48 protein-coding genes and 1 pseudogene (1 of these 49 running past the window's edge) are annotated in these 57671 nt (G+C 56.6%); 27 read left to right on the top strand and 22 right to left on the bottom strand.

The features are described from left to right. The 4 genes and pseudogenes from R0I78_RS00365 to zapE all read left to right on the top strand — a co-directional run. Positions 1-3499: pseudogene (locus tag R0I78_RS00365) on the top strand (hypothetical protein); the annotation flags it as partial. 93 nt (positions 3500-3592) lie between these two features. Then, positions 3593-8374: a CapA family protein gene (locus R0I78_RS00370; protein ID WP_317073882.1), complete on the top strand. Its 4782-nt coding sequence runs from the start codon at positions 3593-3595 to the stop codon at positions 8372-8374. Positions 8375-8391: 17 nt separating this feature from the next. Further along, entirely contained in the window at positions 8392-9396 is a 1005-nt protein-coding gene (locus tag R0I78_RS00375; protein WP_317073883.1) for a protein kinase domain-containing protein, read from the top strand. Positions 9397-9432: 36 nt separating this feature from the next. Then, positions 9433-10545 carry a cell division protein ZapE gene (gene zapE / locus R0I78_RS00380; protein WP_317073884.1) on the top strand — a complete coding sequence of 371 codons (1113 nt, stop codon included), beginning with the start codon at positions 9433-9435 and terminating at the stop codon, positions 10543-10545. 178 nt (positions 10546-10723) lie between these two features. On the opposite strand, the gene R0I78_RS00385 is transcribed toward zapE, so the two are convergent. After that, complete coding sequence (locus R0I78_RS00385; RefSeq protein ID WP_317073885.1) at positions 10724-11161, bottom strand: DeoR family transcriptional regulator; 438 nt, start codon at positions 11159-11161, stop codon at positions 10724-10726. Positions 11162-11293: 132 nt separating this feature from the next. Between R0I78_RS00385 and R0I78_RS00390 the strand changes: the two genes are divergently transcribed. The 3 genes from R0I78_RS00390 to R0I78_RS00400 all read left to right on the top strand — a co-directional run bounded on the left by R0I78_RS00390 (position 11294) and on the right by R0I78_RS00400 (position 17505). Beyond that, entirely contained in the window at positions 11294-12364 is a 1071-nt protein-coding gene (locus R0I78_RS00390) for an efflux RND transporter periplasmic adaptor subunit (protein ID WP_317073886.1), read from the top strand. Between the two features lie 14 nt (positions 12365-12378). After that, complete coding sequence (locus R0I78_RS00395) at positions 12379-15417, top strand: efflux RND transporter permease subunit (RefSeq protein WP_317073887.1); 3039 nt, start codon at positions 12379-12381, stop codon at positions 15415-15417. Positions 15418-15525: 108 nt separating this feature from the next. After that, positions 15526-17505, top strand: a complete 1980-nt coding sequence (locus R0I78_RS00400) for a diguanylate cyclase (protein ID WP_317073888.1) — start codon at positions 15526-15528, stop codon at positions 17503-17505. 132 nt (positions 17506-17637) lie between these two features. On the opposite strand, the gene R0I78_RS00405 is transcribed toward R0I78_RS00400, so the two are convergent. From R0I78_RS00405 to R0I78_RS00430, 7 genes are all read right to left on the bottom strand, one after another. After that, a complete protein-coding gene (locus R0I78_RS00405; protein WP_317073889.1) occupies positions 17638-17985 on the bottom strand; it encodes a hypothetical protein in 348 nt (115 codons plus the stop codon). Positions 17986-18026: 41 nt separating this feature from the next. Beyond that, entirely contained in the window at positions 18027-18179 is a 153-nt protein-coding gene (locus tag R0I78_RS00410; RefSeq protein ID WP_317073890.1) for a hypothetical protein, read from the bottom strand. A gap of 12 nt (positions 18180-18191) precedes the next feature. After that, positions 18192-18764, bottom strand: a complete 573-nt coding sequence (locus tag R0I78_RS14900) for an AAA family ATPase (protein ID WP_410506558.1) — start codon at positions 18762-18764, stop codon at positions 18192-18194. Between the two features lie 30 nt (positions 18765-18794). After that, a complete protein-coding gene (locus R0I78_RS14905) occupies positions 18795-19169 on the bottom strand; it encodes a hypothetical protein (RefSeq protein ID WP_410506559.1) in 375 nt (124 codons plus the stop codon). Between the two features lie 127 nt (positions 19170-19296). Then, a complete protein-coding gene (locus R0I78_RS00420) occupies positions 19297-20430 on the bottom strand; it encodes an AAA family ATPase (RefSeq protein ID WP_317073891.1) in 1134 nt (377 codons plus the stop codon). Between the two features lie 73 nt (positions 20431-20503). Continuing rightward, entirely contained in the window at positions 20504-21067 is a 564-nt protein-coding gene (locus tag R0I78_RS00425) for a hypothetical protein (RefSeq protein WP_317073892.1), read from the bottom strand. Then, positions 21064-21558 (bottom strand): hypothetical protein, encoded by a 495-nt coding sequence (locus tag R0I78_RS00430; protein ID WP_317073893.1) that lies wholly within the window; start codon positions 21556-21558, stop codon positions 21064-21066. The genes R0I78_RS00425 and R0I78_RS00430 overlap by 4 nt, the downstream gene beginning before the upstream one ends. A 174-nt stretch (positions 21559-21732) precedes the next feature. Between R0I78_RS00430 and R0I78_RS00435 the strand changes: the two genes are divergently transcribed. The 5 genes from R0I78_RS00435 to R0I78_RS00455 all read left to right on the top strand — a co-directional run bounded on the left by R0I78_RS00435 (position 21733) and on the right by R0I78_RS00455 (position 27288). Continuing rightward, positions 21733-22314, top strand: a complete 582-nt coding sequence (locus R0I78_RS00435) for an aminodeoxychorismate/anthranilate synthase component II (protein WP_317073894.1) — start codon at positions 21733-21735, stop codon at positions 22312-22314. A gap of 385 nt (positions 22315-22699) precedes the next feature. Beyond that, positions 22700-23914, top strand: coding sequence for an aspartate aminotransferase family protein (locus tag R0I78_RS00440; RefSeq protein ID WP_317073895.1), 1215 nt, complete (start codon positions 22700-22702; stop codon positions 23912-23914). Positions 23915-23977: 63 nt separating this feature from the next. After that, on the top strand, positions 23978-25006 hold the full coding sequence (gene astA / locus R0I78_RS00445) for an arginine N-succinyltransferase (protein WP_317073896.1): 1029 nt from the start codon (positions 23978-23980) through the stop codon (positions 25004-25006). Further along, positions 24999-26468, top strand: coding sequence for a succinylglutamate-semialdehyde dehydrogenase (gene astD, locus R0I78_RS00450; protein ID WP_317073897.1), 1470 nt, complete (start codon positions 24999-25001; stop codon positions 26466-26468). The genes astA and astD overlap by 8 nt, the downstream gene beginning before the upstream one ends. Positions 26469-26484: 16 nt before the next feature. After that, on the top strand, positions 26485-27288 hold the full coding sequence (locus R0I78_RS00455) for a DUF1338 domain-containing protein (protein WP_317073898.1): 804 nt from the start codon (positions 26485-26487) through the stop codon (positions 27286-27288). A 97-nt stretch (positions 27289-27385) separates the two neighbouring features. On the opposite strand, the gene R0I78_RS00460 is transcribed toward R0I78_RS00455, so the two are convergent. After that, positions 27386-29362: a TonB-dependent copper receptor gene (locus R0I78_RS00460; protein ID WP_317073899.1), complete on the bottom strand. Its 1977-nt coding sequence runs from the start codon at positions 29360-29362 to the stop codon at positions 27386-27388. Between the two features lie 106 nt (positions 29363-29468). On the opposite strand from R0I78_RS00460, the gene R0I78_RS00465 reads away from it, so the two are divergent. From R0I78_RS00465 to R0I78_RS00480, 4 genes are all read left to right on the top strand, one after another. Further along, a complete protein-coding gene (locus tag R0I78_RS00465; protein WP_156816401.1) occupies positions 29469-30380 on the top strand; it encodes an NAD(P)-dependent oxidoreductase in 912 nt (303 codons plus the stop codon). Between the two features lie 216 nt (positions 30381-30596). After that, the gene (gene hupA / locus R0I78_RS00470) at positions 30597-30869 is read left to right on the top strand and encodes a nucleoid-associated protein HU-alpha (protein WP_019933388.1); all 273 of its coding nucleotides are present in this window, start codon (positions 30597-30599) and stop codon (positions 30867-30869) included. Positions 30870-30991: 122 nt separating this feature from the next. After that, positions 30992-31411: a hypothetical protein gene (locus tag R0I78_RS00475; RefSeq protein WP_019933389.1), complete on the top strand. Its 420-nt coding sequence runs from the start codon at positions 30992-30994 to the stop codon at positions 31409-31411. Position 31412: 1 nt separating this feature from the next. Continuing rightward, complete coding sequence (locus R0I78_RS00480; protein WP_317073900.1) at positions 31413-31805, top strand: CbiX/SirB N-terminal domain-containing protein; 393 nt, start codon at positions 31413-31415, stop codon at positions 31803-31805. A gap of 95 nt (positions 31806-31900) precedes the next feature. Here the strand turns inward: R0I78_RS00480 and purD are convergent, their stop codons facing one another. Beyond that, complete coding sequence (gene purD, locus R0I78_RS00485) at positions 31901-33187, bottom strand: phosphoribosylamine--glycine ligase (protein ID WP_317073901.1); 1287 nt, start codon at positions 33185-33187, stop codon at positions 31901-31903. A gap of 15 nt (positions 33188-33202) precedes the next feature. Next, entirely contained in the window at positions 33203-34786 is a 1584-nt protein-coding gene (gene purH / locus R0I78_RS00490) for a bifunctional phosphoribosylaminoimidazolecarboxamide formyltransferase/IMP cyclohydrolase (protein WP_317073902.1), read from the bottom strand. 200 nt (positions 34787-34986) lie between these two features. Here purH and zntR point away from each other — a divergent pair, with 200 nt between their 5' ends. After that, positions 34987-35415, top strand: coding sequence for a Zn(2+)-responsive transcriptional regulator (zntR, locus tag R0I78_RS00495; protein WP_317073903.1), 429 nt, complete (start codon positions 34987-34989; stop codon positions 35413-35415). A 177-nt stretch (positions 35416-35592) separates the two neighbouring features. Continuing rightward, positions 35593-36879 carry a purine/pyrimidine permease gene (locus tag R0I78_RS00500; protein ID WP_317073904.1) on the top strand — a complete coding sequence of 429 codons (1287 nt, stop codon included), beginning with the start codon at positions 35593-35595 and terminating at the stop codon, positions 36877-36879. 95 nt (positions 36880-36974) lie between these two features. Here R0I78_RS00500 and R0I78_RS00505 read toward each other — a convergent pair whose 3' ends face one another. The 5 genes from R0I78_RS00505 to R0I78_RS00525 form a co-directional block, all read right to left on the bottom strand. Further along, a complete protein-coding gene (locus R0I78_RS00505) occupies positions 36975-37397 on the bottom strand; it encodes a universal stress protein (RefSeq protein WP_317073905.1) in 423 nt (140 codons plus the stop codon). A gap of 5 nt (positions 37398-37402) precedes the next feature. After that, on the bottom strand, positions 37403-38719 hold the full coding sequence (locus R0I78_RS00510) for a TRAP transporter large permease subunit (RefSeq protein WP_019933396.1): 1317 nt from the start codon (positions 38717-38719) through the stop codon (positions 37403-37405). Further along, a complete protein-coding gene (locus R0I78_RS00515) occupies positions 38716-39249 on the bottom strand; it encodes a TRAP transporter small permease subunit (protein WP_019933397.1) in 534 nt (177 codons plus the stop codon). Before R0I78_RS00515 ends, R0I78_RS00510 begins: the two co-directional genes overlap by 4 nt. A gap of 58 nt (positions 39250-39307) precedes the next feature. Beyond that, positions 39308-40315 carry a TRAP transporter substrate-binding protein DctP gene (gene dctP, locus R0I78_RS00520; RefSeq protein ID WP_317073906.1) on the bottom strand — a complete coding sequence of 336 codons (1008 nt, stop codon included), beginning with the start codon at positions 40313-40315 and terminating at the stop codon, positions 39308-39310. A gap of 367 nt (positions 40316-40682) precedes the next feature. After that, positions 40683-41609, bottom strand: a complete 927-nt coding sequence (locus tag R0I78_RS00525) for a LysR family transcriptional regulator (protein ID WP_317073907.1) — start codon at positions 41607-41609, stop codon at positions 40683-40685. A gap of 157 nt (positions 41610-41766) precedes the next feature. Here R0I78_RS00525 and R0I78_RS00530 point away from each other — a divergent pair, with 157 nt between their 5' ends. From R0I78_RS00530 to purT, 5 genes are all read left to right on the top strand, one after another. Further along, positions 41767-43230, top strand: a complete 1464-nt coding sequence (locus R0I78_RS00530) for an NAD-dependent succinate-semialdehyde dehydrogenase (RefSeq protein WP_317073908.1) — start codon at positions 41767-41769, stop codon at positions 43228-43230. A gap of 22 nt (positions 43231-43252) precedes the next feature. Next, positions 43253-44533, top strand: a complete 1281-nt coding sequence (gabT, locus tag R0I78_RS00535) for a 4-aminobutyrate--2-oxoglutarate transaminase (RefSeq protein ID WP_317073909.1) — start codon at positions 43253-43255, stop codon at positions 44531-44533. 128 nt (positions 44534-44661) lie between these two features. After that, positions 44662-44853: a heavy-metal-associated domain-containing protein gene (locus tag R0I78_RS00540; RefSeq protein WP_317073910.1), complete on the top strand. Its 192-nt coding sequence runs from the start codon at positions 44662-44664 to the stop codon at positions 44851-44853. A 14-nt stretch (positions 44854-44867) separates the two neighbouring features. Then, entirely contained in the window at positions 44868-47321 is a 2454-nt protein-coding gene (locus R0I78_RS00545; protein WP_317073911.1) for a heavy metal translocating P-type ATPase, read from the top strand. 51 nt (positions 47322-47372) lie between these two features. Then, positions 47373-48554: a formate-dependent phosphoribosylglycinamide formyltransferase gene (purT, locus tag R0I78_RS00550; RefSeq protein ID WP_317073912.1), complete on the top strand. Its 1182-nt coding sequence runs from the start codon at positions 47373-47375 to the stop codon at positions 48552-48554. 252 nt (positions 48555-48806) lie between these two features. On the opposite strand, the gene chrA is transcribed toward purT, so the two are convergent. Next, positions 48807-49937: a chromate efflux transporter gene (gene chrA / locus R0I78_RS00555; protein WP_317073913.1), complete on the bottom strand. Its 1131-nt coding sequence runs from the start codon at positions 49935-49937 to the stop codon at positions 48807-48809. A 118-nt stretch (positions 49938-50055) separates the two neighbouring features. Between chrA and R0I78_RS00560 the strand changes: the two genes are divergently transcribed. Further along, a complete protein-coding gene (locus tag R0I78_RS00560; RefSeq protein WP_317073914.1) occupies positions 50056-50202 on the top strand; it encodes an entericidin A/B family lipoprotein in 147 nt (48 codons plus the stop codon). Positions 50203-50249: 47 nt separating this feature from the next. Here R0I78_RS00560 and R0I78_RS00565 read toward each other — a convergent pair whose 3' ends face one another. Together R0I78_RS00565 and hmpA are read right to left on the bottom strand one after the other, a co-directional pair. Further along, a complete protein-coding gene (locus R0I78_RS00565; RefSeq protein ID WP_317073915.1) occupies positions 50250-51083 on the bottom strand; it encodes a CoA ester lyase in 834 nt (277 codons plus the stop codon). A gap of 108 nt (positions 51084-51191) precedes the next feature. Continuing rightward, positions 51192-52388 (bottom strand): NO-inducible flavohemoprotein, encoded by a 1197-nt coding sequence (gene hmpA, locus R0I78_RS00570; protein WP_317073916.1) that lies wholly within the window; start codon positions 52386-52388, stop codon positions 51192-51194. Between the two features lie 171 nt (positions 52389-52559). On the opposite strand from hmpA, the gene R0I78_RS00575 reads away from it, so the two are divergent. Beyond that, a complete protein-coding gene (locus R0I78_RS00575) occupies positions 52560-53150 on the top strand; it encodes a DUF4202 domain-containing protein (RefSeq protein WP_317073917.1) in 591 nt (196 codons plus the stop codon). 132 nt (positions 53151-53282) lie between these two features. Beyond that, complete coding sequence (locus tag R0I78_RS00580) at positions 53283-54632, top strand: Na+/H+ antiporter family protein (protein ID WP_317073918.1); 1350 nt, start codon at positions 53283-53285, stop codon at positions 54630-54632. Here R0I78_RS00580 and R0I78_RS00585 read toward each other — a convergent pair. After that, positions 54629-55375: an alpha/beta fold hydrolase gene (locus R0I78_RS00585; RefSeq protein WP_317073919.1), complete on the bottom strand. Its 747-nt coding sequence runs from the start codon at positions 55373-55375 to the stop codon at positions 54629-54631. The two genes, R0I78_RS00580 and R0I78_RS00585, sit on opposite strands and share 4 nt — an antisense overlap. Further along, a complete protein-coding gene (locus tag R0I78_RS00590; protein WP_317073920.1) occupies positions 55372-56277 on the bottom strand; it encodes a LysR substrate-binding domain-containing protein in 906 nt (301 codons plus the stop codon). Before R0I78_RS00590 ends, R0I78_RS00585 begins: the two co-directional genes overlap by 4 nt. A 95-nt stretch (positions 56278-56372) precedes the next feature. Between R0I78_RS00590 and R0I78_RS00595 the strand changes: the two genes are divergently transcribed. Then, positions 56373-57188, top strand: coding sequence for a phytanoyl-CoA dioxygenase family protein (locus tag R0I78_RS00595; RefSeq protein WP_317073921.1), 816 nt, complete (start codon positions 56373-56375; stop codon positions 57186-57188). Between the two features lie 91 nt (positions 57189-57279). Here R0I78_RS00595 and R0I78_RS00600 read toward each other — a convergent pair whose 3' ends face one another. Next, positions 57280-57671 carry the final stretch of a choline dehydrogenase gene (locus tag R0I78_RS00600; RefSeq protein ID WP_317073922.1) on the bottom strand. Its footprint extends 1231 nt past the window's final position, so the window shows 392 of its 1623 coding nt (coding positions 1232-1623); the start codon falls outside the window, past its right edge; it ends in the stop codon at positions 57280-57282.

The following is a 57671-nucleotide window of genomic DNA, read 5'->3' on the forward strand; positions in this document are numbered from 1 at the left end:
CGACGCGGACGCCGAAGCAGATGCGGATGCGGATGCGGATGCGGATGCAGACGCTGATGCCGATGCAGACGCTGATGCGGATGCCGATGCGGATGCCGATGCAGACGCTGATGCTGATGCCGATGCGGATGCTGACGCCGATGCTGATGCCGACGCGGATGCTGATGCTGATGCTGATGCTGATGCTGACGCGGATGCTGATGCTGATGCCGATGCGGACGCCGACGCCGACGCTGACGCGGATGCGGACGCCGACGCGGATGCTGATGCCGATGCTGACGCCGACGCGGACGCTGACGCGGATGCGGATGCGGATGCTGATGCGGATGCTGATGCTGATGCCGATGCGGATGCTGACGCCGACGCGGATGCCGACGCCGATGCGGATGCTGACGCGGATGCTGACGCCGATGCTGACGCTGACGCGGATGCGGATGCTGATGCTGATGCTGATGCGGACGCCGATGCCGATGCTGACGCTGACGCTGATGCCGATGCGGACGCGGATGCTGACGCGGATGCGGACGCCGACGCCGACGCCGATGCAGACGCCGACGCGGATGCTGATGCCGACGCGGACGCGGATGCGGACGCCGACGCGGATGCTGATGCCGATGCTGACGCCGACGCTGACGCAGACGCGGATGCCGATGCCGATGCCGATGCGGACGCTGATGCTGACGCTGATGCGGATGCCGATGCGGACGCCGATGCCGATGCGGACGCTGATGCCGATGCGGACGCTGATGCCGATGCGGACGCGGATGCGGATGCCGACGCGGATGCGGATGCCGATGCTGACGCCGACGCAGACGCCGACGCGGATGCTGATGCCGATGCTGACGCCGACGCGGATGCTGATGCCGATGCTGACGCCGACGCGGATGCCGACGCTGACGCGGACGCTGATGCCGATGCCGATGCCGATGCGGACGCCGACGCGGATGCCGATGCCGATGCGGATGCCGATGCCGACGCCGATGCAGACGCTGACGCAGATGCCGATGCTGACGCAGATGCCGATGCTGATGCCGATGCGGATGCTGACGCCGATGCTGATGCCGACGCGGATGCTGATGCGGACGCCGACGCGGATGCGGACGCCGACGCGGATGCAGACGCTGATGCTGATGCAGACGCGGATGCGGACGCCGATGCAGATGCCGATGCAGACGCCGATGCGGATGCCGATGCGGATGCGGATGCGGATGCCGATGCGGATGCTGACGCGGATGCGGATGCCGATGCTGACGCGGATGCCGATGCGGACGCCGATGCCGATGCAGATGCTGATGCGGACGCGGATGCCGATGCTGACGCCGATGCTGATGCCGACGCGGATGCGGATGCGGATGCGGATGCGGATGCGGATGCGGATGCGGATGCCGACGCCGATGCGGATGCTGACGCTGATGCCGATGCGGACGCGGATGCCGACGCTGACGCGGATGCTGACGCTGATGCCGATGCCGATGCCGATGCCGATGCGGACGCCGACGCGGATGCCGATGCCGATGCGGATGCCGATGCCGACGCCGATGCAGACGCTGACGCAGATGCCGATGCTGACGCAGATGCCGATGCTGACGCAGATGCCGATGCTGATGCCGATGCGGATGCTGACGCCGATGCTGATGCCGACGCGGATGCTGATGCGGACGCCGACGCGGATGCGGACGCCGACGCGGATGCTGACGCTGACGCGGATGCGGATGCTGATAGTGATACCGATGATGAAGGTGATACAGATCCTTCCACTGACGGTGAGTCAGACGGCGGCGAGTCGGACGATGACAAGTCAGACGGCGGCGAGTCGGACGATGACAAGTCAGACGGCGGCGAGTCGGACGATGACAAGTCGGACGATGACAAGTCGGACGATGACAAGTCAGACGGTGGTAAATCCGACGGCGGAAAATCCGACGATGACAAGTCAGACGGCGGTAAATCGGACGATGACAAATCGGACGGCGGTAAATCGGATGATGACAAATCGGACGGTGGTAAATCGGACGATGACAAGTCGGACGATGACAAGTCGGACGATGACAAATCGGACGATGACAAGTCAGACGGTGGCGAGTCGGATGATGATAAGTCAGACGGTGGTAAATCCGACGATGACAAATCGGACGGCGGAAAATCCGACGATGACAAATCGGACGGCGGAAAATCCGACGGCGGAAAATCCGACGATGACAAGTCAGACGGCGGTAAATCGGACGATGACAAATCGGACGGTGGTAAATCGGACGATGACAAGTCGGACGATGACAAATCGGACGATGACAAGTCGGACGATGACAAATCGGACGATGACAAATCGGACGATGACAAATCGGACGGCGGTAAATCGGACGATGACAAGTCGGACGGCGGTAAGTCGGATGATGACAAGTCGGACGGCGGTAAATCCGACGATGACAAGTCGGACGGCGGTAAATCGGACGATGACAAATCGGATGATGACAAGTCAGACGGTGGCGAGTCGGATGATGACAAGTCAGACGGTGGTAAATCGGACGATGACAAGTCGGACGGCGGAAAATCGGACGATGACAAGTCGGACGGCGGTAAATCGGATGATGACAAGTCAGACGGTGGCGAGTCGGATGATGACAAATCGGACGGCGGTAAATCGGACGATGACAAGTCGGACGGTGGTAAATCGGACGATGATAAGTCGGACGGCGGTAAATCGGATGATGACAAGTCGGACGGCGGTAAATCGGATGATGACAAGTCGGACGGCGGTAAATCGGATGATGACAAATCGGACGGCGGTAAATCGGACGATGACAAATCGGACGGCGGTAAATCGGACGATGACAAGTCAGATGGTGATAAGTCGGACAGTCACTCAGATCATTCCGATGGCGAACCGGACCATGAGTCAGGCAGTGAGGCTGGTGAAGACGATGCTGATGATGGCAAAGGACCTCAGGGCAACAATGGCCATGGTAATGGCGACCAGGATGCTCCCGGTAATTCTGGTGGTAACAACAACGCCGAAAATAGCAGTAACTCAGGTAAGGGGAACAGCGGTAACGGGAGCAGTAATGGCAAAGGGCCTCAGGGCAACAATGGCCATGGTAATGGTGACCAGGATGCCCCCGGTAATTCCGGTGGTAACAACAACGCTGAAAACAGCAGTAATTCAGGCAAAGGGAACAGCGGTAACGGTGCTGGCAAGGCTAAGGCACTGAGTCTTTTCTCCGATGGTGATGAGGAACTTGTTCCAATGCCGGCTGCAGATGACACTAAGCAACCGGTTTCCGGACAAGCCGAAGAGCAGAAAGGTCAAGCGCTGGATATAGACAGTGTGCTTTCTGTAGAGAAAGATGAGATTGATCTGGGAGAGAGTGATGATAACAACAGCTCAGCATCCTGGTCCGGCAGTGGCAGTTCACCGCAAGGGGATACAGGAGGTGATGCCTTTGGGGGGCAGCAAGAAGATCCCTTTGATCTTGCCAATAAACCAGGAGGGCTTGATCACTAACATGCCTTTGCGCTGTGGTAGCATTTAAAGCCTGAATCAAAGCCCTCTTTATATAGGGGGCTTTGTGTTTTATACGGTATTGGAGATAAACACATGCTGGATGTGTTACTTAATAAAGCTTATCAGGAGCTTGTTCATCTTTTAAGTGATGATCATGTATTAGCTCAAGAAGGTAATATTCAAAAAAATGAACTGCCTGGTTTTATCCTGTACTTGTCTTTAAGTAATGCCAGGGAGAAAGCCAAAGTTGTTACAATTTCAGGTGACGATTTTCAGAGTGTGTGGAGTAAAGCGGTTAGTGAATGTATCAGCATAACACCTGATAATACACATTCCGTTAAATGGCTTAGGGTTGACTGGGTCACTAAAGTTCAGGCTATAAGCTTTAAAAAATTTAATGACCTGCTGAGCAGAACAAAGCGTAATTATTTCAGGTATGGTATTTCATTCTCTAACAATTTTGAATGCTCCTTGCTCGAGCAAGAGCTGAATGCCAATGCTATTCTATACTCTGGCAGCCACATTCCACATGCCAGCCTTAATATTAAAAATCTTAATGCATACTTTAAAAAGCGCTTTGACCAGCCGTTTACACTAGATATTAAAGAGAATGATTTAATATATGTGCTCTCTACGGCAGGACGCTTTTACTCAATGGACGAGAGCATTAATGATCTTCCAGGTAGCAGTGATAAAGGTATCCCTTTAGCTGGCCCTGGTCGTAATGGTGGCCGGCGTCAGCCCGGGCCGCTGAATGCTGCTCAGGTCTTTAGCCTGGTGGATTATGGTGCTGCTTTTTTGTCTCGTCAGGTGATGCCAGATGGAAAATTTATATATGGTTACTTTCCCTGTTTTGGCCGAAAAATTGCCAATTACAATGCGCTGCGCCATGCCAGTACTACCTATGCCATGCTTGAAGCCTGGGAGCTGACCCAGAGTGCTGAACTGAAAAACGCCATTGATCGAGCCCTTGCATACCTTGTCAATGAACTGATCCATACTTACTCGCTGAATAGTGAACAGCAAGTAGCTTATCTGGTAGACACCGGAAACGAAATTAAGCTTGGAGGCAACGCCGTTTGTCTGCTGGCCATGGTGAAATATACCGAGTTGACCAATGATGAACGTTATCTGTCACTAATGGAATCATTGGCGGCGGGTATTGAATTGATGCAACAGCCTGACACAGGTCAGTTTGCGCATGTATTAAACTCAGATGATCTCTCCATTAAGGAGCAGTTTCGAATCATTTATTATGATGGTGAAGCAGCATTTGGTTTAATGAGATTGTATGGGTTAACAAAAAATGAGCGTTGGCTTAAGCTTGTTGAGCGTGCTTTTGACTATTTTATAGGTAATGGTCACTGGCAAGCCCATGATCACTGGCTTTCCTACTGTGTGAATGAACTGACTCATTACCGGCCTGAAGAAAAATACTTTCGCTTTGCTGTTAACAATATTTCCGGTTATCTCGACTTTATAAAAAACCGAAGAACCACTTACCCAACACTACTTGAACTCAGCATGGCTTTTCATCATACGCTGGGGCGCATCAAGCAGCTGCCTGAAATGCAGCACCTTCTTCAAGACTTTGATGAAAACGAGTTTTATACGGCCTTGCATGCCCGGGCAAACTATCTGATGAACGGTTTTTTCTGGCCTGAGTTCGCTATGTATTTTGCTGAACCTCATACTATATTAGGTAGTTTTTTTATACGCCATCATTCCTTTCGGGTAAGAATTGATGATGTTGAGCATTATCTGTCTGGGTATGTGGCTTATTGGGCCTTGCTCAGCAGTCTGGAGGAAAAGGAGCTAATTTCTTCCTCTCTGTCCGAATCTGAAAACGAGTCTGTACTGCTGGCCTGGGGGGGAGATGTCAATCTGGGGCGGCGACAACATTATCGCACTGCCGAACTGGGTGCTGAGAAAGTGCTGAATATCCCGGCACTAAAAGAGTCCCATCTGAGTGTTGTTAACCTGGAATGCGTGGTCACCACACAGGGAGAGCAGGGAGTAGATAAGGGGGAGGGTGGGCCTTACTACTATCGCGCTCGTCCCGAGATGCTGGAGGTTCTTGGGCTGGCTGGTGTTGATGTGGTGAGCACGGCCAATAACCACAGTGGTGACTATGGGGCGAGCGGACTGCTGGAGCAGCAGCGCTGGCTGGCTGCTGCTGACATTGATCAAATTGGTTCTGGGGATGGTCGAAAGGCGGCATTCCGGCCTGTGTTCAGGCAGTTGGGATCACTGAGGCTGGCTCTGATGGCAGTGGATGCAACTCAGCACCGTTTCGCCGCAACCGAAAACAATCCGGGTACGGCCTATCTTTCATTGATGGATATGGGGGCCTGGCAGCAAATGAAGCAGGATATTGATAGGGCACGGGAAACGGCAGACATTGTAGTGGTATGCGTGCATTGGGGGGAGAACCATGCTGTTCACCCCAGTGCGTCGCAAACAGCAGCAGGGCGAACGCTGATTGATGCCGGTGCAGATGCTGTATTGGGCGCATCTGCACATCGTTTGCAAGGGGTTGAGCTGTATCGTCAGAAACCGATAATCTACGATGCTGGCGATCTACTGTTTGACGCCGTTCGTTCTACTCCCAAGTATGGCGGTATCTTCCAGCTGGAGTTAAGCAAGAAAGGAGTTGAACGGATAATTTTTGTGCCGGTCGAGGTGGGCTTTGGTCGTTCATGGCAGGCTGAGGGAGGCAGAGCGCAGAATATACTGAACCTGTTTTCCCAAAGGTGTCGGCCTTTCAATACCCACTTTGTACAAAATGATGATGGCACTGCCGTGTTGGAACTTCACTCGACACCGCGGAACACACGTCTTGCACCTTTCCCTGTCAAAATTTTTCAGCCTTCTTCCAATCTTTGGGCTTCAGTGCTGGACTCTTCCTGGATGGTGAAAGAAGTGCCCTTGAAAGTAAAGATAGACCCAGTTGCTTTGGGGCCTTTTACTTTGTTAGGGCTTAAAGCAAGCCCCCGCTGGTTAGCTCAACGGCAGATGATCTGGGTGGAAAGTTTCTGGCGCATCAACGCACCAGTAGATGAAGACTTTCGGCTTGAAGTAACAGTGGTGCCAACCTGGGAAGAAAATATAAAGCCCTGGGGACTTGGGATGGATCATGACTTTTGTGACTGGTTGTTGCCCACCAGTCGCTGGTCTACCGGCCATGTCTATCGCGATTTCTATGGTATTCGTCCGCCAACAAGAAAAAATTGGGTCAATACTGAACTGCAGTTACAGCTCAGGCTGCTGTCCGGTGTGGGAGGTGAGCGTGTCTGCATCAGATTACCGGTATATTTTGGTTTGGGATTATCGGAAAAGCCACCTATGCGCTGGCCCTTTATTCAGCAGCATTACCGCAGTGATTTTTCCCGGTTGCCAGTGCCAAAAAGTCAAGAATATACTTGGAATGCAGCACAATTACAGGCGGTGACTGGTGGACAGTGGCTGTCGGAGCCTGATCTGGGTTGGGGTGTAAATTCTGTAATACGCGGCCGGAGTCATGCAGGAATGGTGAAGTCACCCAGTCTTTATGTGGCGTCTACCTCACTTGATCTGGCTCGCCATGAACAGTTTTCTGATATTGCCAGTTGCTATCAGCGCTGCTGGGATAGTCACCATGTGCTGACGGCGCTGCCCAGTGAGGTTGTGGGTGTAATCGTTAGCCGGCCGGTAGACTATTTGCCGAAGGGGATGCCAGTATTAATGGTGAAAGATCCTATAAAGGCATTGATTGAATTAGGCATTGCCGCCAGGCAAAGAATTTGTTGTCCTCTTGTGGCGGTCACCGGCAGTGCTGGTAAAACAACCCTTATCTCTATGATGCAGCAGTTATTTTCAAAGCATATTGAGGTGTACAGCAGCTACGATAATTACAACTCCCGTGTGGGTATTTTTGCTGCTATGGCCAATGTGTCTCCGTCTGCGGGGCTAGCCGTACTGGAGGTTGCTCTGTCTGCAATTAATGCTCCCAATTATCAAAACATCAAACTGCTTGCTCCTGATGTAGCCGTGATCACTAATATTGGACCGGCGCACCTACGTGACGGCGAGGATACTTCCGCCATTGCAATCAGAAAGGCTAATTTGTTTCAGGGAGTGCGTCGGGGAGGATTGGCTATCGTTTGCCGGGATACTGCCCACTATGATGAGATAGCAGTACGAGCACAGGCTGAAGGACTGGCGCTGATCACTTATGGGGAACATGAAGAGGCTGATTGCCGGTTGCTGACATTTGATGGCAAGTATGGCCTAGCAGCAGTCAGTTATCAGGGGGATGAGTTTGAATATTCACTGGGAATGGCTGGCCGTCACTTTGCGGTGAACAGCTTGGTATGCCTGATCTTGGCCCAACATCTTGGTATACCCTTTGGGGTGATTACGGAAGGTTTCACAGCAATAAAACCGGTAGAAGGGCGAGGGGAGCTGCTACCTTTAGATATTGATAACAAGCGTATCATGGTGCTCGATGATAGCTACAATGCCAATCCCTTGTCGATGGTGGCAGCGTTTCAACAGCTGACAGCACTTGCTCATCGTGGGCGCGTTTTGTTGGTAGTAGGAGACATGCTGGAGTTGGGGAAACGAGCACAGCAGTATCATCTTGAACTGGTGCCTGAGATTGTAAAAAGCTCACCCGACAAGGTTTATTTGGTTGGTACATTTATGAAAGCGCTGGCTGAGCAGTTGCGTGAACAGGGAATTTCATGCTGCTGGTTTGAGCGATCCGGAACCGTGATGAACAGACTTAGACAGGATTTGAAAGGTGGTGATTTGCTATTGGTGAAGTCTTCTAATGGTACCGGCCTGAGTGAAGTGGTTAATGCGCTAAAAAATTTGTCAAAACGGACTGACTAACAGAGCAGAAAACTAATATGTATAAAAAAGGTTCGGGTAAAAAGTCAATATCCAGAAGCTACCAAAACATTAACTGTGAAAGTAATAATGGCGAATGGGACTATAAACATAAAAAAATAAAATGGGGCTCTATTGAAGATTATGTTATTGGTAAAAAGCTGGGAGAGGGAACCTTTTCTCAGGCTTATAAAGGAACTTGTAAAAAGACAGGTATTAATGTAACCATAAGAAAGTTGATAAAAGACAGGCCTGAAAAAATAAAAAGAGAGATCTCTGTGCTCAGGCGCATTAAAGGCAGTGTGAATAACGCTCATATCTTTGATGCAGTTAAGGGAGATGATGATAAAAAATATATTATTATGCATTACTATATTAACGATGGTGTAATTAAAAAGGATACACCTCTTTCTGAAGTAGAGCTTAAAGGTTATATGCTTCAGTTGCTTAATGGGCTGGATGAGGCTCATAGCAGGGGAGTAATGCACAGAGATATCAAGCCTTCTAATGTTGTTATTAACAGGAAAAGAGAGCGACTTAAGATTATAGATTGGGGTATGGCTGATTTTTATCACCCTTATAAGGAATATCACCTTCGTGTAGGTTCTTATTATTACAAGGCTCCTGAGCTGTTGTTGGGTGTGAAACAGTATGACTACTCTCTTGATATGTGGTCGTTTGCCTGTTTATTTGCTGGCTTTGTTTTTGGTGATTTTCCTTTTGTTAAAGGTAAAGATAAGTCTGAAGTACAGTTGATTAGAAGTATTTCAGGGTTGTTCGGAGAAGGAGAACTTTGGGATTATATTGAAAAATATAATCTGAAGGGGCTTTCTGAAGATAAGCTGAAGGCCATTGTAAGCCCCAGCAAGAAGAGCAAAAGGATCATGAGCAAGGCAGAAACACCTTTCAAAACCGAGTTGGCGCTGGATTTGTTGAAAAAAACACTAAAAGTAGATCACCAGGAAAGGCTAACCGCCAAAGAAGCGATGGAGCACCCTTACTTTGATGAAGTACGTAACGCATAATTCATCGAATCTGTTTTTCTGTTACCGGAGCCTGTTATGACCACCCCATCCCCCCACACCGTCTGGCTGGCCGCCATGGAGTCCGGCTTTGTTGACGATGCGGCTCAGCGTTATGCGGTGGAGTGGCTGGAAAGCTGTTATCGCGGTGTGCTGGCTGAGCAGCCGAATACTCAAGGGGTGTATTTATGGGGGCCGGTGGGGCGGGGCAAAACCTGGCTGATGGACTGCTTTTTTGCCAGTTTGCAGAGCGCTGGCGTGCCGGCCCGGCGGCTGCATTTTCATCATTTTATGCAGCAACTGCACAAGCGGCTGTTTCAGCTTACCGGCACCGAAGATCCGTTAAAAATACTGGCACAGCAGCTGAGTGCCGAGGTGCGGGTGTTGTGCCTGGACGAGCTGTTTGTCAGTGATATTGGTGATGCCATGTTGCTGGGCCGGCTGCTGCGGCATTTGTTTGAACAGGGGTTGGTGCTGGTCACTACCTCCAACCAGCCGCCGGAAGGTCTGTATGAAGACGGCTTTAACCGGGAGCAGTTTCTGCCGGCACTGACGGCCATCACTGAGCATATGCAAATAGTGGCGGTGCACGGCGAGCAGGATCACCGCCTGCATCCGGGGCAGCGACAGCAGCGTTACTGGGTGAATGAGCCCGGCGCACTGGCTGCTGTGTTTGAGCAACTGACCGGCACTCCCAGAAACACCGAATCGCTTGTTCTGGGGAATCGCACCATCGCCTTGCTGGGCCGAGGCGAGCGGGTGCTCTGGTGCCGTTATGCCGATTTGTGCGAGCAGCCGCTGGCGGCGCAGGATTTTATTGCTCTTTGCGATCAGTTTGACCATGTGTTGCTGAGTGAGCTGCCCCGGCTCAGTTGCAACAGCCGGCAGGCGGTCATTGCCCGGGGGACGGAAGACGGCGCGGTGCGCGTGGCCGCCGGTGATCGTGTGTTGCCGGCGCTGTCTCGTCAGGACGACGGCGTGCGCCGCTTTATCGCCCTGGTGGATGAATGCTATGACCGTGGCATTCCGGTTTATATCGACGCTGCCGTGCCCATGGATGCACTCTATACCGATGGCGCGCTGGCGTTTCCGTTTCGCCGCACCCTGAGCCGGCTGAAGGAAATGCAATTAGCACGGTTTGGTGAAAAATAATGGCCATTGGTGGGTTGATTAGGCCTCTTGCACAGGCCCTGCCGGCTAAAGCGACAGCTACAAGATACTGTCACTCCGGCGCATGCCGGAGTCCAGGTCGGGTTGCACCTTTGCCTGCATAATGGATTCCGGCTCGGGGGCCGGAATGACCAAAGCTTCGGCAATCTCCGTTGCTGCTTCAGTCTTTATAATGCTTTCGCATTGCTGCCATGTAGCGCAGGCTGGCCTCGGTGGACGGGGTCAGAGCGCTGGTAGCTTGCGGGGTTACCAGCAGGTTGCCATTGGCTTCACGGGTAATAAAGCCCATATTTTCCAGCTTGTTCACTTTTCTGCGCACGGTTTCCCGGGCAATACCGCTGCATGCTGCTACTGACTGAATATTAATGGGTCTGCCAGCAGGCGTGGGTTTGTTTATTGCCATAAACTCACTGTAGGTCATGGCTTTGGCATGGCGTGCCGGCTGTGCCCGGGTACCAAGAATTGCCAGCACCAGCATCAGATCGAGATCGCCGTCAAATTGCTGGCGTAACTGAATTAATAACTCGGTCAGTGCTTCTACATGGGCCGGCCAGATGCGCCCGAAATGGGTGGTGAGGTGCTCGTCTTCTATCGCCATGGTTTTTATATCTTTATGAAAAAGAAGAAAAAAGTAATAACCCATTTTGGGCGACACCAGTGTTGTTAGCAAGCGGGCTTTGGCTGACACTAGACCATAGATAACACCATTTAAAACAAGAGTGACAAACTTATGGGATCGAAAAATGTCGTATTTGGCCTGTTGAGTGCCGCTGGCCTGCTGATCGGCCTGACCGCTTGTGATCAGGAAGCACCGCCGGCGAGCACCGAGGCAGTGGTGCGCCCGGCGCAAATTTTGCCGGTGGGGGCCGGCAGTGGCGACAGCAGCCTGCGTTTTCCCGGCAGAGTGCGGGCTGTGCAGCGTGCTGAGCTGGCTTTTAACGTGCCTGGGCGCATTGTGGAGCTGCCGGTACAGGAAGGGCAGAGAGTTATGCTGGGCGAACTGGTGGCCCGGCTGGACGGCGAAAACTATCAGATACGGCTGAATTCCGCTGAAGCGGAATACAACAAGGCCCGCACTGACTATAACCGGGTTAATCGCATCTGGCAGCAAAGCCAGGCCGTGGCGCGGGCGGAAGTGGATCAGAAGCGTACTGCCATGGAAGTAGCCCGGGCGGGCTACCTGGCTGCCAAAAAAGACATGGACGACACGCGCCTGCTGGCTCCTTTCGAGGGAGTAGTGACCCGTCGCCAGGTGGAAAACTTCAGTAATGTGCAGGCCAAGCAAACGGTGGTCAGCCTGCAGGACACCCAAAATCTGGAAATTGTGATCAGCGTGCCCGAGCGGGTAGTACGCACCGCCCCCAAACAGCTTAAAGGCCAGGCAGTGTTTGCCGACAGACCCGGCCAGCCACTGCCGGTGGAGCTGAAGTCGTTCTCTGCCGAGGCAGACCCGCAAACCCAAAGCTATGAAGCGGTGCTGGCACTCAGTGGTGAACCCGGTTTTACCCTGCTGCCGGGCATGTCGGTAGAGATTATGCCTGATGCCATGGAGCAGGGAGCTGAAACGATAGTGACCATTCCCTTGCAGGCGGTAGTAGCAGGCCCGGACGGCAATACCAGTGTGTGGAAGGTTAACCCCGAGAGCCAGCAAGTAGAACGCCAGCCGATCACGCTGGGACCTGTTCAGGGCGAAAACGTGGTGGTAAACACCGGCCTTGAAAGCGGTGAGCGCATCGTGACTGCCGGTGTTAGTCAGCTGCGGGAAGGCATGAAAGTGCGCCCCATGTCATCCACTCCCTGAACAAGGATTTTTCCGTGAATATTGCTGAACATACCCTTGCCAGGCGCACCATTGCCTGGATGACCTGTCTGCTGTTGCTGGTGGGCGGCTATATCAGTTATCAGAGCCTGGGCCGGTTTGAAGATCCGGAGTTTGTGATTCGCCAGGCGGTGATCTCCACGCCTTATCCCGGTGCCTTGCCGGAGCAGGTGGCAGAAGAGGTGACCGAAGTCATTGAGGAAGCTGTGCAGCAACTGCAGGAGCTGAAAGAAGTGACGTCGGTATCGCGCATGGGCGACTCCCTGGTAAAAGTGGAAATCGACATGCGCTTTGCTCACAGTGCCCGGGAGCTGGAGCAGGTGTGGGACAAGCTCAGGCGTAAGGTGAACGATGCTCAGCGCCAGCTGCCGCCGGGGGCGGGGCCGTCGGTGGTGAACGACGACTTTGGCGATGTGTATGCGTTGTTTTTTGCGGTCACCGGTGACGGCTTTACCCTGCAGCAGGTAAAAGACTATTTGCGCGGGCTGGAGCGGGAGCTGCTGCAAGTGCCTGGTGTGGCCAGAATTGCCACTCTGGGGGCACCTCAGGAAGCCATTTATCTGGAAGTTTCTGCTGCTCAGGCAGCTCGCCTGGGAGTGCCCCTGAGCAATATCTATCAGACATTGCGTCAGCAGAATGTGATCAGCGATGCCGGCAATCTGCAGATTGGCCCCCAGCGGATTTATTTCAGCCCTGAAGGACAGGCCGATTCGGTTGAAGCGCTGGGGAACCTTGCCATCACCTCGCAGGATGGCGACAGCGTGGTATTTCTTAAAGACCTGGCCACCATTACCCGCGCCGAGAGTGAGCCGCCCCGGGCGCTGATGAAATATGACGGTAAGCCCGCCATTGGGCTGGGCATTTCCCAGGTGGCCGGCGGCAACGTGGTGGACATGGGTGATGCGGTGCGCGCCCGGCTGGCGGAGCTGGACAGCGAGCGCCCCATTGGCATGGTGCTGAACGAAGTCTCTTATCAGTCCGACTCGGTGCGTGAGGCAGTAAACGGTTTTGTCTCCAATCTGGTGGCTGCTGTGGCCATAGTGGTACTGGTGCTGGTGCTGTTTATGGGCCTGCGCAGCGGTATTATTGTGGGAGCCGTATTACTGCTTACCGTGGCCGGAACCCTGATTGTAATGCGACTGGATGATATTGCCATGCAGCGGGTGTCACTCGGGGCGCTTATCATTGCCCTGGGTATGCTGGTGGATAATGCCATTGTAGTGACCGACGGCATTCTGGTGCGCATGCAAAAGGGCGAGCGGGCCGAGAGCGCCGCCGCAGCTGTGGTGCAGTCCACTCAGTGGCCGCTGCTGGGCGGCACCGCGGTGGGCATTCTGGCGTTCAGTGCCATTGGGCTGTCGCCAACGGATATGGGGGAATATGCCGGCTCACTGTTCTGGGTCATTCTTTACTCCATGCTGTTCAGCTGGTTGTTTGCCGTTACCCTGACGCCCTTGTTTTGTGTGGCGCTGCTGAAAGTAAAGCCGGTTGCACAAGACAAGCCTGAATCGGGCATTATGGTGCGTTATCGCGGTATCTTGCGCACAGCTCTGCAGCACAGGGCCATTACCGGTGGCCTGCTGCTGGCGCTGCTGGCCGGTGCCATGTTTGGCTTTAAATGGGTTCAGCCGGGTTTTATGCCCGAGTCGGCCCGGCCGCAATTTGTGGTGGATATGTACCTGCCTCAGGGCACAGATATTCGGCAAACCGAAGCCGAGCTTGCCCGCATTGGTGACTTTGTACAGCAGCAGGATGGCGTGACCCATGTCACCAGCTTTATCGGGCAGGGTGGTTTGCGTTTTATGCTGACTTACGGCCCGGAAGATCCCAACACCAGTTACGGTCAGCTGCTGGTGGATGTGGATGATCCCACGCAAATTGCCGGCATGGTTGCCAGCCTGCAGCAGCAGCTGTCCGAGCGCCATCCGCTGGCGGATATAAAAGTATGGAAGTTCATGCTGGGCCGGGGCGGCGGCAAAAAAATAGAAGCCGCCTTTATGGGGCCGGAGCCGGCGGTGTTGCGTAAGCTGGCAGAAGAGGCCAAGGCCATTATGGCGCAAGATGCCGGCGCCATTGCCATTCAGGACGACTGGCGTGAAAAAGTGCCTGTATTACGCCCTGTGGTAGATGAAGTGGCCGCTCGCCGTGCCGGCCTGACCCTGGCCGATATCAGCCAGGCCATTAACCGTGCCTTTAGTGGCGAACGTGTCGGCGTTTATCGTGAAGGTGACCAGCTGATCCCCATTATTTCCCGGGCACCGGCAGCCGAACGGGCTACCGCTGACATGGTGGAAAACGTGCAGGTATACAGCCCCACAGCGGGGGAGTATGTGCCGGTCAGTCAGCTGGTCACCTCCGTTAAGCTGGAATGGGTGGATGCCATCATTCGCCGGGTGGACCGGTTCCCTACCATTAAGGCGCAGGCCGATCCGTTGCCCGGTGAGTTGTCCGGACCGCTGCTGGAACGGCTGCGGCCCGAGATTGAAGCCATGGCGCTGCCTCCCGGTTACCGGCTGGAGTGGCACGGGGAAGATAAGGCCTCAAAAGAAGCTAATGAAGGGCTGGCGCTGTCGGCACCCTATGGTTTCAGTGCCATGATTCTGGCGGTGGTGGTTATGTTTAACGCCCTGCGTCAGCCGCTGGTGATCTGGCTGACCGCACCTCTGGCTATTATTGGCGTGACGCTTGGGCTGGTGTTGTTTCAGGTGCCGTTCGAGTTTATGGCGATACTGGGCCTGCTCAGCCTGATTGGCATGCTGGTGAAAAACGCCATTGTGCTGGTGGATCAGGCCGATGCCGAGATAGCCGAGGGCAAACCGGGCTTTGCCGCCGTGATGGATGCGGCTGTGAGCCGGGCCCGGCCGGTGTTTCTGGGTGCCTTTACTACCATTCTGGGAGTGGCACCGCTGCTGATGGATCCCTTCTTCAAAAGTATGGCGGTCACCATTATGTTTGGTCTGGCCTTTGCCACTGTGCTTACCCTGATAGTGGTGCCTCTGCTTTATGTGGTGCTGTTTCGTATTCGGCCGGCATAAGTCTCAGTGAATAATGCCCAAGCGCCTGCCCGGCAACGAGCAGGCGCTTTTTTCTGGTATAGTGTTCCGCTTGGGTTTCATTGTGTACAGCGGCAAAGCAGGAATGGAATGTTAAAGCGGTTTTTGTTATGGGGACTGGTGTGCTGGATATTGCTCGGGCTGGCTTTGGGTGCGGGCAAGCTGGTTTACGACAGCAGCCTTAAACGGCAGACACTGCAGCAGCATCAGCATCTGCTCAGGGCGGCGAAGACCATGCTGAATGAACATCTGATGATGGCGGTGCAGGATACCCAGCAGCTCTCTGCGGTGGCCTTTGAACTGGGCTATCTGGATACCCCCGGGCTGAACAGCGAACAACAGCTTATTCAGATCCTGCTGAGCAGCACGGCCATTTATGGCCGCTATGATCAGATTCGCATTCTCGATCTTGAGGGCCGGGAGCGCATACGCATTAATAACAGTCGTCTGGGACCTGTGGTGGTGCCTCAGCACAGGCTGCAGAATAAACGGGGCCGCTATTATGTGCAGCAAGGGCTCAAGTTGAAGCCCGGTCAGGTTTATCTGTCTCCGCTGGATCTGAGTAAAGAGCAGGGCAAGCTGGAAACTCCCTTCAAGCCTACCCTGCGGCTGGTACGCATGATGAAAACCGCCACCGGTGAGCCCGCCGGTCTGCTGGTGCTTAACCTGAATGCCGCCGGCCTGCTTAACCAGTTTATCGAGCTGTTCCCGTCAGGAGACAGAGCCATGCTGCTGAATGCCGACGGTTACTGGTTGGTAAATCATGATCCCGCCAATGAATGGGGCTGGATGCGCAACAAACCGGAGCTGACACTGGCCCGTTGGCAGCCGGCGCTGTGGCAACAACTGCAAACCAGCCGCAGCGGCTCGGCCTATCTCGATGACAGCCTGTTCAGCTTTCACTGGCTGGATATTGCCAGTATTTATGAAAACACTACCGGTGCCCGCTATGGCTACGATCTGGGCCTGGTGAGTGATCTCAAGGCCTCCCAGTGGGCCATGCTGATCGAATCCGATCAGCAACGATGGCAGGTGACCGCCATTTATCACAAGACCTGGTTTCAGATTGCTCTGGTGGGGGCTTTTCTGGTGACGCTGCTGACGGTGTATCTGCTGTTGCGCAATCGTCAGCAGACTCGGGAAAAAGCGCAGCTGGAGCGGGAGCAACTGGATAACTTCAGGGATCTCTATGAGAACGCGCCCATCGGCTATATCACGCTGACAAGGGACGGCTATATCTCCAACGTCAACAAGCGCACCCTGGACTATCTGGGCTACCGGCGGGAAGAGCTGATAAATAAAATCAGGCTGGCCGAGCTGGTAGAGGCCGACACATTGCAGCTGGCTGAAACATTGCTGCTGGCCATGATGGAAAGCGAAGAAGAGCATCGCCGCATCAGAGTCCGGGCCAAAAATGGCGATATTCTGGTGATGTCCTGCGGCGTGTCGTCGCGCTTGAGCCATGAGCGCACCCTGGAGCTGGGCCGGCTCAGCATGCAGAACGTAAGCCAACAGGCCCGGCTGGAGCAGCAGCTGAAAGACATGGCTCGCAAGGATCCGCTCACCGGGGCCGCCAACCGCCGCCGCTTTGATGAGCTGGCCGAGCGGGAGCTGGCCCGCTCTCAGCGTAACGGAGCGCCTTTGACCCTGATAGAGCTGGATATTGACCACTTCAAGCAAGTGAACGACACCTATGGTCACGATGCCGGCGATGAAGTGCTTAAAGTGCTGGCGGAGCTGTGCATGCGCTCACTGCGCGCCACCGATGTGCTGGCCCGTTTTGGCGGGGAAGAGTTTGTTATTTTGCTGCCCGACACCTCACTGGAGCAGGGCGTGCACAAGGCGGAGCAACTGCGTGAAGCCCTGAGCCGGCTGCGGGTCATGCTGGCAGATAACACGGAAATTCGTTTTACTGTATCGTTGGGTGTGTCCACCTTGTCACCAGTGCACAACAGCATTCAGGCTATGTTCAAGGCCGCTGACAGCGCTTTGTATAAAGCCAAAAATACCGGCCGCAACAAGGTCTGCGCGGCCGCAAGCCCGGGAGAAAAGGGTAACTTCGAGATTTGAATTAACGTTGCGAGGTCGTCGATTATCTCCCAGCATCCCCGATAACCACGCCATAGGGCGGTAGAGCCGGCTGAAAACTTGGGCTATCCGTTATGGCCTGAAACTGGGACAGAGGAGTTGTGCAGTCGTCTTTTACAACAGTCCCTGGCGGTGTGCTTCAAACCACACAAAAGGCGAGCGCTGCCGCAGAAACTCAGCAGTATAAAAGCCCTGAATGTAATCACAAAAATGGCGGGCACGGACTTCCTTGCAGCCCTCGTCATCAAGTTTCAGTCGCTGAATGCAGGCGTCTACCTCATCCAGCAATGAGGACTGCAGCTCCGGGTTTGGGTAAATATGGCCTGACACCAGTTCAAGGCGAAACAGACCGTTTTCGATGACAAAAGGGTCCAGCACATCCTCATAATCATTTTTCCGGCTGTTCATGCGCGAGCAGGCCAGGCAGCAGATGGGCCAGTCCTTTTTGCCGCACTTCTGCATCGAAGTCAGCGGGCTCGGGCTGAGGGGGTACATGCAGCATGTTAAAGCCACCCCTTTTTCTCAGCTACAAAACGCCAGCGCATCCAGAAGAGATCGGTATCACTCAGCACCCGACGTAGCCGGGCATCCAGTTTTTTTGCCTCATCGGCATCAAAGCCGGGATCACTGAGCGCTTGGGTAGCCTCAGCCAGCACGGCTTCTGCTTCTCAGGAACGGGCACTTTCCAGATCGAAGGCTTCACTGGTCAGCCAGCTTGAGGCATCGCCCTGGCGAACAAACGGCCGCTGTCGCAGCTTTACCTCGCCTTGCTCCAGGTCCAGATCAAACCAGGCGTCTTTTGTGGAGTCGAATACCGGCTCTACCGAGGCCATGATCAACGGCGAATGAGTGGCGGTGATTAACTGCACATCCGGGCGCTTGGTCAGCTTTTCCATTACCGATAGCAGGGCCGGAATAATGCTGCGTTGCCAGCTGGGGTGAAGGTGTGACTCTACTTCATCGATCAGAAACACTATCTGGTGAGTGGGTTCTTCCTGCAGCAGGTCTGCGGCTTTGCGATGTACCTCCCAGGCCCAGACCAGAAAATAAGCCAGAGCAATTACTCGGCGAATTCCAGAGGAAGCATGCACTACCGGCACATCCTGGCCATAGGGCATGCGAATGGTGGGAATATCGCGGGCTTCATCCAGGCTGATGCGGGTCAGTTCGCCCGGTTGCAGTACTTCTTTCTCGGAAGGAGACAATACCTTCAGCACCTGCACCAAATGCTTAAACGCCACCCCTTTTTCCTTTTGCCAGTTGGCCCAGTCCTAAATAAGACCATTGCAAAGCACTGTGCCGTCATCGGCCTTTAACCCTTGCCAGACTTCATCGGGCGCAAACACATAGGCCGGGCGGCGCTCTTGTATATCCACGCCATTGCGGGTTTGCCAGTAGTTGCGGGCTGGATCCCACACGGCAAAGCTGCCATCGGTCATGGCATAAAGCACCAGGCCGGGATTGGCAGGTCGTCCGGCATTGCCGGTCCAGGCTTGTTCCCGGCGCTCATAGCTGCTTTCGTAGCTGACGTCTTTCACCTTGCCTGAAAAGGAGAAGCTAATAGCCGACTCACCCTTATGCCGAGGCTGCACTTTTTTGCCTACCGTCAGCTTTGGGTTGATCTCGGATGGCCATTTACGGGTCATCGACCACCAGGCAATATCCAGCAAAAAGCTTTTGCCCAGTCCGTTGTCTCCGGTGATCAGGTTAAGGCGCTTACCAAACTACAGTTCCATGGACGGAGCGGGGCCAACATTGGTCAGTTTTAGTTCTTTAATCATGCTCAAACCTGTTATGTGGTGACGGTCTGCCGCCCAAAATGTTTTTCTGCCACAGCTCACCCACTGAATAATCTTCGAGCCAGTGCTCAAACTGCCTTACATCAAGGCGTTTGAGCACAGAGGCGCTTTGCTCCCGTTTCACCATAACCAGATCCTCAATGGAAAACTCATTGAGCAGTGGTACTGACTGGGTAGAAATTACCACTTGAGTGCGGGTGGCCGCCGAGCGAATGAGGGCTCCTAGCAGAGTAATGGCATAAGGATGCAGACCCAATTCGGGCTCGTCAATCACAATGGTGGCGGGTGGGGCTGGCTGCAGCAGGGCGGTGGCCAGGCAAATAAAGCGCATGGAGCCATCGGAGAGATGGTAGGGCTGCATGGGAGTATCGGAACCTTTTTGCTGCCAGCTAAGATTAACCTCTTCCTTGGCACCACTGATTCTGGGTTGCAAAATAAAGTCGTCAAAAAAGGGCATAGCCAGACGCACAGTACCCACAATCGTCTTGTAGGAGCTGGCGTGACGATCTTTTAAATTGAGTAAAAATGGCGCGATATTGGCGGCATCGGTGCGCAGGTACTGGTTATCCTGCACAATTTCGTATTTGCGCATGGCAGCGGTGGGGCCGGTATCGTGAAAGTGATAAACCTGCCAGGAAGCAATGGCCTCAAAGAGCGGGTGATAGTTTGAAGCATGAAGAGTATTCCGCTTCAGTTCCGCCACCATGTTGGACTTGCCATCCTCATTGTTGCCCAGCATTCGCCAGCCGCTTTGGCCATTGTGAGCATCATTGCCGTAAAAAGCTTCATCTTCAATGGCGCAGCCGTTGCTTGGGGTTGCCACCAGGCTAAAGCGAAAGCCCCGGTCGCCAAGGTGGGTCTCAAAAGTCATTTTTCGAGTGACCTTGCTGCCATTGAACAGCAGGTCGGCGGCACCGCCGTTGTCGCGCACATAACGATTAAGGGTACCGTCCATCAGAGCGCGCAGCATTTTAAAAAATGACAGCAGATTGCTTTTGCCAGCTCCGTTGGCACCCACAATCACGTTGAGCGGGTGCAGTTCAAAGTCGTTCAGCTCACGAATCGACTTGAAGCCCGCGATGCTCAACTTGGTTAAAGCACTTTTCATGGGAATCCTCTAAAACTGAGCAATATCGCTGTTGAGTGCCGGCTCAGTCAGCCATTTAAGGGAAGAATTATTTTCAGGTAGACTCAGAATCCAACGCTCTGATGGTGGTGTAAAAGCACTCATCACTGATGACACCGTCACGCCTGATCACATACCCGGCCAAATGCTCTTTACGCTGCCAGCTGTTTTCCCATACAGCGTCGAAAGACCAGATTTCATCATCAGGTTGCAGCTTTTCCATAAACGCCAGCCAGGCTGAGTGCAGGTGGCCAAAGGGGAGGGCGGGCACGGCTCCCAGTGGATCAGATATATAGTGGCGTTGCTCTATCTCGGTAATGGTCAGTTGTTGCTGTAGATCTTCAGCTTGTACCGAAAAGGGTTTTTCTTCCGGGAGTGGCTTTTCTGGCTTTATGGCAATCCACAGTCGTGCCAGCAGCAGCACAGGCCAGAAAGCGGTCATCAGCACGTGTACCAGTGGGGTCAGCAGCCATTTATCCAACCAATCGGCTTCTTTATCAAGAATGCTGACGAGTATGTCTGTTTCGCCGGCTCTCGCGAGAGAGCGCTGATGCAAAAATCTCATGAGCATATGTACCAGCAGGCCCATCAGCATGTATCCAAGAAAATAAAGCATCATGGTTTGTCCTCACCCTCAGGTGCCGTTGCCAGCGTGGTCATGGCCGCTATTGTGTAACCACCGGAATCACTTGCGCCTGAGCTGGTGCCGTTGTGTCTTACCTGGCTGTTCATCAGTACACCATGGGCGAACTCCAGCAGCAGGTCCTGCTCATAACGGCTGCCATAGCCAGCATGCACATATTCCAGCAACTGACCCTGCGGTATGCGAATGACGCCAGTGTACCAGTGTGCAAACACCCGTTCGGGAAAGCCCGGAAACACGGTGGCAAGCGTTGCTTGCTCACCACTGCTCAGCGTGCCGTTCAGCTTCACCAGATACAGACGGTCGTCGATTATCTCCCAGCATCCCCGATAACCACGCCACAGGGCGGTAGAGCCGGGCTGAAAACTCGGACTATCCGTTATGGCCTGAAACTGGGAAAGGGGAGTGGTGCACATGGCCAGCTGCCGGCCCTGATAATTCAATGTTTCAGAGAGTTGTGCTGTCATTCTGACTCCTGGTGGTTAGCACCCTTGATCTTCGGGAGCATATCACATCGACCCAGGCGACCGGGAAAAGGTAAACTATGGGCCTGTACACTAGCTGTTAAAGTTCCGTGTGAGCGGGTATCAAAGCAGTGTAAGGCTTTACTGTTTTAATAAAATCAAAGAGATAAGTGCAATATGCTGCTGATGATCGATAACTACGATTCCTTCACCTGGAACCTGGTGCAGTATTTCGGTGAGCTGGGGCAGGAGGTGGTGGTGCGCCGTAATGACGACATCTGCCTGGACGAGATTGCCGCACTGCGGCCGGCGGGGCTGGTGATTTCGCCCGGCCCTTGCACGCCGAATGAGGCAGGCGTGTCACTGGCGGCCATTGAACGCTTTGCCGGTGAGCTGCCAGTTCTGGGCGTGTGTCTGGGGCATCAGGCCATTGCCCAGGCGTTTGGCGGCGAAGTGGTGCGGGCCCGGCAAGTGATGCACGGCAAGACTTCGGCCATTCGCCATACCGGCGGCGGATTGTTTGCGAGCCTGCCCGATCCGCTTACCGTGACCCGTTATCATTCGCTGGTGGTAAAGGCTAACAGTCTGCCGGCCTGCTTTGAGGTGACTGCCTGGAGTGAAAACGCTCAGGGTGAGCGCGACGAGATCATGGGCATGCAACACAAAACGTTGCCGTTGCACAGTGTGCAGTTTCACCCCGAGAGCATTCTTACCCAAGGTGGCCATCAGCTGCTGGGAAATTTTTTAAACATCCTGTAGTGATACTGCAAACAGCTGCTTGCTTGTTTCAGACTCCGGGTCAGGCCTGGAGTGACCAGATCTGTAAGCCCTGCTTTTTGCCCTTCCATACTATAAGTTTTTCTTATTTTTCCTATCAGGCTTTCTCGCTCGCAAGTGCTGGCGACGAAAGGAATAATAGTAATGCGTGTTTATGCAGCCGGAGTGTGCTTACTGCCGGCTTAAACCCGTGGCGTTGCGAGCTTATGCAAGATAAATGACTACAGTTATTTTGCTGGCAAAATAAACCACCAGAATTGTGACTTATCATAGAGACAAGTTATGGTTACTTTGCAATAATGCTTTCGTGTTTACATGGATTTAACTTTTATCGCAGAGCATGCTGCGGTAAATGGAGGAAGATAAAATGTCTGATATGGCGGTTACCCGAGAACTGTTTGATGAAGTCATGGTGCCCAACTATGCACCGGCTCAGAGCATTCCCGTTCGTGGCCAGGGTGCCCGGGTGTGGGATCAGCAGGGCAAGGAGTTTATCGACTTTGCCGGCGGCATAGCGGTGAATTGTCTGGGCCATTGTCATCCTGCGCTGGTGGGCGCGCTCAAGGAGCAGGGCGAAAAGCTCTGGCACCTGAGTAACGTCTGGACCAACGAGCCGGCGCTGCGCCTGGGTAAAAAGCTGGTGGATGCCACCTTTGCCGAGCGGGTGTATTTTTGCAACTCCGGTGCCGAGGCCAACGAGGCCGCGCTCAAGCTGGCCCGCCGTTATGCCATTGAGCACTTTAATGCCGAAAAAACCCAGATCATTGCCTTTAATCAGGGCTTTCACGGCCGTACCTTCTTTACCGTCACCGTCGGTGGCCAAGCGGCCTATTCCGATGGTTTTGGCCCTAAACCCGCCGATGTTGACCATGTTCCCTACAATGATCTCGAGGCGCTCAAGGCGATGATGTCGGAGCGTACCTGTGCCGTGGTCATGGAGCCGTTGCAGGGCGAGGGCGGCATTATCAGCCCTGATCCCGAGTTTGTGAAAGCGGTGCGTGCGCTGTGTGATGAACACAAGGCGCTGCTGGTGTTTGATGAAGTGCAGACCGGCGTGGGCCGCACCGGTGCCCTCTATGCCTATATGGGTACCGGCGTGACGCCCGACATACTGACCAGTGCCAAGGCCTTGGGCGGTGGCTTCCCCATCGGTGCCATGCTTACCCGCGCCGATATTGCGGCGTCACTCAAGCCCGGTACTCATGGCTCCACCTATGGCGGCAACCCGCTGGCCTGTGCCGTGGCCGAGGCCGCCTTTGACACCGTTAACACGCCCGAGGTGCTGGCTGGTGTGAAAGAGCGCGAAGGCTGGTATCGGCAAGAACTGGAGAAGATCAATGCCAAATATGGCTGTTTCTCGGAATTTCGTGGCAAAGGCCTGCTGCTGGGCTGCGTGATGAACGAGCAGTTTGCCGGCCGCGCCAAGGACTTTTTGCAGGCGTCTTCCGAGGAAGGCCTGATGGTACTGATTGCCGGAGCCAATGTGGTGCGCTTTGCGCCTTCGCTGGTGATCACCAAAGAAGAGGTGCTGGAAGGCCTGGCTCGCTTTGAGCGAGCCGTGGCAAAGGTAGTGAACGGCTGATATCACAGCTGCCGTTAACGGCGGGGCAGGGTGCCCCGCTCATTTCGTCATAAGGAGTGCTGCATGCTGGTGATAAGACCCATAGAGCAGCGTGATTTCGCCATTCTCAAGCAGATATCCATTGAGTCGGGGCATGGCTTTACGTCGCTGCCGGTAAACGACGAGCTGCTGCAGAAGAAAATTGATCATTCATTAACCTCTTTTGCCAGCCGTGCCGGTGGCAAGGGGGATTGCCTGTATTTCTTTGTGGCCGAAGACAGTGACACCGGTGAAGTGCTGGGCACCACGGCGCTGGAATCGGCGGTGGGGCTGACTTCTCCCTTTTATACCTACTTGCTGGGCAAGCAGGTGCATTGTTCCCGCAAGCTGGGTATTCACAATGTAGTGGAAACCCTGACGCTCACTAACGATTACACCGGCGTCAGTGAGCTGTGTACCCTGTTTCTGCGCGAGCCCGCCCGTCACGGCATGAACGGCCGGCTGTTATCCAAGTGCCGGTTTTTGTTTCTGGCGGAGTTTTCCGAGCTGTTTGACCGGCGCATTCTGGCAGAAATGCGCGGCGTGTCTGATGAGGGTGGCAACAGCCCCTTCTGGAGCTGGCTGCAGGAGCACTTTTTCTCCATGGACTTTCCCACCGTGGATTACCTCACCGGTATTGGTCAGAAAGGCTTTATTGCCGATTTAATGCCCAAATACCCCATTTATGTGAGCTTGCTGTCTAAAGAAGCTCGGGCGGTGATCGGCAAAACCCACGATAAAACCCGGCCGGCGCTGCACCTGCTGGAAGAAGAGGGGTTTTCCTGGCGTGGCTATGTCGATATTTTTGATGCGGGCCCCACAGTGGAGTGCGAGGTGCACAATATTCGTACCCTGCGCAACAGTCGCCGGTTAACGGTACAAATTGGTCATCCGGTCAGGGCGCAGACACACCTTGTCAGCAATACCCGTTTTGAAGGGTTCAGAGCGCTGTTGGGAGAGATGGCCATTAATGAACAAAAGGGGCAGGCGGTGATGACCAGAGCGGTAGCCAGCCTGCTGAAGGTGGAGGACGGAGATACCGTCAGGGCAGTGGAGATGAAACGCAATGACTGAAGCCGTGCAATATATCAATGGTGAGTGGCTGACCGGAGCGGGCGCTGTGTTTGAATCCCTCGACCCGGCCCAAAACGAGGTGGTCTGGCAGGGCGCGGCCGCCGACGAGGCGCAGGTGAATGCCGCCGTGGCCGCCGCCCGGGCCGCCAGTGCCGACTGGGCGTTTCGTTCGGTGGCAGAGCGGCTGGCCATTATCAAGGCGTTTGCCGGGCTGCTGGAGCAGCACAAGCCGCAGCTGGCCAAGCTGATTGCTCGGGAAACCGGCAAGCCCGAATGGGAGGCGCTTACTGAGGTGGCCGCCATGATTGGCAAGGCCGGCCTGTCCGAAAAAGCCTACTTTGAGCGCACCGGCACGGTGGAAAACCCCATGGCCGGTGCTCAGGCCTTTGTGCGCCACAAGCCTCACGGTGTGGTGGCGGTGTTTGGCCCCTACAACTTTCCCGGCCATTTGCCCAACGGCCATATTATTCCGGCGCTGATCGCCGGCAATACGGTGGTGTTCAAGCCCTCTGAGCTCACGCCCATGGTGGCCCAGGAAACCGTGCGTCTGTGGCATGAAGCAGGTTTGCCCGCCGGTGTGCTCAATCTGGTGCAGGGCGAAGTGAGCACCGGCAAGGCGCTGGCAGCCCACGACGGCATAGACGGCCTGTTTTTTACCGGCTCGTCCAATACCGGCAAGTTGCTGCATCAGCAGTACGCCGGTCAGCCGGGCAAAATTCTGGCGCTGGAAATGGGCGGCAATAATCCGCTGGTGGTCACTGAGGTGGCTGATGTGGATGCCGCCGTGCATGCCATTATTCAGTCGGCCTTTATTACTACCGGTCAGCGCTGCACCTGTGCCCGTCGTTTGCTGGTGCCCGTGGGCGAGGCCGGTGACCGGCTGCTGGCACGACTGGTAGCAGTGAGCAAGGCCATTCGGGTGGGCCATTACGACGCCGACCCTCAGCCCTTTATGGGGGCCATGATCTCCGAGCGTGCCGCCCGTGGCATGGTGGCGGCTCAGGCGCATTTGCTGGCCTTTGGCGGCGAGTCGCTGCTGATGCTGAAACACCTGCAGCCGGGCACCGGCCTGGTGTCGCCGGGCATAGTGGATGTGACCGGTATTGATCAGCTGCCCGATGAAGAATATTTCGGTCCGCTGCTGCAGGTGATTCGCTTTAATGATTTGCCCGAGGCGCTGAGCCTGGCCAACCGCACCCGCTATGGCCTGTCGGCGGGCTTGTTGTCCGACAGCGAAGCCGACTGGGACTACTTCTATCGCCATATTCGCGCCGGCATTGTAAACCGCAACCGGCCCATCACCGGTGCTTCCGGTGCCGCTCCCTTTGGTGGTGTGGGCGACAGCGGCAATCACAGGGCCAGTGCGTATTATGCCGCAGATTATTGCGCCTATCCGGTGGCCTCGGTGGAAGGCGACAGCCTTGAAATGCCGGGCACATTGTCACCCGGGCTCAGTTTTTAACTCACAGGAGTCGGTTATGCATACCTCTGTTGATGAACTGTTTGAGGCACTCTGGCAACACTATTTAACCGTGACCCCCAGCGCGCTGAAAATTCATGATTTGCTGGGCGGCGGCAAGGCCATTGTGAACGATCATGTGGCCTTTCGTACCTTTAATCACCCCAAACTGGGCCTGGACAAGCTGGCGGCGCATTTTCTGGCGCTGGGTTATGAGCAAAAGGGTGAATATCACTTCGAGGCCAAAAAGCTCTATGCCCGCCATTATGAACATCCAGACCCGGCTGCGCCCAAGGTATTTATCAGTGAACTGCTGCTGGAGCAGTGCTCGCCTACGCTGCAGCGCATAGTGGCGGGGCTGATTGATCAGGTGGACGACACCCTGCCGGAGCAAAAAGACTTTCTCTATTCTGGCGCGCCCTGGCAAATCTCCCATGCCGATTACAAAACCCTGGCGGCAGAAAGTGAATACGCCGGCTGGATGGCGGTATACGGTTACCGGGCCAATCATTTTACTGTGAGCGTAAATCACCTAGAGGATTATGACAGTCTGGACGCGGTCAACAGTGCACTCAAGCAGGCCGGATTCCGCCTCAATGACGCCGGCGGCGAGATCAAGGGCTCCCCCGATGTGCTGCTGGAGCAATCCTCCACCATGGCCGACACTGCCCTGGTACAGTTCACCGACGGTGAAGCCTCACTGCCCAGCTGCTTTTACGAGTTTGCCCTACGTTACCCCAAGCCCGACGGTGAGCTCTACACCGGCTTTGTGGCCGCCTCGGCAGACAAGATCTTTGAAAGCACCAACACAGCTAGTGGCTGAAGGTGTTTACCATAGCCAGCAGTGTGAGAGACAGCAGTGGGGTTGCACTCCGCGGAAAATAACTCCCTCCCCTTTGTAAGGGGAGGGTGGGGTTAGCTTACAAACTAATCTGCACTTCTGCCCACCACTGTCGGCCGGGCTCGCTGATACGGCCGGTTACCGGATTATCGCCAAGCGGGTAGCTTTCCTGTTTATTGATAAACTCGCTGTAGTCTTTATCCAGCAGGTTATCGACGCCGGTGGCCAGTTTTACCGTGGGTGTTACCTGCCAGCCGGCATTGAGTGAGAACACGGTAAAGCCGGCAGAGGGGCCCGTGTCCTGGCCAATAATATTGCCCTGACCGTCGGCAAAGCGGTTTTGCCCGGCCACATTGCGCATCAGCAGTGCCACTTCCTGAACGCCGTTGTCGTAGCCGAGCGTGGTGTTCAGCTCCAGCGGCGGGGTCTGGCCCAGCGCAATATCATCGCTCAGGTTCTGGCCATGGGTGTAAGACACATTGGAGCCCAGGGTCCAGTTATCGGCAAAGCGCCAGTTCAGCTCGGCCTCGCCGCCCATACGGCGGGCATTAACATTGCGGGCTTTGTCGGCGGAATAATTGTCTACCAGAATAAAGTCGTCCACATAACCGGCAAACACAGACACAGAGCCGCTCAGTGTCCCATGGCGGTAAAGCACGCCGGCATCTATTTGGTGGTTGGTTTCGGTTTCAAGTGCGCCGTTGCGGTTGCGCTCCCAAAAATCCGGTGCCCGCTCGGCCTGACCGTAGCCGGCATACCAGGTCCAGTCCTGCAGACTGTGCTCCAGACGCACAAACCCCGCATGCAGGTAGTAATCCTGCTCTTTCAGTGACGAACTGGCAGGCAGCTTTTCAAAACGGGCCTCGGTTTTGTCGAGGCGAACACCGCTTATCAGTTGCTGCTTGTCAGTCAGCAACCAGTTGTTTTCTACAAACACCCCTATATTTTCAAAAGACTGATTGTCCTGGCGGGGCAGCTGGCGGTAAGCATCGGCGTCGGCCTGAGTCATGCCGCTGGCCATGCGGCCCCGGTGCGCGTCCTGCATCCAGTCTATGCCCACCTGAGTCTGGTGTGCGCCCAGGTTCAGCTCGGCCAGCAACCGGGCGGTGTCGGTGGTGCGATCCGGATTCATGGCCATATACATGGGCTTGCCCATCATCACCGGCACCGGCCGCAGGCTGTAGTTATCCATGACATGATCCACTTCGCTGTGGCCATATTGCAGCTGCAGCTTGCCCAGCCAGGGCGTAATGGCCTGGCGCTCCAGCTTGATGCTCCAGGCGTCCCGGTCGAACTTGCTGCCGTCCATGCTGCGGTCGGCGTAGGCGGCTTGGCCCCGGCTGCGATCATAAGACAGCTCAATAAGACTGAGATCGTCCGGCGTCAGGCCCAGCTGCAGGCTCTGGCTGTTTTTATCGTAGGCAGAGTTCACCCGGTTGCCGCTGCCGTCTTTGTAGTTGCCGGCTTCGTTGTGATTGGCATTCAGGCGCAGATAACCAAGTGCGTTACCCGCCTCCAGAGCGGCAAAGGCATCAAACCGATTGCCGCTGCCGGTGGTCATGCCGGCATCCAGCATAAAATCGGGCTCGCTGTAATAGCGCGGGTGGCGCTTGAACTGCACCGAGCCCGCCACCAGCCCCGGCCCCTGAGTCACGGTTTGTGGCCCTTTGGTGACAATCACTTCATCAAAGGAGCGGGGGAACAGATAGGCGGTAGGGGGATCCATGCGGCTGGGGCAGCCGCCCAGCACATAATTATTGTCACTGGTAATGGACAGCCGTGAGCCGCCCAGGCCGCGCAACAGCGGATCGCCGGCCATACCGCCCTTGCGGGTAATGCTGATGCCGGGCACGGTTTTCAGCAGGCCGGCCCCGTCGGCAGCAGGAATGGGCTGCACCGGATTGGTGGGATCCAGCCGTACTTCGCCGGGCGCGCTGAGCGCCGAAGCAGTAATGGTAATGGGAGTGGCCGGATAAACCGGCTCGCTGTTACTGGCATAAGTGGTGCCAACACCTAGCAGCGGCAGGCTGAGCGAAACAAGGTACTGATATTTCATGATAATGTGCGCTTGCGAAACGAGGCCATGAGAGTAAAACTCGCCCTGAATCAGTACAATGCGGCATATTGTCGCAGTGCGGGCACCTTGTTACTCCTGGTGGAGCATGGGATCATGCCGCCGGTATTATTCATTTATTAAAAGGAGCCAAACCATGAAACTGGCATTTATCGGACTGGGCGTGATGGGCTTTCCCATGGCCGGACACCTGCAGCAGGCGGGCCACCAAGTGTGTGTATATAACCGCAGTTCAGCTAAGGCGGCGGACTGGGCGGCCCGTTTTGGCGGCACCAGCGGGGCGACTCCGGCGCAAGCCGCTCAGGGGGCCGACATGGTGATGGTGTGCGTGGGCAACGACGACGATGTGCGCTCGGTTATCTATGGCGACGAGGGCGTGCTGGCGGGCATTAAGGAAGGGGCACTGCTGATTGACCATACCACCACCTCGGCCAGACTGGCGGAAGAGCTGGCGGACGCTGCCGGCAAACAGGGAGTGCGCTTTATTGACGCACCCGTGTCCGGCGGTCAGCTGGGCGCAGAAAACGGCGCGCTCACCATTATGATTGGCGGCCATGAAGCCGATGTGGCCGAGGCAGCCCCCGTGCTGGCGGCCTACGGCAAAAAGGTGACCCGGCTGGGCCCCGTGGGTGCCGGTCAGCGCTGCAAAATGGTCAACCAGATCTGCGTGATCGGGGCCGTGCAGGGCATTGCCGAAGGCCTGATGATCGCTCAGAAAGCAGGCCTGGATATTCCGACATTGATTGACGTGCTGGCCGGTGGTGCCGCCCAGAGCTGGCAGCTGGAAAACCGTGCTCAGACTATGGCCGACGACAAGTTCGATTTTGGCTTTGCCGCCCAGTGGATGCATAAGGATCTGGGCATTTGTCTCGACGAAGCCGCGCAGCAAGGCCTCAAACTGCCGCTGACCGAGCATGTGCATCAGGTTTATGAGCGTTTGCTGGAGCAGGGCATGGGCCGCTGTGACTCCACTGTGGTGATTCGGGATCTCAAGTCCTGAGTGGTGACGGGCCTTGGCAGAGGCCCATGGGCTCGGCTATGCTGAGCACAGCTCAAGGCTCACCTTGAGTGTATCACCTGTGGAATGTGATATTTTCCGCAATTTCCGCACAAAACAACGGCACTTGATAACAGGCACCAGGCCAAAGGCTTTGCTTGGGCCGCTAATTTGAATAGAGTGGGCAACCGCTTAATGCCAAGTGAGAAAGGATACCTTATGAACAAGACTCAGCTTGTCGATGCAATCGCCGCCAAGGCCGACCTGAACAAAACGCAGGCCAAGGCTGCCCTGGAAGAAGTACTGAACGGTATCACTCAAAGCCTGAAAGAAGGCGATCCGGTACAACTGGTAGGCTTTGGTACCTTCAAGGTAAACCATCGTGCCGCCCGCACCGGTCGTAACCCGCAAACCGGCCAGGAAATTCAGATTGCTGCAGCAAACGTTCCTGCTTTTGTTGCCGGCAAAGCGCTGAAAGACGCGGTCAACTAAGACGCGCTCTGCCCATTCCAAACCCGGCTTCAGGCCGGGTTTTTTTATCACGTCACTTGCCCCCGCGATCAATAGATTGTTATAACTGAGGTCAGGTCCTGCCCCTAACCTGGGAGGCTGTAATGGAAGTGAACGCAATTCGTCAGGTTGCCGTGCCCTGGGCCGGTGCTCACGGCCTGGCTACCGGTTTAATGTTAACTGAGCTGCATCAGGACGTATGGAGCGGTTGTTTAGAGCTGGCCATGGGGGTGCCGTCTGATATGGACACGCCGCCGCACATTGTGTACTGGCTCAGCTTTGGCCATCTGTATGGTTATCGCGTGCTGGAAGGGGCCGATGTGCCCGAGCTGCTGGAAGAAGATAACGATATCGACAGCCAGGTGCAGCTGATCACCCCGTCCCGCTTTTTAACCTGGTTTCATCAGGAGACTCAGGGTTCCCATCTCGACGAAGACATTCAGCACTACCGTATTGCCTGCTGGGACTTTTGTGTGGATGTGCTGGCGGCTCAGCCGCCGGACGTGTGTATGAACAAGGAATAACATGAAAGGCTTTATTCTGGTCGCTCACGGCAGCCGGCGGGCGGCTGCCAATGAGGAAATTGCGGGGTTCGCCCAGCGCATGACAGCCGCCATGAAAGGCGGCTTTGATTTGGTGGGTCATGGCTTCTGGGAGCTGGCCGAACCGTCTTTGGGCCAGGTAATTGATGCTCAGGTGGCCGCCGGTGCCAGAGACATTACTCTGTTCCCTTATTTTCTGGCGGAAGGCAAACACGTGGTGAACGACCTGCCATCTGTGCTGACAGAAAAGAAAGAGCAATACCCCGGAGTAAAACTGACGCTGTTACCCCATTTGGGGGCCGTGCCCGGTTTTGATCAGTGGCTGGCAGGGCAGTTGCAGGGTGATGACGAAACCCCACCCCAACCCTCCCCTTAAAAAGGGGAGGGAGTTTTTACTCCTCCCCCTGACAAGGGTAGGCCGGGAGGGGGTAAAAAAACGGGGCCAGAATGGCCCCGTTTCACTTTCAGCTTTTATTTCGCCTGTTCCCGTGCTATCGCCCGCCAGGCGATATCGTTGCGGAAGAAGACATCATTCCACTTGATCTGACGAGTCAGCTCATAGGCGTTGGCCTGAGCCTGGCTCACGCTTTCACCCAGGGCGGTGGCGCACAGCACCCGGCCGCCGGCGGTGACCACGTCCTCGCCCTTGAACTGAGTGCCGGCATGGAACACCTTGGCACCTTCGGTTTCGGCAGGAATGCCGGTGATTACATCGCCCTGGCGGTAAGCTCCGGGGTAACCGCCGGCGGCCAGCACCACGCCCACAGCGGCGCGCGGGTCGAACTCGGCAGTGGCTTTATCCAGCTCGCCTTTGCAGCCTGCCAGACACAGCTCCACCAAATCGGATTTGAGCCGCAGCATAATGGGCTGGGTTTCCGGATCGCCAAAGCGGCAGTTAAACTCGATCACCTTGGGCTGACCGGCCTGGTCGATCATCAGGCCCGCATACAGAAAGCCCTTGTACACATGGCCTTCGTCGGCCATGCCGCGCACCGTGGGCATAATAACCTGCTCCATAATGCGATCATGGATTTCCTGAGTCACCACGGGCGCCGGGCTGTAGGCACCCATGCCGCCGGTGTTGGGGCCGGTATCCTGGTCGCCCACGCGCTTGTGATCCTGGCTGGTGGCCATGGGCAGCACATGCTCGCCGTCCACCATCACGATAAATGACGCTTCTTCGCCTTCCAGAAACTCTTCAATTACCACACGGCTGCCGGCATCACCAAAGGCGTTGCCTGCCAGCATGTCGCGCACTGCAGCTTCGGCTTCTTCCAGGGTCATGGCCACAATCACGCCCTTGCCCGCGGCCAGGCCGTCGGCCTTGATGACGATGGGCGCACCCTGCTCACGCAGATATTCCAGTGCCGGCTCCACCTCGGTGAAGTTTTGATAAGCGGCGGTAGGAATCTGCTGGCGGGCCAGAAAATCCTTGGTAAAGGCCTTGGAGCCCTCCAGCTGGGCGGCACCGGCGGTGGGGCCGAAAATGGCCAGACCTTCGGCTTCAAAGGCGTCTACCACACCGGCCACCAGGGGGGCCTCGGGGCCCACTATGGTCAGCTCCACTTGCTCCTGCCTGGCAAAGGCCAGCAGCGCCGGAATATCGGTGGCGGAAATGGCCACGTTGGTAAGCGCAGGCTCAAGCTCGGTGCCGGCATTGCCCGGAGCCACAAATACCTTGTTTACTCTGGGTGACTGGGCGGCTTTCCAGGCCAGGGCGTGTTCACGCCCGCCACCGCCAATAACCAATACGTTCATGCTGTGTCCTCGCTATCAGTGGCGGAAGTGGCGCATGCCGGTAAATACCATGGCCATGCCGTGCTCGTCGGCGGCCTGAATCACTTCGTCGTCGCGCATGGAGCCACCGGGCTGAATAACACAGCTGATGCCGGCGGCGGCAGCGGCGTCAATGCCGTCACGGAAGGGGAAGAAGGCGTCGGATGCCATCACAGAGCCTTCTACTTGCAGGCCTTCGTCGGCGGCCTTGATGCCGGCGATTTTGGCGGAGTATACCCGGCTCATCTGACCGGCACCCACCCCTATGGTCTGGCTGCCCTTGGCATAGACAATGGCGTTGGACTTGACGAACTTGGCCACCTTCCAGCAGAACAGCAGGTCTTTCAGCTCTTCCTCGGTGGGCTGGCGCTTGGACACCACCTTGAGATCGTTCATGTCCACCATGCCCTGATCCCGGTCCTGCACCAGAATGCCGCCGTTCACCCGCTTGATGTCGAGGGTACCGGTCCGGCTGCTCCACTGGCCGCATTCCAGCAGGCGCACGTTTTTCTTGTCGGCCACGGCGGCTTTCGCTTCGGCGCTGATGGACGGCGCTATGATCACTTCCACAAACTGGCGCTCGATAATGGCGCGGGCAGTGGCTTCATCCAGCTCGCGGTTAAAGGCGATGATGCCGCCAAAGGCAGAAGTGGGATCGGTCTGGTAGGCGCGGTCGTAGGCTTCCAGCAGGTTCTTGCCCAGGGCAACGCCACAGGGGTTGGCGTGCTTCACAATCACACAGGCCGGCTCATCGAACTCCTTCACGCACTCAAGTGCTGCATCGGTGTCGGCGATGTTATTGTAGGACAGCTCCTTGCCCTGCAGCTGGGTGGCGGTGGCCACGGAGGCTTCATCGACGTTGTTTTCGACGTAGAAGGCGGCGCTCTGGTGGCTGTTTTCGCCGTAGCGCAGATCCTGTTTCTTGGTGAACTGATAATTCACGGTGCGCGGGAACGTTGAACCCTCGGCGGCCTGGTGATAGGCCGGTACCATGGTGCCGAAGTAGTTGGCGATCATGCCGTCGTACTGGGCTGTGTGCTCAAAGGCGGCAATGGCGAGATCAAAGCGGGTGGCCTGAGTCAGGCTGTTGCCGTTGGCATCCAGCTCAGCCAGCAGGCGGTCGTAGTCACTGGCGTTTACTACGATGGCCACGTCGTTGTGGTTTTTGGCTGCGGCACGCACCATGGTGGGACCACCGATGTCGATGTTCTCGATGGCGTCTTCCAGCGTACAGTCGGCCTTGGCAACGGTATTGGCAAAAGGATAGAGATTGACCACCACCATGTCGATGGGCGCAATGCCGTGCTCGTTCATGATGGCGTCGTCCTGGCCGCGACGACCGAGAATGCCGCCGTGTACCTTGGGATGCAGGGTCTTGACGCGGCCGTCCATCATTTCCGGAAAACCGGTATAGTCGGATACTTCGGTGACGGGCAGGCCTTGCTCCGCCAGCAGACGGGCGGTGCCGCCGGTGGACAGCAGCTCCACGCCACGGGCATGCAGCCCCTGGGCGAATGCCACAATACCTTGTTTGTCGGACACACTCAGCAGAGCACGGCGAATGGGTCGGGCAGTTTCCATTATGTTCTCGTTCCTTTAACGATTCATCGGGGGGTTTGGTAAAATCGGCGCAAATAATGGCACCGGCTTTACCAAACCGCCTGGCACGCCAGAACAGAAGGCGGCATATTCTACCCGTTTTTGCCGCCCCTTGCCGGACTATTTGGTTTGGCGTAAAGAGGCTTTATATGTAATTAGACCGGTACAACAAGGAGAAAAACATGTATCGAATTGGCGAGCTGGCCAGCGCCTTTGGCATCAAGCCCGACACCCTGCGTTTTTATGAAAAAGAAGGGCTGCTGGTGCCCAGTTTGCGCACCCCCACCGGTTACCGGCAATACAGCGAAGAGGATAAAAAACGCCTGCACTTTATTCTGCGCAGCAAAAAGGTGGGCTTTTCCCTGAAAGACATTGAGGAGCTGCTGGCGCTGCGCATCAGCAGTTGCCGGGTGACCTGCCGGGAAGTAAAAGCGGTGGCCGACACCAAGCTGGCGGACGTGGAAGAGCGCATTCGTGAGCTGGAGCAATTTCGCCGCTCTTTGCGCCAGTTGTCGGACGCCTGCTGTGGCGGCCAGGAAAGCGCCGAGCATTGCTCCATTCTGGAGGCGCTGGACGGCAAGCTTGAGAATACCGACAATAACGCCCGTTAAGCCCCCTGAAAGGGCCACCACCGGTGGCCTGTCTTGTTGTGCCTGTGTAGAGCCGTAGGCACCGCTTTAGCCGGCGCAATGATGCAGGCACCTGAGTTAAAGGCGTGCGTTGCACGCCCTGCCGGCTGAAGCGGCAGCTACAGACATTCCTTCATTGTTTGTTACAGGAGATTTTTCATGCGACACCACCTGGGGTGGGGGCTGAGCGTGACTCAGTGGTTTGTGTTTTTGCTGGCCAATGCCCTGGCGCTGCCCATTGTGCTGGGCCAGGCCTTTGATCTTGGCAGCAATGAGGTGGCCGGTCTGGTGCAGCGCACCCTGCTGGTGGTGGGGTTAAGCTCCGGGCTGCAGGCCTGGCTGGGGCACCGTTATCCCATTGCCGACGGCCCCGCCGGATCCTGGGCCATTGTGTTTGTGGTCATGGCTTATATCGGCCGTGAGCAGGGTCTTGACAGCCTCGACACCCTGCGGCTGCTCTCCGGCGGCGTGCTGGTGGCCGGGCTTATTATGCTGGTGCTGGGCGTGGCAAGGCAGGTGCACCGTCTGCTGTTTTTGTTTACGCCCCTGGTCACCGGCTGTTTTATCCTGCTGCTGGTGGTGCAGCTGGCCGGGGTGTTTGTGCGTGGCATGGTCACGGATCCGCGCACTGGTGCCATGAGCTTGCCGGTGCTGCTGATTGGTCTGCTGGTTTTTCTGGGAGTACTGTTGTGCTCTTTCAGCCGCCATACGGTGTTGCGCACCTATGCGGTGCTGGTGGGCATAGTGCTGGGCTGGCTGGCATTCTGGCTGTTTGGTTTGTCTGGCGGGACGGCTGCCAATAACGCCGAGCTGGGTTTGCCCGAGCTGTTTGCCTGGGGCCTGCCAAGGCTGGATGCAGGCATGCTGGTGGTGGCGGTGCTGTTTTCCCTGCTGTTGTTTTCCAACCAGATAGCGGCGGTTACCGCTGTATCGGCGGTGGTCACCGAGCGCCAGCGTGATGATAACGCTGTGATTAACCGCAGCAGCTGGGCATCCGGTATCAGTCATGGCCTGGCAGGCAGCTTTGCCACCATCGCCGTGGTGCCGCTGCCGGTAACTGCCGGTTTTATTCAGCTGAGCGGCGAAGACAGACGCGCGCCCTTTATTCTGGCCTGTGCCTTGCTGGCGCTGGTGGCGCTGTTTCCGGATGCGGTAGGGGTGCTGTCGCTGCTGCCGGCACCGGTGGCCAACGCCGCCCTGCTGGCCACCTTTATCAAGCTGGTGAGTCTGGCGTTTCAGCTGATTACCAAAGAAGGCATGGACAACCGCACCAGCACCATAGTGGGCGTGGCCCTGTTGCTGGGCGTGGGCTGCATGTTCCTGCCCGCCGGCCTGTACCGCCATTTTCCCAGCATGGCGCAATACCTGCTGGGCAACGGCCTGCTTACCGGCACCCTGCTGGCGCTGGCCATGGAGCAGCTCTGGCCGAGAGGCCGGAGTAATTAACCCCCTCCCAACCTCCCCCTTGAACAAGGGGGAGAGGAAACGTCTGTAGCTCCCTCCCCTTGGATAAGGGGAGGGCAGGGGTGGGGTTGGAGCTCTTACCGCACCACCAGCACGGCGCAGTCGGCGTGGCGCACTACCTTGGAAGAGTTGGAGCCCAGCAGGTAGGTTTCGGCCCCGGGACGGGATGCGGGCATAATAATCATGTCGATTGCCAGCTTCTTTGCCCGGGCCAGAATGGTGTCATACACCACACCGTGGCGTACCTCCATACGACCCTGATGTTCGGCAGGAATATAAGTCTGCATGAAGCTGGATAACTGATCTCTTATCGCCTCATCCTGCTTTTCCAGCAGCTCTTTTGAGTAAAAAGGCGCGGCGGCATGATGTACCCGGGACGGGTTCACATATAACAGATGAATACGTCCTTGCGGGTGGCACAAGCGCAGTGCCGACTCCACCACCCGGGCGGTAAGATATTCGTGCTCAAAATCGAGCGGCAGTAAAATTTCCTTGAACATATTCGTTACCCCATCAGTTTATTGGGCAGCCAGGTCACAATTTCCGGCACCAGCATACACAGGATCAACACGCCCAGTTTGAGCGCCACAAAGGGCAGAATGGACTTGTAAATATCCATCATGGTCACCCCGGGAGGCGCTATGCCCTTGAGGTAAAACAGCGCAAAGCCATAGGGTGGAGTCTGCACCGCTATCTCAATGTTCAGAATCATCAGAATGCCGAACCAGATAGGGTCATAGCCCAGGCTGACGGCAATAGGGGTAAACAGTGGCGCACAGATCAGTACGATGATCATTTCATCAATAATGAAGCCAAGCAGCAGCATGACCACCTGCATCATGATGATGATGGCAATGGGGGGCAGATCCAGGCCGGCGGCAAAGTCAGCCACCATGCCCTGCACGCCCATCAGCAGGTGAAAATTACTGAATACCGAGGCACCCAGTACAATCCAGATGGCCACGCTCACCAGCAATGCGGTTTCGGCACCGGAGCGTTGCATCATTTTCAGTTTGAAGCGTTTATAGAGCATGGCCAGCAGCAGGGCACCCACTACACCAATGGCACCGGACTCGGTCGGTGTGGCCACACCGCTGATAATGCTGCCCAGCACCAGGGCAATCAGGCCCAGAGCCATAAAGCCGTCACGCAGTGTGATTAACTTTTCCCGCTTGTTTTTGGGCACGTCCAGCGCATGGCCCATGGGCGCGCGGCCGGGGTTGAGTTTGCAGGAGATGATCACATACAGCACCATCACGGTGATCGACAGCAGGGCCGGGATCAGGGCGGCAATAAACATTTTGCCTACTGAATTCTGGGTGGTGGAGCTGAACAGTATCATGGGAATGCTGGGCGGAATAAGAATGCCCAGGCCACCGCCGGCCATAATCACCCCAAGAGCCAGCTTTTTGTCGTAGCCGCGCTCCAGCATGGGGCGCAGGGCAATGCTGCCCGAGGTCATGATGCCGGCCCCGATAATGCCCACCATGGCACCGATCATGGAGCAAACGCCAATCACGCTGATAGCCAGCGACCCGCGAATACGGCCAATCACCAGCTGGCTGGCCTTGAACATGGCATCGCCAATGCCGGAGCGGGTCAGCAGCTGGCCCATGTAGATATAAAGCGGAATGGCCAGCAGCACAAAGCTGAACAGGGTGCTTTCTATGGTAGTGGGCACAATATTAAAAATGCCTTCACCCCAGGTGGCATAGCCCAGCAACATGGCCACGCCGCCCAGTGCCAGGCCTACCTGAGCACCCATAATAAAGGACACCAGCACGCCCAGCAGCAGCAGGCCGGTGATCAGTTCAATACTCATGGTTGTTCTTCCTCGTTCATCAGGGTATCACCGGTCACCAGCTGCCAGGCGTCCTTGATCATGTCTGCAGACAACTGCATTAAAAACAGCACGGCAGCCGCCGTGACCATAATCCAGAAATGACTGATGGACGGGGCCCATTCAGACTGACGGGTATAACCGAACTCCATGGCCTCTACCGCCTTTTCCCAGCCCTTGCTGGCAATGACCAGCAAAAAGAAGCCGCCCAGGGTATTGGCCAGCAGATCAAAAATGTTTTTCCAGCGCTGGGAGACCGCCAGATAGGCAATATCCACATTGATATGAGACTTTTTCAGCTGAGCATGAGCGCCGCACAGGGCACCGATATAGCCGAATAAAAACAGCGACACGTCATAGGCCCAGAGGGTAGGGCGGTCGAGTACATAACGGGAGAACACCTCAAAGGCAACCGTGCCTGCCAGCAGGGGAAGCGCCAGAGAAATGGTATGGCTGGTGGCCGCCACCAGCCAGCCGGTGCCTCTGCACCAGAAGCGAAGCAGTGTTTTCATGATACATCCGGATGAGGGTTGTGCAGGCTGCCCCGCAGCCGCGGGGCAGTGGTCAGGCTTACTTCATCAGCTCAACAAGGCGAGAGCTGTATTTATCGGTTTTACCATAGTGGGCCCAGACTGCTTCAGCAGCTTGCTGCCACTGTTGTTTGTCGGCATCGGACGCTGCGGGGCTCCAGGTAAGGCCTTGTTTTTCCATATCGGCTACCGCTTCCTGCTCCCACAGGGCCGATTTTTCGGCCTGTTGCTCTGCATGCCATTTGGCAGCGTTGCGGACCACGTCTTTCAGGTCGTCCGGCAGCTTGTTCCAGGCATTTTTGTTGACCAGCACCGGCAGCGCCTGAGCACTCGACACCGGCACCGGATACATAAACTTGGCCACCTCGGCAAAGTTGCCGTCGCGGTGGTCGATCAGGTTGGAGCCGATGGTGCCGTCAATCACGCCGGTGGCCAGGCTGGTGTAGGTTTCACCCCAGGTCAGGTTAACCGGAGAGGCACCCAGCTCGCGGAAGAAGCGGCCATAGGCACCGGGCGCACGAATTTTCAGGCCCTTGAAGTCGTCAATGGATTCAATTTTTTCTTTGGTGATGACATAAACACCAGGCTGAAAATAAGGAGCCAGCCACACCAGGTTGTGGCGGTCGTAGGCTTCGGTCAGTACTTCATTCCAGCCTTTTTCATGAAACAGCTGGTTCAGCTCTTCCAGGCTGCCGTTGGATCCGGGCAGGCCCACTTCTACCACACCAAAGGGAATTTCACCGGCATGCATGGGCTGAAAAGGAGCGGCCATGTCGAGCAGGCCGGATTTGGTGGCGCTGACAATACCTTTAGTGTCGACGCCTTCGCCGGCATAGAGCATGTTGATTTTCATGCGGCCGTTGGAGTCGGCTTCAATTTTGTCTGCAAAAGACTGGTATACATCGCCAAAGGCGGTACCACGGGAGTAAAGGTTGGTAAAGCGCCAGGTCACGTCGGCGGCCATGGCTTCCATGGTAACGCCCATGCCGGCAACGGCAATCAGAGAGGCGGCAATCTTGGTGCGGGCAGTGCTCCAGAGTCTGTTCATGTTTAAGTCCCTTGTATTATCACGTTCCGTTGGCGTCGGGCCTGGCCCGAAGCGGGGTTAGGTTTTGACGGGTTGAGTCTGCGTCAGGTTAACGTCCGGTTAAATGAACGAAAGCGAAACTTGAGTTTGATGAGAATCAAACAAAAACCGGAAAATCCTTGTGTGTACAGTGGTTAGCACCGCTTAAAAGGGAAATTGTGGCCGAATCAAAGGCGGGAACTGTGAGTGTGATCATACTGTTACTAACCCCTCCCTGACCCTCCCCTTAAGAAGGGGAGGGAAATCAAGTGCTACTCGCCCTTTTAAGGGGAGGTCGGAAGGGAAATCAAGTGCTCCTCCCCCTTTTAAGGGGGAGGTCGGGAGGGGGTTAACTGTTCAGCTGCGCTTTCAGCAGCTGCAAAAACAACTGCCGAATGCGGCTCTGGCGGCCGTGGCTGCGGGTAATGGCAGAAATGCCCAGCAGATGGGTTTTCTGGCGGGGCAGCAGCGGACGCAGGCGGCCTGTGTCTACCCAGCGGCGGGCGTAGCTTTCGGGCAAAAAGCCGATGTACTGACCGGAAAGAATAAGGGCCGCGCGGGGCTCGTAGTGGTAGGCGCGGCCGGCCAGCTGCATGCCCGCCAGCTGGGCGCTGGTTTCCGGGTTGGTATGAATGCCCGGGTGGATCAGCTTGAATTCGGGCAGGCGTTCGGCAATCTCGGTATCATTCTGCTCGGTAAACAGCGGGTGACGATCGCTGCAGTAAAGAAAACAGCGCACCTGATAGAGATGATGATAATCCAGCCCTTCCAGATCCCTGTGGTAGTGAATAAAGCCAATATCAGCTTCTTCGCTCAGCACCCGGCGTTCAATTTCGCCCATGTAAGCCACATCCACGCTCACGTTTACATCCGGTGCCTGCTCGCCCAGGGATGCAAATACCTCCACCATGGAAAATTCATCTTCCAGCCAGATACTGTCACTGGACACAATTCTCAGCTCGCCGCTGAGCTGCTCATGCAGTTCGTTTACTGTGTAGCGAAACTCTTCCAGCCGGCTGAACAGCCGCTTGGTGGAGTCGTAGATCACTTCTCCGTCATCGGTCAGTGAAAAACCCGAGCGGCCCCGGCGGCACAGCTTGAGCTTGAGCCGGCTTTCCAGGTTGGCCATGTGCACACTGATGGTGGAACGACTGATATTGAGCTCGGTTTCCGCTGCGGAAAAACCGCCGCATTCCACCACGGTTTTAAACAGTTTCAGCAGGCGAATTTCATAGTCGCCAATCTGGCTGAGAACGGGTCTGTTGGTCTGGCTCATAGTTTGAACTGCTTCAATGTGTATGTTGAGAGGGGGTGATTTACCGGACTTTGCGCCGGGGGCTAGCATGTTGTCAAACAGTGGCCCGTGCCGTTGTGGCGCTGCTCACGGCAATTGGACTTGCGGGCGAGGATGGACTCAAGATGAGGCAGCTTAAATGAGCATTTCTGCAGTAAACAGCACCCTGGTAAGAGAAAGCGGTTATATCGACGGTCGCTGGTGTCAGGCCGGCAGTGGCAACACCATTACTGTCTATAACCCCGCCAACGGCGATCATCTGGGCCAGGTGCCCGACATGGGCGAAACCGAAACCCGCGCTGCCATTGATGCCGCCAGCCGGGCACTGCCGGCCTGGAGTGCGCTTAACCCCAAAGAGCGGGCCCGCCTGCTGCGCAACTGGTTTGATCTTATTATTGAGCACAAGGAAGATCTGGCCCGGCTGATGACCCAGGAGCAGGGTAAGCCCCTGTTTGAAACCCGTGGCGAGGTGCTGTACGGTGCCTCCTACATTGAGTGGTATGCTGAAGAAGCCAAACGTGCCTACGGCAAGGTGTTCTCTGCCCCCACCGGCGACAAGCGGGCCCTGAGCATTCAGCAGCCCATTGGCGTGGTGGCGGCCATTACTCCCTGGAATTTTCCCAACGCCATGATTACCCGCAAGCTGGCCCCGGCGCTGGCGGCGGGCTGCACCGTGGTGGTCAAGCCATCTGAAGAAACCCCGTTTTCTGCCCTGGCGCTGATGGCGCTGGCCGAGCAGGCAGGCATTCCTGCCGGCGTGATCAACATGATCACCTCCAGCCAGGCGGCAACAGTAGGGAATGTGCTGACCAGCGATTCTCGCGTGCGCAAGCTGTCGTTCACCGGCTCTACCCGGGTGGGTAAGCTGCTTTATGGCCAGAGCGCCGATACCATGAAAAAGCTCAGCCTGGAGCTGGGTGGCAACGCGCCTTTTATTGTGTTCAACGACGCCGATCTCGACGCCGCCGTCACTGGTGCCATTATCTCCAAATACCGTAACGCCGGTCAGACCTGTGTCTGCGCCAACCGCATTCTGGTGCAGGATGGCATTTACGATGAATTTATGGCCCGCTTCAAGGCGGAAGTGGAAAAGTTTGTTATTGGTAACGGTCTTGATGCGGCCACCACTCTTGGCCCTGTAATCAACAAGGCTGCCGTCGACAAGATTGCCGGCATGGTAGACGCTGCCCTGAGCGAAGGTGCCACCCTGGTTACCGGTGGCCGCCGTCATTCAGCCGGCGAGCTGTTCTATGCGCCTACTATTCTCGGTAATGTGACCCAGCAAATGGCCATTGCCAATCAGGAAATTTTTGGCCCAGTGGCACCGGTGATCCGCTTTAAGGATGATGCCGAGGCCGTGGCCATTGCCAACGACACTCCCTATGGTCTTGCCGCCTATTTCTATACTGAAAGTCACAGCCGCATCTGGCGCATTGCCGAGCAGCTGGAATACGGCATGATCGGCATTAACGAGGGCATTCTGTCCAACGAAATTGCCCCCTTTGGCGGCGTGAAGGAATCCGGTCTGGGCCGGGAAGGCTCTGCCGAAGGGTTGGCGGACTATATGGAAACCAAATATCTGTGCATGGGCGGCATTCGCTGAGCGTGAAAAAAGGAGCATTATCATGAGCAAGAACCAGCAACTTCAGCAACGCAAAGACGCCGTCTTTGCCCGTGGCATGGGCAACATGGCCCCGGTTTATGTCGATCGTGCCAAAAATAATGAAATCTGGGATGTGGAAGGCAACCGCTTTATCGACTTTGCCGCCGGCATTGCCGTGGTCAACACCGGCCACAGCCACCCGCGCATTGTGGCTGCCGTCAACGAACAGCTGCAGCGCTTCAGTCACACCTGTGCCATGGTCACGCCCTACGAGAGTGTGGTGGCGCTAGCCGAGCGTCTGGTAACACTGGCTCCGGGCCCCACTGCCAAAAAAGCCATTTTTGTCACCACAGGTGCTGAGGCAGTGGAAAACGCGGTGAAAATTGCCCGTGCTCATACCAAACGCAGCGGCATCATTGCCTTTAACGGCGGCTTTCATGGCCGCACCAATATGGCCATGGGCCTGACCGGCAAGGTTGCCCCTTACAAGGCGGGTTTTGGTCCTTTCCCGAATGAGATTTATCACCTGCCGTACCCGAATGCCTATCATGGCGTTACCGAAGAGCAGTCGCTCAAGGCGCTGGATGAACTGTTTCATTGTGATATCGAGCCAGGTCGGGTAGCAGCGCTGATCATAGAACCGGTGCAGGGAGAAGGTGGTTTTTATCAGGCACCGGCGTCGTTCCTGCAGAAACTGCGTGCTATCTGTGATCAGCACGGCATTGTGCTGATTTGTGATGAAATTCAGACCGGTTTCGCCCGTACCGGCAAGCTGTTTGCTACCGAATATGCTGGAATTGAACCGGATCTGATGACCATGGCCAAGGGCATTGCCGGCGGTTTTCCGCTGTCTGCCGTGGTGGGCAAGGCCGACATCATGGATGCCGCCAACCCGGGCGGTCTGGGAGGCACCTATGCCGCCTTTCCGCTGGCCTGCGCCGCCGGTCTGGAAGTGCTGAACATTATTGAAGAAGAGCAGTTGTGCGACAGAGCCCTGGCCATTGGCGAGCTGATGAACAAGCGTCTGAGCGAGCTGCAGAGCAAATATCCTCACCATATCGGCCAGGTGCGTAACCTGGGTGCCATGGTGGCGATGGAGCTGGTACACAACGGGGATGTGGATCAGCCCAATCCGGAGCTGACCAAAGCCGTGGTGGCGAAGGGAATCGAGAAAGGTGTGATTTTGTTGTCTTGCGGTGTACGCGGCAACGTCATCCGCTTTTTGCCGGCCCTGACCTCACCGCTGGAGGTGGTTAGCGAAGGTCTGGATCTGCTTGAACAAGTGCTTTCCGAACTCGTTTAAGCCGGTTGATACGTCGATGTCAAAGTAGCTTTGGCGGGCCTTGTGCCCGCCTTTTTTGTTTGGGGCTTGACCTTCCCCCTGTGTCAGGGTTCAAAGTAAGGGTGTTTAACATCATAAGGAGCTAAACCATGCTGACTCTTACCGTACCTGATATGACCTGTGGCCACTGTGTAGGCGTGATTTCCGGCATTTTGACCGAGCTGGATCCGGACTGCGAACTGAACTTTGAACTGGCCAGCCGTAAGGTGAGCATCAGTACCTGCCTGCCTCGGGAAGAGATTATTGAGGCGCTGAGCGACGCCGGTTACGACTGCGAATAACAGCGGAGGCAGCCATGAGCACTAAATCAGCAGAGCTGCGTTTGCTCATAGAGGGCATGAGCTGCGCGTCTTGCGTTTCCCGGGTTGAAAAGGCCCTGAGCGATGTGCCGGGGGTGCGTTCAGTCAGCGTAAACCTGGCGTCGAACCGTGCCGAGCTGGCGCTGGACAAGGGCACCGCCGCCAGTGAGCTGGTAGCAGCAGTGAACAAGGGCGGCTACCAGTGCCCGACCGAGCAGGCGGAGCTGGTGATTGGCGGCATGAGCTGTGCGTCCTGCACTGGCCGGATAGAAAAAGTACTCAGCCGGCTGCCCGGCGTGCTGTCGGCCAGTGTCAATCTGGCTGCCGAGCGTGCGTATGTGGAGTGGCTTGCCGGCAGTCAGGATATCAGTGCCCTGGTGGCCACGGTAGAAAAAGCCGGCTTTAGTGCCGAGGCCGCCGAGGATGCGCCTGCGGCCGACGAGGGGCATGGCCGCGAGCGGGAACGGCAATCGCTGAAACGCTCGCTGATCATGGCCGCTGTGCTTACCCTGCCGGTGTTTGTGCTGGAAATGGGCGCGCACTTTGTGCCCGGCATGCATGAATGGATTAACAACACCCTGGGGCAAGCCCTGAACTGGCGCATTCAGTTTGTGCTGGCCAGTCTGGTGCTGTTTGGCCCGGGCTTGCTGTTTTTGAAAAAAGGGCTGCCGGCGCTGCTGCGCGGGGCACCCGAAATGAACTCGCTGGTGGCGCTGGGGGGGCTGGCCGCCTGGGGCTATTCCACCGTGGCTACCTTTGCCGGGCACTGGCTGCCTGCCGGCAGCCGGCAGGTGTATTTTGAGGCGGCGGCGGTGATCGTCACCCTGATTCTGCTGGGGCGTTTTCTTGAGGCGCGGGCCAAGGGGCGCACCGGCGAGGCCATTGAAAAGCTGCTCGGCCTGCAGGCACCCACGGCCAGAGTGGAACGAAATGGCAGCACCGAAGAAGTGCCTCTTGAACGGGTGAGAGTAAAAGACAAAGTGCGGGTACGCCCGGGGGAGCGCATTCCGGTAGACGGCACCGTCGTGGAAGGGGCTTCCTGGGTGGACGAGTCCATGCTGACCGGTGAACCTGATCCGGTAGAAAAGCAAAAGGGCAGTGAGGTCACCGGCGGCACTGTCAACAACAAGGGCTCGCTGCTGGTGGAAGTCACGCAAGTGGGCAAAGAGACCCGGCTTTCGCAAATTATTCGCATGGTGGAGCAGGCTCAGGGGGCCAAACTGCCTATTCAGGCGCTGGTCGACAAGGTGACCGGTGTGTTTGTTCCTGTGGTCATGACCCTTTCCTTGCTCACCTTTATGCTCTGGTGGTGGCTGGGGCCGGCACCGGCGCTCAGCTTTGCCCTGGTCAACGGGGTGGCGGTGCTGATCATTGCCTGCCCCTGTGCCATGGGGCTGGCCACGCCCACCTCCATTATGGTGGGCACCGGCCGGGCCGCCGAGCTGGGCGTGTTGTTTCGCAAGGGCGAGGCGCTGCAGGCGCTGCGCGGGGTCAAGGTGATCGCCTTTGACAAGACCGGCACCCTGACTGAAGGCAAGCCTGAACTCACCGATCTGCAAGTGAACGAAGGCTTTGATAAGGACGAGGTGCTGGCGCAAATTGCTTCCGTGGAGCAGCGCTCCGAGCATCCCATTGCCGAGGCCCTGCTGGCGGCGGCACGAGAACGGGACCTTAATCTACCTGAAGTAAGCGAGTTCGACACCGTTACCGGCATGGGCGTAAAGGCAAAGATCGACGGCGTGCGAGTGGAGGTGGGGGCGGATCGTTACCTGAAATCCCTTGATATGGATCTCTCGGTGTTTGCCGACACCGCTCACAAGCTGGCTGATGAAGGTAAAACGCCGCTTTATGCCGCTATCGACGGCAAACCGGCGGCCATTCTGGCGGTGGCGGACCGCATCAAGGAAGGCACGCCCGATGCCATTGCCGCCCTGCATCAGCAGGGGCTCAAGGTGGCCATGATCACCGGTGACAACAAGGGCACGGCCGAGGCCATTGCTACCCAGCTGGGCATAGATGCCGTTGAGGCCGAAGTGATGCCTGATGGCAAGGTGGAAGCCCTGGAGCACCTGCGCCAGCGGCACGGCACAGTGGCCTTTGTGGGCGACGGCATTAACGATGCGCCGGCACTGGCGGCGGCGGATGTGGGGCTGGCCATTGGCACCGGCACCGACATTGCTATTGAGGCGGCCGACGTGGTGCTGATGCGCGGCGATCTGCGCGCCGTGCCTCAGGCGCTGGCCATCAGTCATGCCACCCTGCGCAATATTCGCCAAAATCTGTTCTGGGCCTTTGCCTACAACGTATGCCTGATCCCGGTGGCGGCCGGTGTGCTGTATCCGGCTTTTGGCCTGCTGCTGTCGCCCATGCTGGCCGCCGGTGCCATGGCGCTGTCGAGCGTGTTTGTGGTGAGTAATGCCCTGCGGCTGAAACGGTTCAGGGGCGCATAACAGACCCGAGTTGTTATAATGCGCGCTTTCTCACAAAACAGGACTTCTGTTATGACAACTCTGGGTACCCCCCTCTCGGCAACTGCCACCCGGGTTTTGATGTGCGGCGGCGGTGAGCTGGGCAAGGAAGTGGTGATTGAGCTGCAACGCTTGGGCGTTGAAGTGATAGTGGTGGATCGCTATGCCAACTCGCCGGCCATGCAGGTAGCTCACCGTTCCCATGTGATTTCCATGCTCGACGGTGCTGCCCTGCGTGCCGTGATAGAACAAGAGCAGCCGCATTTTATCGTGCCCGAGATCGAGGCCATTGCCACCGATACCCTGGCCGAGCTTGAGCGGGAAGGCTTTAACGTGGTGCCCACCGCCCGGGCCACTCAGCTCACCATGAACCGGGAAGGCATTCGCCGGCTGGCAGCGGAAGAGCTGGGGCTTGCCACCTCGCCTTATCGCTTTGCCGGCACCCAAGACGAGTTTCGCGCCGCCGTGGCCGAGGTTGGCCTGCCCTGTGTGGTCAAGCCCATTATGAGCTCGTCGGGCAAGGGCCAGAGCACAGTGAAAACCGAGGCCGATATCGATGCCGCCTGGCATTATGCGCAGGAAGGCGGTCGTGCCGGCGGCGGCCGTGTGATAGTGGAAGGCTTTGTGGAATTTGATTACGAAATTACCCTGCTGACCGTGCGTCATGTAGGCGGCACCCGCTTCTGTGCGCCCATTGGCCATGTGCAGGTAGACGGCGACTATCGCGAGTCCTGGCAGCCTCAGGCCATGAGCCCGGCGGCGCTGGCAGCGGCTGAAGCCATGGCGGAGAAGGTCACTGCTGCTCTGGGTGGCCTGGGTCTGTTTGGCGTGGAGCTGTTTATTCGCGGTGATGAGGTGCTGTTCAGCGAAGTCTCGCCCCGGCCTCATGACACCGGCATGGTGACCCTGATTTCCCAGAACCTGTCGGAATTCGCCCTGCACGCTCGTGCCATTCTCGGCCTGCCCATTCCTGCGATTCGTCAGTATGGCCCGGCGGCCTCGGCGGTGATCCTGCCGGAAGGGGAGTCCACCCAGACCACCTTTGGCAACCTGAGTGAAGCTCTGGCCCAGCCCGACACGGATCTGCGCCTGTTCGGCAAGCCGGAAATCAATGGCCGCCGCCGTATGGGCGTGGCCCTGGCCCTGAGCAACAGCATTGACGCTGCAAGGGAAAAGGCGCGCCAGGCCGCCGCCGCAGTTAAGGTAGAGTTTTAAGCTTTTCTTAGTCCCTCAGAGCTCACAACAGTGTTGTCTGTTTTTCTGAACAGACTACGCAGGGCATGAAGGGGAGGGGAAAGGGAACCACTTCAACGACCGATCAAATGCCATGGCCGAAAAGTTGCTCCTGCATTTTCGGCATTTTCGCCATCCTTGGCGGTCAGATGCATTTGCCGAGCGTCCCAGGGAGGGGCTTGAAGCGTGTCGGGGAAGTGGGCCGTTTCCCCGACCTTTTACAGACAAACCGTTTTACAACCACACACCCAGTAACATAAAGGCCGGAATAAGCACCAGCAGCGGGCAACGGAACACGCGCAGTGCCAGCAAACCCAGCGCCGCCGCTGCGAGCGCCGGCGCACCGGTGACACTGGCCACAAATACCGGCTGATACAGGGCCGCCAGCAATAACCCCACCACAGAGGCATTCACCCCGGCAATGGCACCGGCCATGCGCGGATTGGCCGCCAGTGCCTGCCAGCCGTTAATAAACGCCAGCACCAGCAAAAAGCCCGGTAAAAAAATGCCAAAGGTGGCCACCAGTGCACCCAGCAGCGGGCTGGCGGGCAGCAGCTCGGCACCCAGAAAGCTGGCCAGGCTGAACATGGGACCGGGCATGGCCTGGGCTGCGCCGTAACCGGTCAGAAACACTTCACTGGAAAGATCGTTTGCCAGCAGGTTCTGCAGCAGGGGCAGCACCACATGGCCGCCGCCAAATACCAGGCTGCCGGCCTGATAAAAGTCGGCAAACAGCCCCGCCGAGCCACCATGGGCCAGCAGCGGCAGGCCTGCAAACAAGGCGGCGAACAACAATAAAAACGGCCAGTTAATAAAGGCCTTGCGCACTGGCTCGCCGCTGTCGCGGGTAAGCAATATGGCTCCGACCACGGCGGCGGCCAGCAGGGCAATAAACTGGGCCAGCAGCCCGGGCCAGAGCCAAAGCCCCGCGGAGGTTCCCACCGCCAGAGCCAGACTCAGGCGCCGGCGACAGAACTGGCCGGCCATGGTCAGCACCGCATCGGCCACCACCACCAGGGCAAACAGCTTAAGGCCGCTTACCACCGCCGAGGTAACGGGAGAGTTGGCGTAATGCTGCCCCAGCAGGGCGAGTGCCAGCATCAGCCCGAACGAGGGCAGGGTAAAACCGATAAAGGCGGCAATGGCCCCGCCCAGGCCGGCGCGCTGATAACCGATGGCAAAGCCCAGCTGGCTGGAGGCGGGGCCGGGCAGAAACTGGCATAACGCCATTGTTGAGGCAAACCGATCCTGCGCTATCCAGCCCAGTTTTTGCACGAAATGACGCTGAAAATAGCCGATATGGGCAGCAGGGCCACCAAAGCTGACACAACCCAACATAAAGAACTGCCAGAACACGGAAAGCATAAAGAAGGCTCCGTTGAATAAACAATGGCTTCATCATACTCCCGTGATGATGACAGTTCATGTGTTGGGATGTTTTCGTGTCTATACTGCTTTCGTGGTACTCAAAATAAGGACTCATATGATGAGAAAGACAATCTTATTAGTGTTAGCAGCACTGACACTGAACCTGGCTGGTTGCAACACCTTTGCCGGTGCCGGTAAAGACATAGAGCGCGGCGGTGAAGTGGTTCAGGATGCGGCAAGAGACGTACAGAAAAAACTGTAAGTTGCCGTTTTCGTGAGCGCAGGGCCGGCCATTGCCGGCCCTGCTGCTTAATGGCGATTATGCTGCAAAATACGCCGGGCCCGGGCGACCACCGGACTGTCTACCATATGTTCATTGACCGCCACCACGGCTCCGTTTGTTTGTTCATTGGCCGCCATGACCTTATCTGCCCAGTTGATTTGCGCCTGAGTAGGGGCCAGCGCCTGAGTGGCCGGAGCCACCTGACGCGGATGCACCAGCAAAACACCGCCAAAGCCCAGTTTCGCCCCTTCCCGCACATAGTTCTGCAGACCTTCGTCATCGTTAAAGGCGGTATACACCGCATCCAGCGGTGCGGCCAGCTCGTGAGCCCGGGAGGTGACCACCAGCTGGCTGCGAATGGGCAAAAAAGGGGTTTGATCTTGGGGCTCGCCGGCCGGAGGCGGATAGTCCATGGCCAGATCCAGCGCCATGTCGAGCTGGCCGAACAGCAGCCGGGCCACGCCATTGGCGGTGGCTATATCATTGAGCAGAGCCAGGGCTCTGGCTGATTCAATAAAAGGCAGCAGGGGTTTGTCGCTGGCATTGGCCAGTTCAGTGAGGGCATCGGGATCTTCCGCCTTGGGCACCACTATGGCGGCCACCGCATCGGCACGGCACAGGGCGGCATCCTGATTGAACCAGGGCGTGTCGGTGCCGTTTATGCGCACCAATACCGAGGCCGGAGGTTGCTCGGTAAGCCAGTGGGCCAGGGTGCTGCGAGCAGCGTCCTTTTCTGCCGGGGGCACAGCATCTTCCAGATCGATGATAACGGCATCGGCACCACTGCTCAGGGCCTTGGCAAACCGCTCGGGGCGGTTGGCGGGAACAAACAGCAGGGTTTGCAGCGCATTGATGTTCATAGAAAACTCCATTTAACCCTTCGCGATGGCGAAGCGAAGACGTCTTCTGTTTAGATCAAACAAGGCCCGGCTGCAAGCAGCCGGGCCTTGTATTAGAGCGTGCTGTGGTTACAGGCTTTGGTGTGGGCCGAATACTTCATAGTGCAGCTGGTCGTCGGCAATGCCCCAGCCGGACAGGGTTTCTTTTACCATGGCCATAAAGGGCACGGGGCCGCAGAAATAGTAGTGAGCACCGGGCTGGCAGATGGCGTCTCTGAGCTTGCCGAGATCCATCAGGCCGGTGGCGTCATAATCTTCCGCCGGGCGGTCGGCCTCCTGCGGCTGTCGATACCAGATATGAGTTTCCAGATTGGCATGAGCCTGGCGGCGGGCCTGAATGTCTGTTTTGAAGGCGTGCTGAGCGCCGTTCTCACAGGCATGCAGCCAGTGAACAGAAGCCTGATGGCCCTGACTCAGCAGCTGATCCAGCATGGCGCGCATGGGGGTCAGACCTACGCCGCCAGACAGCAGTACTACAGGGGTTTGCGGAGTCACGTCCATAAAGAAGTCGCCGGAAGGCGGCAGCACCTGCAGGGTATCGCCCACTTGAACCTGATCGTGCATAAAGTTGGAGACCACGCCACCCTGCTCACGTTTGACCGCAATGCGGTAGTTTTCACCATTGGATGCCTGGCACAGTGAATATTGGCGATATTCGTGATGCGCCAGCTGGTCGGAAACCAGGTGCAGGTTAAGGTACTGACCGGGCTTGAAGCCGACCACGGCGCCGCCGTCGGCAGGGGCCAGCAGAAAACTGGTGATAAGCTCGCTTTCCACTTGCTTTTCTTTTACCACAAAGTTGCGGGTGCCACGCCAGCCGCCGGTTTGAGTTTCCTTTTCTGAATAAATTTGCTCTTCGCGGCCAATAAAGATGTCGGCCAGGGCACCGTAGGCCTGAGCCCAGGCATCAATCACTTCCGGTGTGGCGGCATCGGGAGCCAGCTCTTTAATGGTTTCCAGCAGGTGATGGCCCACAATGGCGTATTGCTCCGGCTGAATGGAAAAACCGGTGTGCTTCTGAGCGATGCGCTCTACAGCTGTGCTCAGTACGGCGGGGTTGTCGATGTTTTTGGCATAGGCCAGTACGGCGGCAAACAGGGCGGCAGGCTGGCGACCGGTATTCTGGTGGCTGAGGTTAAACACATCTTTCAGCTCGGGATTGTCGCGAAACATCCGCTGGTAGAAATGTTCGGTCAGGGCGGTGTTGGCCGACTCCAGCAGGGGAACGGTGCTTTTCACGATTTCAATGGTGCGGGCTTCCAGCATGAGTACCTCGTTTGCCTTTAAAGTTGCATTAAATATGACACTTAATGGAGTGGGATAATATAGGTACATTTGAAATGCATCAATGATTTTTTGCATTTTTTGTGCTTGAGGCTCGAGCAAGCGGGCTGCAGCCGGTATTATTGCGGCCATTGTGAGCAAGGAATTAGCCAAATGACGCCATCATCGGGTTTTGAGCAAGTGATCAGCAGCATTGATCAAGTGAATGAGCAGGATCCCAACCGTCAGACGGTTGCAGGAAAAGACTGGCCCAAAGAGCGCCTTTACAGTGAACGCATGACGCAACAACTCAAGATGTTTGCGCCCGATGCCGGCGAGCTGCTGCACATTGCCGCCCGGGCTCAGCATATTCGCCGCTGGGCCATTCCCCGTTCCGATTACCCCATGGACAGAGCCGGTTATAAGCGCTGGCGCAGTGAACTGGCGCAATATCACGCCGATCTTACCGGCCATCTCATGGCTGAAGCCGGTTACGATCAAAAAGCCCAACAACGGGTGAGCGCCCTGTTGCTGAAGCAACGCCTGAAGCAGGATGCAGAAGTCCAGCTGCTGGAAGATGTGATTTGTCTGGTGTTTCTGCAGTTTTATCTTGAAGACTTTGCTGCCGGCCACGACGACGCCAAGGTGGTGAGCATTATTGCCAAAACCTGGGGTAAAATGTCTGCACAAGGGCAGACGGCAGCGCTGGCACTGCCCTTGTCGCCTGCCATGCTGGCATTGATCAAACAGGCACTGGCAGGCTGAACATAGCCTTAAGGCTACGCCAACCATATAGAAACTATATTTATGCTTAATTTGTTATCAATGTTAAATAATTTTTGTGTGTCGGGGCCGATGCACCCTTAACAGGATGTGAGTAAAAGGGGAGAGGATCCGATGAATGCGATTGTGCTGGCGATTCTGGTAATGGTGGGCCTGTGTCTGGCCCGGGTGTCTGTGGTGTTTTCGCTGGTAGTGGCGGCTCTGGTGGGCGGGCTCTGGGCCGGCATGTCGGTGGATCAGGTGATTTCGTCGTTTAATGAGGGGCTGGGCGGCGGTGCGACAGTAGCATTGGCTTATGCCACTTTGGGAGCCTTTGCGGTGGCGCTGTCGCGCACCGGCATTACCGCCATGGTATCCGACAAGGCGCTGGCCTGGGTGGGGGCCCGGCGTGGTGCTGGTGAGCAGACTACTCCCGGCGGTGTAAAGTGGCTGCTGTTTGTTGCGCTGATCCTGGTGGGGGCGGCATCGGGCACTGTGGTGCCGGTGCATATTGCCTTTATTCCCATTCTGGTGCCGCCCCTGCTGGGGCTGATGAACATGCTGCAGCTGGACCGCCGTGCCGTGGCCTGTGTGATCACCTTCAGTATTACCATTATGTACATGACCACACCCGTAGGGTTTGGCACCATTTTTCTTAACGATATTCTCACCAACAGCGTGAATCAGGCCGGTGCAGAGCTGGGTATGCAGGTAACCACTGCCATGGCTCCCAAGGCCATGCTGTTGCCGGCGCTGGGCATGCTGCTGGGGCTGCTGGTGGCGGTGCTGTTCAGTTATCGCCGTCCTCGCGGCTATCAGTCGCCACTGAATGAGGTAAAGCAGGATAAAGCCAGCCGGCCGCAGCTCAGCCGCAAACAGCTGATGATGATAGGTGTAGCCATAGTGGGTGCGCTGGTGGTGCAGCTGACCACCGGCTCCATGGTGCTGGGTGGCTTGCTGGGCTTTGCCTTGCTGTCGATGAACGGCCTGTTCAAGTGGAAGGATCAGGACGATGTGTTCACTCAGGGCATGCGGCTGATGGCGCTGATCGGCTTTATTATGATTGCCGCCTCGGGCTTTGCCGGCGTGATGAAGGCATCCGGTGCTATCCCTGAGCTGGTGACCGGCTCGGGCGCGCTGATTGGCAATAATCCGGGACTGGCGGCGCTGGTCATGCTGCTGGTGGGCCTGTTTATTACCATGGGCATCGGCTCCTCGTTTTCCACCATTCCCATTATTGCCGCCATTTATGTGCCGCTGGCCATCAGTTTTGGTTTCTCGCCGCTGGCTACTCTGGCACTGGTAGGCACCGCCGGCGCGCTGGGCGATGCAGGCTCACCGGCGTCCGACTCCACTTTGGGCCCCACCGCCGGTCTGAATGCCGACGGCCAGCACGATCACATTCGTGATTCGGTGATCCCTACCTTTATTCACTACAACATTCCTTTGATCCTGTTCGGCTGGATAGCGGCACAGGTGCTTTAATCCAAGCCTTGCTGGTCTGAATGTCGGGCCAGCTTGCTCAGCAGCCAGTCAGGAGCATCGTGGGGCAGATCGTGGCCGGCCCGGGGATGCTGATGCAAGGAAACACGCAGGTGCTGTGCCAGTGTCTGGCTGCATAATGGATTAACCAGATGATCCTCCAGGCCACACAGCACAAGCGGATTTACAGGCAAGTTGCTGGCCGGCACTCGGTAGCGGGCAGCAGCAACAAGCTGGCGCACAAAGTTGCGGTGAGCGGTGGGATACTGGTTGGCGTAGTGTATCCAGCCTGGCAGTAAGGTATCGCTATCATGGCGATGATTGCAGGTAAGGCGGTAGATAAGCCTCTCTCTTTGCGCTCTGCTCATCAGCAGTGCAAGTCCCACTTCCAGCTGGGCCTTGGGCCGAAGGCGCAGCCAGAAGGGGTTAAGAGTGCTGCTTGAGTTCACCAAAGCCAGACCGGTAACCTCCCGTGGGTAGCGAGCAGCCCATTCAATGGCAATCATGCCGCCCATTGACAGCCCGAGCAGATAAACCGGCCGGCGTATAGTTACTTCGCGACGCAGCTGGTCGACCATATCCGCTATGAAAGTGGCACTTTTTTGCTGGTGATAAATGCCGTTGCCATAGAGCTCCGGACACTGCACTTGTGCGTTAAGCCGAGTGGCCAGTTGCTTTGGAAAGTCTCCCCAATAGCGGCACTCCCGGGCCAGCCCGCGCAACAGTATCCAGCTGGGTTGAGTCATGGTGCCATGGTCCTGCCGGTAATCTGCTCCACAAACAGCCGTGCCGGCAACGACAGCGGAAAGTCTGAAGCCCGTGCCAGCACCACCCGCTGGGGCGGCACATCGTCATGCAGCGGCACACAGGCGATGGCCGCGCCGTCGTAGCTTTGATCGCCGGCGGGCCGGGTGCACGACAGCGCCACGCCATGGCCGTGGGCCACCAGACCGCGCTGCATTTCAAACGACAGTGTGTAATGAATGCGGGCCGGCTGCAGATCCCGGTGCCAGAACAGAGACAAAAAGTATTCCCGGGTCAGGGGCAGGTCCTGCAGGATCAGGGTGTCAGCGGCCAGTTGCGCCAGGCTGATGCTGGGTTGTTGCGCCAGTGCGTGATCGACCGGCAACAGGGCGTATGGTTTGAGCTCATTGAGCACATGGGTGCGACATTCCGGTGGCAGGCTCAGGCCGTAGCTCAGCACCAACTCTGCCTTGCCCTGCTCCAGAAACTCCCGTACACCGGCCAGATCCTGCTCCTGCATACTGACTCTGACCTTGGGGTAGCGACGCTCAAACTCACTCACCAGACGCGGCAGATAGTAGGGCGCTATATCCCGAAAGCAGGCAATCACCAGCTGGCCTTGCACGTCATCGGTATTTTCATGTTTGTCGTCCAGCAGGTTGTGCGACAGGGTAAGAATATGTCGTGCTTCATTAAACAGCGTTTCTCCCCTTGGGCTCAGGCTCACCCCCTGACCACGATGGCGCTGAAACAACGGCTGGCCGAGCAGACCTTCCAGCTGATTAATAGCAATGGACACAGAGGGTTGAGACACATGCAGGGCAACGGCTGCCCGGCTGATGCTGCCGTGCTGGGCTACTGCCACAAAGTAACTGAGCTGACGAAAAGTAAATGGTATAGCCATTAGGTTATGCACTTTATATTAAATCTATATTTTTATGCTATGTAAAAAGACTGTTAAAGTCGAGCTGTCATCAAATACCGGGGAAGGAGAGGGACATGACCACAGCCATTGCCAGCAATATCTGGCTGACCGACGAGCAGAAGGCCGCCTATCAGCGTGATGGTGCCATCGTGATCAAGGGCGTATTTAAAGACTGGATTGAGCCGCTGCGTGCCGGTTTTGACCGAGTGCTGCAAAACCCCAGTGAGCATGGCCGCGAAAACGTGACCGGCACCGATACCGGCCGTTTCTTTGAAGATTACTGCAACTGGCAGCGTATTCCCGAATTTCGCCAGTGGATAGAGCAGTCGCCCGGTGCCGCCATTGTGGGTGAGGCCACCGGCTCGAACGCCATTCAGGTGTTTCACGAGCATATTCTGGTGAAGGAGCCGGGCACCTCCAAGGCCACCCCCTGGCATCAGGATAACCCTTATTACTGTGTGGACGGCGAGCAGACCGGCAGTTACTGGATACCGCTCGATCCCATCACCCCAGAAAATGCCCTGCAGGTGGTACTGGGCTCCCACCGCTGGCCCAAGCCGGTGCGCCCGAGCAAGTGGTCCACCAATGCGTCCTGGTATACCGACGACAGCCCCTATATGGAGATGCCGGATATCGACAATGGTGATTTCGAGATCATGATTCCGGAAATGGAGCTGGGTGATGCCCTGCTGTTTAACTTCAAAACCGTGCACGGCGCGCCGGGCAACCAGACTCAGAATCGCCGCCGGGCCTTTTCCACCCGCTTTATGGGCGACGATGTGCGTTATGTAAACCGGGGCGGACCTACTTCACCACCCTTTGACGGCATCAACCTGCAAACCGGCGACCGCATGCGAGAAGACTGGTTCCCGGTGGTATGGCGGCGCTGAGTTCAGGCTGGTCTGCTGGATGAAGATTTCAACGGGTTATGCTTTTGGCATAACCCGTTGTCATTTTGGTGTTTTCGAATCTGGGCCTTGATCAGCCGTGTCGTTGATCTTCCTTAATCATGTCGGCGGCTTTTTCCCCGATCATAATGGAAGGCGCATTGGTATTGCCGGACACGATAACCGGCATGATGGAGGCATCGGCCACTCGCAGTCCCTCAATGCCATGTACTCTCAGCCGGCTGTCGACCACCGCCATGTCATCCTGCCCCATTTTGCAGGTACTGGTGGGATGATAAATGGTCTGGCTGAACTTTCTGGCCGCTTCCAATAATTGTTCGTCGCTCTGGTACTGGCGTCCGGGCACGTGCTCATCGAGGATCACCGGTTTCAGTGCTTCGGCCTCGGCAATACGGCGGGCAACCTTGATGGCGTCCACCGCCACCCGGCAGTCTTCTTCGGCCGACAGGTAGTTGGCCTGAATGG

Source organism: Oceanimonas sp. CAM02 (assembly GCF_032842915.1).
GTDB classification, from domain to species: Bacteria; Pseudomonadota; Gammaproteobacteria; order Enterobacterales; family Aeromonadaceae; genus Oceanimonas; species Oceanimonas smirnovii.

What these genes read in the sequence shown, in the direction of transcription:
- R0I78_RS00370 (WP_317073882.1), top strand. Translation starts at nt 3,593, where the DNA reads ATGCTGGATGTGTTACTTAATAAAGCTTATCAGGAGCTTGTTCATCTT.
- R0I78_RS00375 (WP_317073883.1), top strand. Translation starts at nt 8,392, where the DNA reads ATGTATAAAAAAGGTTCGGGTAAAAAGTCAATATCCAGAAGCTACCAA.
- zapE (WP_317073884.1), top strand. Translation starts at nt 9,433, where the DNA reads ATGACCACCCCATCCCCCCACACCGTCTGGCTGGCCGCCATGGAGTCC.
- R0I78_RS00385 (WP_317073885.1), bottom strand. Translation starts at nt 11,161, where the DNA reads ATGGCGATAGAAGACGAGCACCTCACCACCCATTTCGGGCGCATCTGG.
- R0I78_RS00390 (WP_317073886.1), top strand. Translation starts at nt 11,294, where the DNA reads ATGGGATCGAAAAATGTCGTATTTGGCCTGTTGAGTGCCGCTGGCCTG.
- R0I78_RS00400 (WP_317073888.1), top strand. Translation starts at nt 15,526, where the DNA reads ATGTTAAAGCGGTTTTTGTTATGGGGACTGGTGTGCTGGATATTGCTC.
- R0I78_RS00405 (WP_317073889.1), bottom strand. Translation starts at nt 17,985, where the DNA reads ATGCAGAAGTGCGGCAAAAAGGACTGGCCCATCTGCTGCCTGGCCTGC.
- R0I78_RS14905 (WP_410506559.1), bottom strand. Translation starts at nt 19,169, where the DNA reads ATGACCCGTAAATGGCCATCCGAGATCAACCCAAAGCTGACGGTAGGC.
- R0I78_RS00420 (WP_317073891.1), bottom strand. Translation starts at nt 20,430, where the DNA reads ATGAAAAGTGCTTTAACCAAGTTGAGCATCGCGGGCTTCAAGTCGATT.
- R0I78_RS00425 (WP_317073892.1), bottom strand. Translation starts at nt 21,067, where the DNA reads ATGATGCTTTATTTTCTTGGATACATGCTGATGGGCCTGCTGGTACAT.
- R0I78_RS00430 (WP_317073893.1), bottom strand. Translation starts at nt 21,558, where the DNA reads ATGACAGCACAACTCTCTGAAACATTGAATTATCAGGGCCGGCAGCTG.
- R0I78_RS00435 (WP_317073894.1), top strand. Translation starts at nt 21,733, where the DNA reads ATGCTGCTGATGATCGATAACTACGATTCCTTCACCTGGAACCTGGTG.
- R0I78_RS00440 (WP_317073895.1), top strand. Translation starts at nt 22,700, where the DNA reads ATGTCTGATATGGCGGTTACCCGAGAACTGTTTGATGAAGTCATGGTG.
- astA (WP_317073896.1), top strand. Translation starts at nt 23,978, where the DNA reads ATGCTGGTGATAAGACCCATAGAGCAGCGTGATTTCGCCATTCTCAAG.
- astD (WP_317073897.1), top strand. Translation starts at nt 24,999, where the DNA reads ATGACTGAAGCCGTGCAATATATCAATGGTGAGTGGCTGACCGGAGCG.
- R0I78_RS00455 (WP_317073898.1), top strand. Translation starts at nt 26,485, where the DNA reads ATGCATACCTCTGTTGATGAACTGTTTGAGGCACTCTGGCAACACTAT.
- R0I78_RS00460 (WP_317073899.1), bottom strand. Translation starts at nt 29,362, where the DNA reads ATGAAATATCAGTACCTTGTTTCGCTCAGCCTGCCGCTGCTAGGTGTT.
- R0I78_RS00465 (WP_156816401.1), top strand. Translation starts at nt 29,469, where the DNA reads ATGGGATCATGCCGCCGGTATTATTCATTTATTAAAAGGAGCCAAACC.
- hupA (WP_019933388.1), top strand. Translation starts at nt 30,597, where the DNA reads ATGAACAAGACTCAGCTTGTCGATGCAATCGCCGCCAAGGCCGACCTG.
- R0I78_RS00475 (WP_019933389.1), top strand. Translation starts at nt 30,992, where the DNA reads ATGGAAGTGAACGCAATTCGTCAGGTTGCCGTGCCCTGGGCCGGTGCT.
- R0I78_RS00480 (WP_317073900.1), top strand. Translation starts at nt 31,413, where the DNA reads ATGAAAGGCTTTATTCTGGTCGCTCACGGCAGCCGGCGGGCGGCTGCC.
- purD (WP_317073901.1), bottom strand. Translation starts at nt 33,187, where the DNA reads ATGAACGTATTGGTTATTGGCGGTGGCGGGCGTGAACACGCCCTGGCC.
- purH (WP_317073902.1), bottom strand. Translation starts at nt 34,786, where the DNA reads ATGGAAACTGCCCGACCCATTCGCCGTGCTCTGCTGAGTGTGTCCGAC.
- zntR (WP_317073903.1), top strand. Translation starts at nt 34,987, where the DNA reads ATGTATCGAATTGGCGAGCTGGCCAGCGCCTTTGGCATCAAGCCCGAC.
- R0I78_RS00500 (WP_317073904.1), top strand. Translation starts at nt 35,593, where the DNA reads ATGCGACACCACCTGGGGTGGGGGCTGAGCGTGACTCAGTGGTTTGTG.
- R0I78_RS00505 (WP_317073905.1), bottom strand. Translation starts at nt 37,397, where the DNA reads ATGTTCAAGGAAATTTTACTGCCGCTCGATTTTGAGCACGAATATCTT.
- R0I78_RS00510 (WP_019933396.1), bottom strand. Translation starts at nt 38,719, where the DNA reads ATGAGTATTGAACTGATCACCGGCCTGCTGCTGCTGGGCGTGCTGGTG.
- R0I78_RS00515 (WP_019933397.1), bottom strand. Translation starts at nt 39,249, where the DNA reads ATGAAAACACTGCTTCGCTTCTGGTGCAGAGGCACCGGCTGGCTGGTG.
- dctP (WP_317073906.1), bottom strand. Translation starts at nt 40,315, where the DNA reads ATGAACAGACTCTGGAGCACTGCCCGCACCAAGATTGCCGCCTCTCTG.
- R0I78_RS00525 (WP_317073907.1), bottom strand. Translation starts at nt 41,609, where the DNA reads ATGAGCCAGACCAACAGACCCGTTCTCAGCCAGATTGGCGACTATGAA.
- R0I78_RS00530 (WP_317073908.1), top strand. Translation starts at nt 41,767, where the DNA reads ATGAGCATTTCTGCAGTAAACAGCACCCTGGTAAGAGAAAGCGGTTAT.
- gabT (WP_317073909.1), top strand. Translation starts at nt 43,253, where the DNA reads ATGAGCAAGAACCAGCAACTTCAGCAACGCAAAGACGCCGTCTTTGCC.
- R0I78_RS00540 (WP_317073910.1), top strand. Translation starts at nt 44,662, where the DNA reads ATGCTGACTCTTACCGTACCTGATATGACCTGTGGCCACTGTGTAGGC.
- R0I78_RS00545 (WP_317073911.1), top strand. Translation starts at nt 44,868, where the DNA reads ATGAGCACTAAATCAGCAGAGCTGCGTTTGCTCATAGAGGGCATGAGC.
- purT (WP_317073912.1), top strand. Translation starts at nt 47,373, where the DNA reads ATGACAACTCTGGGTACCCCCCTCTCGGCAACTGCCACCCGGGTTTTG.
- chrA (WP_317073913.1), bottom strand. Translation starts at nt 49,937, where the DNA reads ATGCTTTCCGTGTTCTGGCAGTTCTTTATGTTGGGTTGTGTCAGCTTT.
- R0I78_RS00560 (WP_317073914.1), top strand. Translation starts at nt 50,056, where the DNA reads ATGATGAGAAAGACAATCTTATTAGTGTTAGCAGCACTGACACTGAAC.
- R0I78_RS00565 (WP_317073915.1), bottom strand. Translation starts at nt 51,083, where the DNA reads ATGAACATCAATGCGCTGCAAACCCTGCTGTTTGTTCCCGCCAACCGC.
- hmpA (WP_317073916.1), bottom strand. Translation starts at nt 52,388, where the DNA reads ATGCTGGAAGCCCGCACCATTGAAATCGTGAAAAGCACCGTTCCCCTG.
- R0I78_RS00575 (WP_317073917.1), top strand. Translation starts at nt 52,560, where the DNA reads ATGACGCCATCATCGGGTTTTGAGCAAGTGATCAGCAGCATTGATCAA.
- R0I78_RS00580 (WP_317073918.1), top strand. Translation starts at nt 53,283, where the DNA reads ATGAATGCGATTGTGCTGGCGATTCTGGTAATGGTGGGCCTGTGTCTG.
- R0I78_RS00585 (WP_317073919.1), bottom strand. Translation starts at nt 55,375, where the DNA reads ATGACTCAACCCAGCTGGATACTGTTGCGCGGGCTGGCCCGGGAGTGC.
- R0I78_RS00590 (WP_317073920.1), bottom strand. Translation starts at nt 56,277, where the DNA reads ATGGCTATACCATTTACTTTTCGTCAGCTCAGTTACTTTGTGGCAGTA.
- R0I78_RS00595 (WP_317073921.1), top strand. Translation starts at nt 56,373, where the DNA reads ATGACCACAGCCATTGCCAGCAATATCTGGCTGACCGACGAGCAGAAG.